48 protein-coding genes (1 of these 48 only partly in view) are annotated in these 57,671 nt (G+C 28.6%); 41 read left to right on the top strand and 7 right to left on the bottom strand.

Annotation, left to right across the window (positions count from 1 at the left end; genetic code table 11):
• The 7 genes from CSGHG_RS16735 to lexA all read left to right on the top strand — a co-directional run.
• A protein-coding gene (locus tag CSGHG_RS16735; RefSeq protein ID WP_010297976.1) for a hypothetical protein crosses the window boundary here: on the top strand, positions 1–6 show its 3' end. Its footprint begins 198 nt before the window's first position; only the last 6 of its 204 coding nucleotides appear in the window; the start codon falls outside the window, past its left edge; the stop codon is at positions 4–6.
• Positions 7–389: 383 nt separating this feature from the next.
• Positions 390–539 (top strand): hypothetical protein, encoded by a 150-nt coding sequence (locus tag CSGHG_RS24460; protein ID WP_235700170.1) that lies wholly within the window; start codon positions 390–392, stop codon positions 537–539.
• Positions 540–1,123: 584 nt separating this feature from the next.
• Positions 1,124–1,258 (top strand): hypothetical protein, encoded by a 135-nt coding sequence (locus tag CSGHG_RS24730; RefSeq protein ID WP_268869873.1) that lies wholly within the window; start codon positions 1,124–1,126, stop codon positions 1,256–1,258.
• A gap of 428 nt (positions 1,259–1,686) precedes the next feature.
• The gene (locus CSGHG_RS16730; RefSeq protein ID WP_010297973.1) at positions 1,687–1,878 is read left to right on the top strand and encodes a ferredoxin; all 192 of its coding nucleotides are present in this window, start codon (positions 1,687–1,689) and stop codon (positions 1,876–1,878) included.
• A gap of 78 nt (positions 1,879–1,956) precedes the next feature.
• The gene (locus CSGHG_RS16725) at positions 1,957–2,145 is read left to right on the top strand and encodes a ferredoxin (protein ID WP_010297970.1); all 189 of its coding nucleotides are present in this window, start codon (positions 1,957–1,959) and stop codon (positions 2,143–2,145) included.
• 301 nt (positions 2,146–2,446) lie between these two features.
• Positions 2,447–3,481, top strand: coding sequence for an ion channel (locus CSGHG_RS22170; RefSeq protein WP_010297965.1), 1,035 nt, complete (start codon positions 2,447–2,449; stop codon positions 3,479–3,481).
• Between the two features lie 66 nt (positions 3,482–3,547).
• Positions 3,548–5,005 carry a transcriptional repressor LexA gene (gene lexA / locus CSGHG_RS16715; RefSeq protein ID WP_010297961.1) on the top strand — a complete coding sequence of 486 codons (1,458 nt, stop codon included), beginning with the start codon at positions 3,548–3,550 and terminating at the stop codon, positions 5,003–5,005.
• 1,156 nt (positions 5,006–6,161) lie between these two features.
• Here lexA and CSGHG_RS16705 read toward each other — a convergent pair.
• Positions 6,162–7,223: a DnaD domain protein gene (locus CSGHG_RS16705; protein ID WP_010297955.1), complete on the bottom strand. Its 1,062-nt coding sequence runs from the start codon at positions 7,221–7,223 to the stop codon at positions 6,162–6,164.
• A 153-nt stretch (positions 7,224–7,376) separates the two neighbouring features.
• Here CSGHG_RS16705 and CSGHG_RS16700 point away from each other — a divergent pair, with 153 nt between their 5' ends.
• From CSGHG_RS16700 to CSGHG_RS16625, 15 genes are all read left to right on the top strand, one after another.
• Entirely contained in the window at positions 7,377–7,598 is a 222-nt protein-coding gene (locus CSGHG_RS16700) for a DUF1659 domain-containing protein (protein WP_010297952.1), read from the top strand.
• Positions 7,599–7,777: 179 nt separating this feature from the next.
• Positions 7,778–7,996: a DUF2922 domain-containing protein gene (locus CSGHG_RS16690; RefSeq protein WP_010297949.1), complete on the top strand. Its 219-nt coding sequence runs from the start codon at positions 7,778–7,780 to the stop codon at positions 7,994–7,996.
• A gap of 154 nt (positions 7,997–8,150) precedes the next feature.
• Entirely contained in the window at positions 8,151–8,672 is a 522-nt protein-coding gene (locus CSGHG_RS16685) for a TDE2712 family protein (RefSeq protein ID WP_010297947.1), read from the top strand.
• Positions 8,673–8,911: 239 nt separating this feature from the next.
• A complete protein-coding gene (murI, locus tag CSGHG_RS16680) occupies positions 8,912–9,688 on the top strand; it encodes a glutamate racemase (RefSeq protein ID WP_010297944.1) in 777 nt (258 codons plus the stop codon).
• Positions 9,689–10,415: 727 nt separating this feature from the next.
• Positions 10,416–10,805: a hypothetical protein gene (locus CSGHG_RS16675; protein ID WP_010297939.1), complete on the top strand. Its 390-nt coding sequence runs from the start codon at positions 10,416–10,418 to the stop codon at positions 10,803–10,805.
• On the top strand, positions 10,805–11,881 hold the full coding sequence (locus tag CSGHG_RS16670) for a cache domain-containing protein (protein ID WP_010297936.1): 1,077 nt from the start codon (positions 10,805–10,807) through the stop codon (positions 11,879–11,881). The genes CSGHG_RS16675 and CSGHG_RS16670 overlap by 1 nt, the downstream gene beginning before the upstream one ends.
• Before the next feature lie 186 nt (positions 11,882–12,067).
• The gene (locus tag CSGHG_RS16665) at positions 12,068–12,589 is read left to right on the top strand and encodes a peptidylprolyl isomerase (protein ID WP_010297934.1); all 522 of its coding nucleotides are present in this window, start codon (positions 12,068–12,070) and stop codon (positions 12,587–12,589) included.
• A gap of 280 nt (positions 12,590–12,869) precedes the next feature.
• Complete coding sequence (locus tag CSGHG_RS16660; protein ID WP_010297932.1) at positions 12,870–13,241, top strand: DUF3783 domain-containing protein; 372 nt, start codon at positions 12,870–12,872, stop codon at positions 13,239–13,241.
• 38 nt (positions 13,242–13,279) lie between these two features.
• Positions 13,280–13,948 carry a helix-turn-helix domain-containing protein gene (locus tag CSGHG_RS16655; protein WP_010297930.1) on the top strand — a complete coding sequence of 223 codons (669 nt, stop codon included), beginning with the start codon at positions 13,280–13,282 and terminating at the stop codon, positions 13,946–13,948.
• Positions 13,949–14,234: 286 nt separating this feature from the next.
• The gene (locus CSGHG_RS21240; protein ID WP_010297928.1) at positions 14,235–17,834 is read left to right on the top strand and encodes a S8 family peptidase; all 3,600 of its coding nucleotides are present in this window, start codon (positions 14,235–14,237) and stop codon (positions 17,832–17,834) included.
• Between the two features lie 53 nt (positions 17,835–17,887).
• Entirely contained in the window at positions 17,888–19,780 is a 1,893-nt protein-coding gene (locus CSGHG_RS21235; RefSeq protein ID WP_010297926.1) for a S8 family peptidase, read from the top strand.
• A gap of 229 nt (positions 19,781–20,009) precedes the next feature.
• Positions 20,010–21,383 carry a peptidoglycan-binding domain-containing protein gene (locus CSGHG_RS16640; RefSeq protein ID WP_010297924.1) on the top strand — a complete coding sequence of 458 codons (1,374 nt, stop codon included), beginning with the start codon at positions 20,010–20,012 and terminating at the stop codon, positions 21,381–21,383.
• Between the two features lie 690 nt (positions 21,384–22,073).
• Complete coding sequence (locus CSGHG_RS16635; RefSeq protein WP_010297922.1) at positions 22,074–22,772, top strand: response regulator transcription factor; 699 nt, start codon at positions 22,074–22,076, stop codon at positions 22,770–22,772.
• Entirely contained in the window at positions 22,753–24,261 is a 1,509-nt protein-coding gene (locus tag CSGHG_RS16630) for a sensor histidine kinase (RefSeq protein ID WP_010297920.1), read from the top strand. The genes CSGHG_RS16635 and CSGHG_RS16630 overlap by 20 nt, the downstream gene beginning before the upstream one ends.
• Before the next feature lie 52 nt (positions 24,262–24,313).
• Positions 24,314–26,113: a heme NO-binding domain-containing protein gene (locus tag CSGHG_RS16625; protein ID WP_010297915.1), complete on the top strand. Its 1,800-nt coding sequence runs from the start codon at positions 24,314–24,316 to the stop codon at positions 26,111–26,113.
• 255 nt (positions 26,114–26,368) lie between these two features.
• On the opposite strand, the gene CSGHG_RS16620 is transcribed toward CSGHG_RS16625, so the two are convergent.
• Both CSGHG_RS16620 and CSGHG_RS16615 read right to left on the bottom strand, forming a co-directional pair.
• On the bottom strand, positions 26,369–27,274 hold the full coding sequence (locus CSGHG_RS16620; RefSeq protein ID WP_010297912.1) for a radical SAM protein: 906 nt from the start codon (positions 27,272–27,274) through the stop codon (positions 26,369–26,371).
• A gap of 844 nt (positions 27,275–28,118) precedes the next feature.
• Positions 28,119–29,183 (bottom strand): YkvI family membrane protein, encoded by a 1,065-nt coding sequence (locus CSGHG_RS16615; protein WP_010297909.1) that lies wholly within the window; start codon positions 29,181–29,183, stop codon positions 28,119–28,121.
• Between the two features lie 306 nt (positions 29,184–29,489).
• Between CSGHG_RS16615 and splB the strand changes: the two genes are divergently transcribed.
• From splB to CSGHG_RS16580, 7 genes are all read left to right on the top strand, one after another.
• Complete coding sequence (gene splB, locus CSGHG_RS16610; RefSeq protein WP_010297906.1) at positions 29,490–30,497, top strand: spore photoproduct lyase; 1,008 nt, start codon at positions 29,490–29,492, stop codon at positions 30,495–30,497.
• 212 nt (positions 30,498–30,709) lie between these two features.
• Positions 30,710–31,807, top strand: coding sequence for a GNAT family N-acetyltransferase (locus CSGHG_RS16605; RefSeq protein ID WP_042316928.1), 1,098 nt, complete (start codon positions 30,710–30,712; stop codon positions 31,805–31,807).
• Complete coding sequence (locus CSGHG_RS16600; protein WP_010297900.1) at positions 31,804–32,922, top strand: LuxE/PaaK family acyltransferase; 1,119 nt, start codon at positions 31,804–31,806, stop codon at positions 32,920–32,922. The genes CSGHG_RS16605 and CSGHG_RS16600 overlap by 4 nt, the downstream gene beginning before the upstream one ends.
• Positions 32,923–32,949: 27 nt before the next feature.
• The gene (locus tag CSGHG_RS16595) at positions 32,950–35,598 is read left to right on the top strand and encodes an aldehyde dehydrogenase family protein (RefSeq protein ID WP_010297898.1); all 2,649 of its coding nucleotides are present in this window, start codon (positions 32,950–32,952) and stop codon (positions 35,596–35,598) included.
• A gap of 115 nt (positions 35,599–35,713) precedes the next feature.
• Positions 35,714–35,857, top strand: coding sequence for a hypothetical protein (locus CSGHG_RS23965; RefSeq protein WP_207635873.1), 144 nt, complete (start codon positions 35,714–35,716; stop codon positions 35,855–35,857).
• An 850-nt stretch (positions 35,858–36,707) separates the two neighbouring features.
• Positions 36,708–37,262 carry a sigma-70 family RNA polymerase sigma factor gene (locus CSGHG_RS16585; protein WP_010297894.1) on the top strand — a complete coding sequence of 185 codons (555 nt, stop codon included), beginning with the start codon at positions 36,708–36,710 and terminating at the stop codon, positions 37,260–37,262.
• Positions 37,255–38,619, top strand: a complete 1,365-nt coding sequence (locus CSGHG_RS16580; RefSeq protein ID WP_010297891.1) for a DUF4179 domain-containing protein — start codon at positions 37,255–37,257, stop codon at positions 38,617–38,619. The genes CSGHG_RS16585 and CSGHG_RS16580 overlap by 8 nt, the downstream gene beginning before the upstream one ends.
• Positions 38,620–38,704: 85 nt before the next feature.
• Here CSGHG_RS16580 and CSGHG_RS16575 read toward each other — a convergent pair whose 3' ends face one another.
• On the bottom strand, positions 38,705–40,048 hold the full coding sequence (locus CSGHG_RS16575; protein WP_010297888.1) for an APC family permease: 1,344 nt from the start codon (positions 40,046–40,048) through the stop codon (positions 38,705–38,707).
• A 28-nt stretch (positions 40,049–40,076) separates the two neighbouring features.
• Positions 40,077–41,243, bottom strand: a complete 1,167-nt coding sequence (locus tag CSGHG_RS16570; RefSeq protein WP_010297885.1) for a MalY/PatB family protein — start codon at positions 41,241–41,243, stop codon at positions 40,077–40,079.
• Between the two features lie 693 nt (positions 41,244–41,936).
• On the opposite strand from CSGHG_RS16570, the gene CSGHG_RS16565 reads away from it, so the two are divergent.
• The 11 genes from CSGHG_RS16565 (at position 41,937) to fsa (ending at position 53,245) form a co-directional block, all read left to right on the top strand.
• Positions 41,937–43,955 carry a sigma-54 interaction domain-containing protein gene (locus CSGHG_RS16565; protein WP_010297882.1) on the top strand — a complete coding sequence of 673 codons (2,019 nt, stop codon included), beginning with the start codon at positions 41,937–41,939 and terminating at the stop codon, positions 43,953–43,955.
• A 70-nt stretch (positions 43,956–44,025) separates the two neighbouring features.
• On the top strand, positions 44,026–44,958 hold the full coding sequence (gene mnmL, locus CSGHG_RS16560; protein WP_010297877.1) for a tRNA modification radical SAM protein MnmL/YtqA: 933 nt from the start codon (positions 44,026–44,028) through the stop codon (positions 44,956–44,958).
• 505 nt (positions 44,959–45,463) lie between these two features.
• On the top strand, positions 45,464–46,165 hold the full coding sequence (locus CSGHG_RS16555; protein ID WP_010297873.1) for a response regulator transcription factor: 702 nt from the start codon (positions 45,464–45,466) through the stop codon (positions 46,163–46,165).
• 2 nt (positions 46,166–46,167) lie between these two features.
• Positions 46,168–47,091: a sensor histidine kinase gene (locus CSGHG_RS16550; protein WP_010297869.1), complete on the top strand. Its 924-nt coding sequence runs from the start codon at positions 46,168–46,170 to the stop codon at positions 47,089–47,091.
• 213 nt (positions 47,092–47,304) lie between these two features.
• Positions 47,305–48,228: an ABC transporter ATP-binding protein gene (locus tag CSGHG_RS16545; RefSeq protein ID WP_010297867.1), complete on the top strand. Its 924-nt coding sequence runs from the start codon at positions 47,305–47,307 to the stop codon at positions 48,226–48,228.
• On the top strand, positions 48,221–48,946 hold the full coding sequence (locus tag CSGHG_RS16540) for an ABC transporter permease (RefSeq protein ID WP_010297864.1): 726 nt from the start codon (positions 48,221–48,223) through the stop codon (positions 48,944–48,946). The genes CSGHG_RS16545 and CSGHG_RS16540 overlap by 8 nt, the downstream gene beginning before the upstream one ends.
• A gap of 3 nt (positions 48,947–48,949) precedes the next feature.
• On the top strand, positions 48,950–49,672 hold the full coding sequence (locus tag CSGHG_RS16535; protein ID WP_010297861.1) for an ABC transporter permease: 723 nt from the start codon (positions 48,950–48,952) through the stop codon (positions 49,670–49,672).
• A 51-nt stretch (positions 49,673–49,723) separates the two neighbouring features.
• Positions 49,724–49,933: a PspC domain-containing protein gene (locus CSGHG_RS16530; RefSeq protein WP_010297857.1), complete on the top strand. Its 210-nt coding sequence runs from the start codon at positions 49,724–49,726 to the stop codon at positions 49,931–49,933.
• An 861-nt stretch (positions 49,934–50,794) separates the two neighbouring features.
• Entirely contained in the window at positions 50,795–51,763 is a 969-nt protein-coding gene (locus CSGHG_RS16520; RefSeq protein ID WP_010297854.1) for a TRM11 family SAM-dependent methyltransferase, read from the top strand.
• A gap of 24 nt (positions 51,764–51,787) precedes the next feature.
• Positions 51,788–52,495 carry a 2-phosphosulfolactate phosphatase family protein gene (locus tag CSGHG_RS16515; protein WP_010297852.1) on the top strand — a complete coding sequence of 236 codons (708 nt, stop codon included), beginning with the start codon at positions 51,788–51,790 and terminating at the stop codon, positions 52,493–52,495.
• A gap of 102 nt (positions 52,496–52,597) precedes the next feature.
• On the top strand, positions 52,598–53,245 hold the full coding sequence (fsa, locus tag CSGHG_RS16510) for a fructose-6-phosphate aldolase (protein ID WP_010297849.1): 648 nt from the start codon (positions 52,598–52,600) through the stop codon (positions 53,243–53,245).
• Positions 53,246–53,799: 554 nt separating this feature from the next.
• Here the strand turns inward: fsa and CSGHG_RS16500 are convergent.
• Both CSGHG_RS16500 and CSGHG_RS16495 read right to left on the bottom strand, forming a co-directional pair.
• Positions 53,800–55,020 carry a NupC/NupG family nucleoside CNT transporter gene (locus CSGHG_RS16500; protein WP_010297847.1) on the bottom strand — a complete coding sequence of 407 codons (1,221 nt, stop codon included), beginning with the start codon at positions 55,018–55,020 and terminating at the stop codon, positions 53,800–53,802.
• A 272-nt stretch (positions 55,021–55,292) separates the two neighbouring features.
• Complete coding sequence (locus CSGHG_RS16495) at positions 55,293–55,472, bottom strand: hypothetical protein (RefSeq protein WP_026022411.1); 180 nt, start codon at positions 55,470–55,472, stop codon at positions 55,293–55,295.
• Between the two features lie 796 nt (positions 55,473–56,268).
• On the opposite strand from CSGHG_RS16495, the gene murC reads away from it, so the two are divergent.
• Entirely contained in the window at positions 56,269–57,651 is a 1,383-nt protein-coding gene (murC, locus tag CSGHG_RS16490; RefSeq protein WP_010297843.1) for a UDP-N-acetylmuramate--L-alanine ligase, read from the top strand.
• Positions 57,652–57,671: the final 20 nt, after the last annotated feature.

The following is a 57,671-nucleotide window of genomic DNA, read 5'->3' as shown; positions in this document are numbered from 1 at the left end:
AGTTAGAACAATCATTAAATTAATCATATATTTTGCTGTAATAAAGGGGTAATCTAGTATGAACTACCCTTTTATTATGTTGCAAATTAACAATTTAATCTAACAGAGCCTATAAAAAATTTGTATAAAAGCGTAATAAATGTTTGGGAAAATGTACAAAGGACAATTGATAATAATGGATGAAACTGGATTACCAGTTTCTTTTTAATTTAAGGGAGTAAATTCTGAGTTTATGATATTAAACTAAACAAAGTTAAATTCATGGTTTACAGCCGTAACAAGAAGGACAGGCGTACCAAAGTATATTTTCCATAAGTTATTTTTACAGTGAAATTGAAAGATTATCAATAAAACTTAAAGCAATCGAAGCCGGTCCTAAAATAGCGGCTTTGCTGCGTAGATGTTCGGGACCGACTTCGAGTAATATTGAAGAGAAACTAAAATCAACAAAAGTATCAAGTCTAAAGTATAGTAAAGTAGCCAATTACGCGTCTGTCCCTCTTGTGATGGAAGTAGAACTTAGGAAATTGATTGGTTAATTGAGATAAGTAGTTTAAAAAATTGACAAAGGACAAAGGACAATGATGGAGAAAACTAGAGTTTAGTTAGTTAAGAGTTAAGAGTTGACAATTGGGTTAGGGATTGACAATGGACAATTGACATTTGACAATGATGGTTGAAACTGGACTAGTCCAGTTTCTTTAAATTTTAATGGAGTAAAACTTGAGGTTGAAACTGAAAATCTAAGCAGAAGTTAATAACAACGTGTAACACCGTAACAAATGGGACAGGCACGAGCAATGTAGCTCCATAAAATAAAAATCAGCTATTTAAATTTAGTTACCATAAATAAAAAAGTTAGCCAGTCCCCTTAAATAGTTAAAAGTTAAGAGTTAATAGTTAAGAGTTCAGGATGAAACTGGACTACCAGTTTCTTTTTAATTTAAGGGAGTAAATTCTGAGTTTATGATATTAAACTAAACAAACTTAAATTCAAAATCTACAGCCGTAACAAGAAGGACAGGCGTACCAAAACATATTTTCCATAAGTTATTTTTACAGTGAAATTGAAAGATTATCAATAAAACCTAAAGCAATCGAAGCCGGTCCTAAAATAGCGGCTTTGCTGCGTAGATGTTCGGGACCGACTTCGAGTAATATTGAAGAGAAACTAAAATCAACAAAAGTATCAAGTCTAAAGTATAGTAAAGTAGCCAATTACGCGTCTGTCCCTCTTGTGATGGAGGCAAAACTTTGAACGATTGCATACTTAGTTGAGGTATAGATTTTTAGAAAATTGACAATGGACAATTGACATTTGACAATGATGGAGAAAACTAGAGTTAAATTAAGGATTAAGGATTATGAATTAAGAGTTTAGGAGGAAAGTGGTAACCACTTTCTTTTTAATCTATTAATATAATTTGCCTTGCAAATTTATATAAAATTACGTTTAGTATTACTAAGAACAAAGTGAGTAGTAATAACAATAACTATTAATTATTAACTTTTAACTCTTAACTACAAAAGTCCCTCTTGTGATGGTGTGAAAATTTCATTTGTTATAGAAATATTATTTTTTAGAGTTTAAAAAAATAAACTTTATAGTAATTAAGTTATATGGATAAATTATCAATAAAAAGTGCAAACTAAATTTATAGAAGAACATTTTAGGAGGCGATTTGGATGAAAGCAGTAGTTGATAAAGACACATGTATTAGTTGTGGATTATGTATTGCAACATGTCCATCAGTTTTTGATTTTGGAAGCGATGGTAAGTCAGAATCTATAGTAGATTCTGTACCAGAAGATTCTATAGATGCAGCAGTGGAAGCTAGAGATGGTTGTCCAGTAAGTGCAATATCATTAAACGAATAAAAAAAATTGAAAATGGTTATTATAACTGAGAATGAATAAAGACTTATTATTTTATGGGCTTTAATAGGAGGATTTTTTATGAAACCAGTAGTAAATCAAGATGAATGTATAGGATGTGGATTATGTCCAGCTACATGTCCAGAAGTTTTTGAAATGGGCGATGATGGAAAAGCACATGCTACTGTAGATGAAGTTCCAAATGGAGCAGAAGATTCTGCAAAAGAAGCAGCAGAAGGATGTCCAACAAGCGCTATATCAATAGATTAAAGTTTTAGCCATCTTTTAATCAAAAAAGGATGTAGAGTGATTGGACTTGGAAAACTTCTTACTTTATAAAAAAGTAGAGGTAATCTAAAAAGAGTATTTACCGTAATGATAAATACTCTTTTTTAGTTTATTAACATTTATTTTAAAACTATAGTAAATAATATAAAAAATGAAAAGTGAAGGATTCAGAGTATATTTGTCATAAAACAAGGATATGAAATCTAGTCATAGTGGGAGTAGAAGTATATCAATAGAAGTGTTTATTTAAACATACTTAAAGGAATTGAAAGGGTTTAGATATATGAAAATTGGTAAGAAAAGAGTTCTTATTGCAGAAAATGGTGTAATAGAATTAAAGGAGTTTAAAAAAGAAAGAAAAGAGAATTTAGATTTTACAGGAATTAAATATAGGCGTTGTACGTTTTTAAATATAGATTTTAAGAATGTGAGATTTGAAAATGTTATTTTTGAAAAATGCACTTTTCAATTTTGTACCTTTACTAATTGTAGTATAGCTAGCAATTCTATTTTAGGTATTTATAATACTGAGTTAATAAATTTGAATTTTAGTAATTGTAATTTGAAAAATATAATTATAAGAAAATCTTATTTAAAAACTATTGCATTCAAAGATACTTTTTTAGGGCAATGTAATCTAGTTAAAAACTCCTATGAAAAAGTTAAATTTATAGATGAATGTATTTTAACTAATTGTTTAATAAAAGGAACTAGAAAAAGATTTGATATACAATTTATAAATAATAGAAAAAATAGTAGGTTAAATTTAGCTTCATATGTAGGTGGTTTTAATTATAATATTATTGATTTTTTTAACAAAGGAAGACCTGAATTTTATAATGAAATATCTAATAGTTATTTAGCCTTTGCTAACCAATATCTAAAAAATGATTTAGGTGATAAGTATGGTTATTGTTTTTATGAAAGTAAAAAAGCAGACCATAAAACATTAAAGGGTTGGAGAAAACTAAAATCTTTCGCATCATATTGGGTTTGTGGGTATGGAGAAAAGCCATTTAGAGCCTTTAGTTTTTCGCTTATTATAGTTTTAATATGTTCAATATTATATTTATTTGGCGGGGTAAGAATAGAAGATAAAGTTATTCAATATAACTTAAATAATGTTTTTAGTAAAAGTTTTTTAACTGATTTTTTATATTGTTTTCATTTTAGTTTAGTAACTTTTGCTACTGTAGGTTATGGAAATATAACTCCAGAAGGAACTATAAGTATAATAATAGCTAATACGGAAATAATGTTTGGTGTTCTCATGATAGCTATATGGACATCAACACTTGTAAGAAAGATGACTAGATAAATTAATTAAAAACATTATAATATTAAGTAAAAGATAATAGAAAAATATAACAAAGGGGGTGTTATTTTGATTTCTAAAAAACAAAGAAATATAATAAGTTCAAAATTTAGTGGGGTACTTATTATAAAAGGGGAAAACTTAACAGGAAAAACAACTACAGCAATAAATAGAATATTATATTTAAAAGATAATTACTGTTTATATGAAAATGACGATATATTAATGATAGTAAGTAACGAGGAAGAAAAAAATGATGCTATTTTAAAATATTATAAGTATCTTGAAAATAAAAATATGATAAGTTTATTTTCATATATACAAAATAAAGTTGACATTATGACCTTTGATGAATTTATAAAGAAAAACTATGGCGAATTTGATAGCAATAAAATAAGTAAAAGTGTACATTACAAACTATTATATGATTGCATGGGAACATTAAAAAATAGCAATAAAAGGTCAAAAATATTAAAAAAGCAGTATGATGAGTTCTTTTTAAGTGAGTTTAAATACATAAAAAATAGAAATATAAATCAATTAGAAGATTATCAAAAATTAATAAGACGTGGACGTAAAATAGAATGTTTAGCTCCAAAATCATTACCTAGAAATTCTGTTACTAGAAAAATTATATATGAGTTAATGGAAATGTATTATTTAGCTTTAAAAGAAAATAAAATCTCTGATGAAACTTCTATTTTAACTAATAAAGTAAAAGGAACAAATTATACACATTTAGTATTAGATGAAATTAATAAATTTAGCAAATTGCAATTAGACACATTATTAGAATCTATGGATATAAAAGATTACTCAAATATAATACTTACCTTTAATAATAAAGATAAATCCATAGAAAACTCCTTAGGATATGAAGGCATAAATATAAAGAATCTATTTAAAGAATATAAGAATGTAAAAACTTTTATATTAAAAGAAAAATTCATACCGAAAAAGCAAGAGCAGCTATGTGAGATTAAAAGGGAGGAAGAAAATAATTTATTTATGGAGAGTTATAAATTTTTAGATATTAGGCATAATATAGAATTTGATTTTGCCAAAGATACAAGTAGTGAGGGAAATTTTATATTAGATCCTAATGGCAAAGGTGAAGTTTTATTAGAGGACGAGCTGTTAGATATACCTATATACAATGATATAGCAGCAGGAGAACCAATTATGATAAATGACACTTTTGAAGGAGCATTTAAAATGCCAAAGTATTGGTTAAAAGGTGCCGAAGGTTCTTTTATACTAAAGGTAAAGGGAAATAGTATGATCAATGCCAATATAGATGATGGTGACTATGTACTTATAAGAAAACAGTATAATGCTAATAACAATGATATTGTTGCAGTAGATTTAAATGGGAATGCAACATTAAAAAGGTTAAATATAAAGGATGGCAAAGTATTTTTAATGCCAGAAAACGAGAAATATGAACCTATTGAAGTGGTAGATGAAGATGCTATGATAATAGGTAAAGCCATAGGAATAATAAAAGATAAGCACAACTATAGTTAGCCAGTCCCTTAAAATAGTTAAGAGTTAAGAACATTATATAATTGACAATGGACAATTGACATTTGACAATGTTGGTTGAAACTGGATTCCAGTTTCTTTTGAATTAAAGGGAGTAAATTGTGAGTTTATGATATTAAATTAAATAAAGTTATATTCAAAGTTTACAGCCGTAACAAGAAGGACAGGCGTACCAAAGTATATTTTCCATAAGTTATTTTTACAGTGAAATCGAAAGATTATCAATAAAACCTAAAGTAATCAAAGCCGGTCCTTAAGATAGTTAATAGTTAATAGTTAAAAGTTTAGGAGGAAAGTGGTAACCACTTTCTTTTTAATTTATATAAAATTACGTTTAGTATTACTAGGAACAAAGTGAGTAGTAATAACCATAACTATTAATTATTAAATCTTAATCGATAAAGTCCCTCTTGTGATGTAGGTAGAATTTAGAAAATTGATTGGTTAGTTGAGATAAGTAGTTTAAAAAATTGACATTTGATAAAGGACAATTGACAATTTAGGTTGAAACTGGATTCCAGTTTCTTTGGATTGCTAGGGACTGGCTTTGATTTATTAGCTAAGAAGTACAAAGCTAGGAGAGCATGTAATTTTAAGCGAAGTAAATAAACTTTACCGTGCCTGTCCCATTTGTGATGGAATTGAAATTTTGGTAATTGCTTACTTAAATTTTGTTAGCAGAACAAGGTTTAACAATAACTTTTAACTAAAAACATGTAATATTTTCATAGTGTGCATCAGTAACAAGAAGGACAGGAGTTAAGTTATCTGTGCCTGTCCATTTTGTTATTGTTATATGATTGTAATATATATTTATTTTATTTTGTCTTAGTAAATTTAGTGAGTTTAATAAGCTTAGATTTTGTATAAACATAGATTACTGGAAGTAAATACATAAAAAATAAACCTATAAAATTATTATTATCTATATTATCAAAAAAGAATATATTAAATCCAAAAGAAAACATAATAGCACCTATTATAGAAAATAATGAAAATAAAAATACTGAAATAGCGGTGCTTTTAATAGAATCAATTTTAAATAACAAAATTAAGTTTAAAATTGATAAAAAATTAAAAAACATTGAATAAGTTCAAGGAATACACATCCTTTAAAATTAATGTTAATATATTATAATTAAAAATTAAAAGAAGTGTTACAATTAGTAGCCATAGTTTCAAAAACATCATCACTATGAGCTAAAAGATCCTTTTCAAGCTCATCAAAATCATAGTTTCTTTGCTTAAAATTATTAAAGTTATCTTTAGATTTGGATGAAGAAAAATTAGCCTTAGATGATATATTACATGCAGTTTTTTTAGTTTTATTTTTCCAATTTCTAAGTATACCCTCTACATAGCCAATATTAGTATTACCTTTCTTTACTGCTTCTGTCATAGCATCTTTTACATCAGTAATATTATTTTCATCTATAAGTTTATCTAAAAGTTTTATAACAGTTTTGTTTAAAATACCAAAGCCAGATTCGCTATAGTAGGAATAAATTTCACTATTAGTAGAATTAAAATCCATATCTAAACTATAATTAATATTATTGTTATTATTACTATTACTACAATTATAAAATCTATTTATAGATTTTATATTATTAAATAACATAGTTATGTTATTTAATATATTATATATATCTTTTGTTAAGGAGTTATTTTCGAAGAGCTCTTTAAAAATTCCAACTAGTTCGGATTTATCTTTGGATAGGTTTAAAAATAATCCGTTAGAGCTAGAATCAAAATCCGTATTATTGGATAAATTTTGGGTAGCTGTTGAATTTAAATCCGAAGATATAGGATTAATATTTAATTTTAAAATATTATCATTTACAGTATCTTCCATGTGATTATTAATATTTTTATTAGAATTAGTATCGAAAATTTTATAAAAATTATCTCCAAAAGCATAAAAAGAATAAGTGCCACCACCTCTAACAACTTTATGAATCAAAATATTATTACTACAAAGCTTTTTCAGTTTTCTATAAAGAGTATCTTTTTTTATATTAAGAATAGGCAAAGTGCAAATAATATTTTCATAATTAACCCAATAAAAGTTAGTATTATTAAAAGTTTTACATATAAAGTTTTTATAGTTTTCCTTAAGATAACTTAAAATTAAAATATCATCTAAGTTCACATTTAATTCTAAAGCTTCCTTTTCGTTAAAATTTAACATATACAACATAATAAAAACCTCCACTTTAAATAAAAAATAATATGTTCACCTTGTATATATGCATTAAATGGACGGAGTTCCGAAATATTTACAAAATATTTAAATTTGCTGTGAACTGGTAGCCGTTTTTGTATATATATAAAGTGAAAGGGGTTGATAAACATGGCAGTAACTAATGTTAAAACAAGTAAAGCCATTAACTTAATTTGTAAGGTAGGTGTAGATAATGACGGAAAGGACATTTTAAAATCACAAAAACTCTCAAAAATTAAAGTATCTGCAACAGATGAAGAATTATATGAATTGGCAACAGAAGTGGACAACCTTTTAGCTGGAGAAATTCAAGAGGTTGTTAAAGAGGAGAAAGGTTATCTTTTAGGTTAGTATGGGGAGGGGAGATGGTATAAACAAAGTATCTTCCCTGGTGAAAAATTTATTTTCTAAAATAGTTACACTTAATATAGAGTCTAAAAGGTTAGATTTTTCTATATTATTTAGGAATTTTAAAATAATAGTCACCATAAATTTCAATTTATAGTGTTTTATATTTAGGAGGGGTTTTCATGGAGAAGGATTTAGTTATGACGTTTATAACAGAGGAAGGAAATAAAAATAATGTTACATTGAAAAATGTAAAGGATGATATAACTGATGAAGAAGTTTCAAATTTTATGGATGTTATAATAAGTAAAAACATATTAGATTATAAAAAAGGTGATTTAGTTAAAAAATCATCTGCTAAATTAGTAGAGACTAAGAAAACTGAATATAACTTAAATTAAAAATATGCCTTCGGGCATATTTTTTTATTTAAAACAAAATATTTAAAATATTCTTACTTATTTTAAGTCAATTATTGTATAATGTAATAGATGGAAACTTTAGTATAAAAAATGCATATTAAGTATGTAAATAAATATAAGGGGAGTTTTGAATATGTTACAAAGGATTAAGTTAAACCTTGAAGCTGTGGAAGCAATGCTATATTTTTGGCAGGCTGCTAGTGAAAAGGATAACATACCAGAGAGCTTTTTCTATGATGTATCAGAAATGACAGCATTAAGTGTAGCTTATGATGATGAATTTAATTCAGAGTCAGTGAGAAGAGCACTAAGTTCTATAAAAAATAGAGAGCCATTTGTAGGAAACAAAAAAGAAAAAAAATTCTGGAATAATAATATGTGGATGATGGAAGATTTGGAATATACTAATGCGATGGCAGCTCCTGTTAAGCAGTTAAATCTAGATTCTTTAACATCACAAATAAAAGGAAGTAAATTTGAAGAAGTTGAAGTTATATTTGCACCATTACATTCAGATGAATATATAATTTCTGATAATAAATTAATAATAAATTTCTTTAGAGTAAAGCCACCTATAATGGATGATAGGACTTGTATTGGAGAGAAAGAAATAACAGAATATATAAAAGAAAAATTAGAAGAAATTTGTAAATAATTATATTGAAAAATAACTAGCTGTGAAAAATAAATAGCTAGTTATTTTAGTTTTAAAATAAGATTCTTTATTATTTATAATTAATGTGATATATTTTTTTATATATAAAAATGAGAAAAAATGTATAGTAACTAAGAATTATGTTTAAAATTTTATTAAACTTTATTATGTTTAGGTTCATGAGAATTAAGGTATAATTAAATAAATAATAAGACAAATATATTTGGGTGGTGAAAGTAGTGAATTTAAGTAAGGGAGATTGTATAGGATTTTTTGATTCAGGTGTTGGTGGTCTTAGTGTTTTAAAAGAAACTTTAAAGATTTTACCTAATGAAAACTTTATATATTATGGAGACTCGGCAAATGCTCCATATGGAACAAAAGAATATAGTGAAATAAAAAGATTGACTTTTGATGCTATAAAGTTTTTATTAAGTAAAAATGTTAAAGCAATAGTTATAGCCTGTAATACAGCAACAAGTGTAGCTGTAGAAGATTTGAGAAAAGAATATAAATCTATTCCAATTATAGGTATAGAGCCAGCTTTAAAGCCAGCAGTAGAATTAAAAAAACAAGGCCAAATTGTTATAATGGCGACGCCGATAACATTAGTAGAGAAAAAGTTTGCAAAGTTACAAGAAAAATATAAAAAAGTAGCAGATATAAAGCCGCTTCCTTGTGGTGGATTAGCAGAGTTAATAGAAACGGGCAATATAGATGGTATAGAAATACATAATTATTTAAAAGAAAAATTAGAGAATTTAAGCAACGAAAATTTAGGAGCAATAGTTCTCGGTTGTACCCATTATCCATTTATAAAAGATAAGATTGTAGAATTTGTAGGAAAAGATGTGGACATAATAGATGGAAGTTTAGGTACTGCTAAACAGTTAGAACGTTTATTAACTATTAGAAATATGAAAAACCCACAAAGTGAAAAAGGGATAGTAGAAATATATAATTCATTAAATAAAAAAGAGATGATAGAGCTTAGTTACAGATTACTTAATTCTTAATTAAAAGCCTAAATTTTACTTATACAATCAAATAAGTAAAATTTAGGCTTTTTAATATAAAAATTAGAAATTTCAACTAATAAAAACGTATTTATTAGTAAAATACTTTAACAACATACCCCTTTATTTCATAAGTTAATTATATAGTAAAAAGTGAAATCAGCTCAAATTTTAATTTTTTTGAGTATGTACTCACTTTTTTTGAATATGGAAAATTTTAAAAAAATCGACAATGGACAATTGACATTTGACAATTAAAAAAATTAAGGATTAAAAATTATGAATTAAGAATTTAGGATGAAAGTGGTAGCCACTTTCTGAAAAATTGTTTGGGACTGGCTTCGATTTATTAACTAAGAAGTGCAAAGCTAAGAGAGCATCTAATTTTAAGCGAAGTAAATAAATTTATCGTGCCTGTCCTATTTGTGATGGAGCCAACACTAGGGGAATTGCTTTCTTAGAAGTTTTAATTTTGTAGATTAAAAAAAGATACGTTTAGTATTACTATGAACAAAGTGACTAGTAATAACCGCAACTATTAACTATTAACTTTTAACTAACAAAGTCTCTCTTGTGATGGAGGTAGAACTTTGAGAAATTGTTTGCTTAGATTTTTTTATAGAAAGTAAATTTTAAAATATGTTTAGTATTAACTTTACGTTTCTAACTTGATAAATGAATAGCTTTAAGTAGAACTACTTTAAAGAAATAAGGTGGGTAGTATGAAATGAAAGTATTTAAGATGGAAAAAGCAAAGGATGAGAATGAATTTAATAGTTTTATTGAGCTTAAGATGAAAGAGGATTCCAATAAAATAAATATTATCAATCCTAAAAATAGTAACAGCATATATATTATAAATGATATTATTGTTAAAAATGCTAAAGAAAAAAATGAGGTAAAAATTTATGGTTGTAATTTAGAAGATTCTATAGATGGTGAAGATAAAAACTTTGATTATGATTTATTATTTTATAAAACTAAGGTAGATAAAAATACTAATATACTTGATAAAGATTACTTTATTGTGCTGCCAGGTGCATCATTAATTATAGAATTTATAAAGTATGATAAAAGCTTAGCATTAACGGTTAATTCGTATGAAGAAGAATTATAATGATTTGTATTAAAAGATCTAAAAAACCTAAAAATAGATTTGTAATAAGCGTTATTATCATAACTTTATTCTCTATAATCTTTTCCATGGCAGGATTTTTAAAAGTAAATAAGGATAATTTAGAAAAAAATAATGAAATGATAATAAATAATATATATGGCACTGGCAAAGATTTATCGCAGACGGTACAAGATGTTATAGATCAGGTATATTATGAAATTAAGTTATATTCATTGGCAGATGGACTTAGTGATATGGATGAGAAGAAAATAATGAAACAAATGAACTTTATTACAGCAAGTAAACAACGCTATGATAATATAGTAGTTTTAAATAAAGAAAAAAAAATAGTTTATGGGTATGTTGATAATCCAGATGTTTTTTCAAATTCAGAAGCAATAAATAACGCTTTAAATACTGGTCAATTTCAAGTGGAAACTATATTTAACGAGGGGGAGTACAAAGTGGATATGTACAACCCTATAGTAGATGAAAATAAGAAAATATCAGGTGTAATTTTTATCAGAATAAATATAAAAGAACTAAATGATATAATGAAAAGATGTAGATTAGATGAATATTCAGAGGCTTATATAGTGAATGAAAAAGGTATGTTTTTAACTGAATCTAAATATATACCTGGAGCTATAGGAAAAGAAAAAATTGATATAGATCGTGTTAAATTAAATATTGATTATTCTAGGTACACACCATATAAAGACTATAGGGGACAAATAGTTTATGGAACGTATTTTCCTATAGATGAAGAACTTAATTGGACTTTAGTAGTTGAAGTAGATAAAAATATGATGGAAAAACTTGATGAGAATAATAGTAAAAAGGCAACGGTTTTAGCCACACTACAAGGAATTTTTTTAGTGATTGTACAAATTTTATTGAAAAGATTCTTAGGTGTAGATATTAATTTGAAAGATATAACTAATTCTGATGGAACAATGAATTATGAAAAACTTACTGAATATGCAGATAAGATATTAGAAAATAAAATAGAAGAAGGAAATAAGGAAAAAAGCGAAGATGAAGATAAGAATAACGATAAAAAAAGTAAAGAGTAAATAAAAATTTAGGCGTAAAATCTTTTATTAGATTTTGCGCCTAAAAATCTTTAAAAAACCTATAATTATATTTGTTGTGGTGAATAATAATATAAAATGGATTTTTTTCATGTATTTTCTTTAGGACAGTAGTTCAAATATGTTATAATATCTAAAAAATACAATGTTTAAAGGAGCGATAAATAAATGCAAAATCCTATAGTAACAATAAAAATGGCAAATGGAAAAGTAATGAAAGCAGAGTTATATCCAGAGATAGCACCGAATACAGTTAAAAACTTTATAAGTCTTATAAAAAAGGGATTTTATAATGGTCTTATATTCCATAGAGTAATCCCAGGATTCATGATTCAAGGTGGATGTCCAGAAAAAACAGGTGCAGGAAATCCTGGTTATAGTATAAAAGGAGAGTTTAGAGCAAATAACTTTAAGAATGATTTAAAACATACTCCTGGTGTATTATCAATGGCAAGAACAGTTGTTTTAGATTCAGCAGGATGTCAATTCTTCGTAATGGTTGCTGATTCACCACATCTTGATGGTCAATATGCTGCATTTGGAAAACTTACTGAAGGTTTAGATGTTGCAAATGAAATAGTTTCAGTTCCAACAAACTATATGGATAAACCAAAAGAAGATCAGGTTATGAAAGAAGTTACTGTTGAAACTTTTGGTGTAGAATATGACGAACCAGAAAAAATACAATAATTAATAGAGTTTAAGTGATTGACAATAGCCAGTAAGGATTTTATAGCTATTGTCAATTTTCAATTACTTAAACGGTTAATTATTTAGTTAAGAGTTAAAAATTAATAGTTAACTATTCACTCTTAACTCTTAACTAAAATAAGCTCTTAACTAAAATAAGCTTTTAACTAAAATAAAGTATGGTATGAAAGGAGAGCATTAGCTATCTCACAAAATAGAAAGATTAAAATTTGTGGGAATACTACTTAAAATGATTTAGTAGGTTTAGCTAATAAAATTTATGAGTGATTTAAATGATAAGTTATTGATAACATATGGTTTAACTAATGAGGAAATAGACAAATTAAATGAAGTATTTAAAAACAAAGTTTCAAAAGAATGTATAGTTATTAAAGATGGTATGGCAAAGTTTAAAATGAAAGAAATAATTTTAGGTAATGAGGGTAATGAAGGTGTAGAAGAATTACCAAAGGAAAAGGTTATTATATTTAATGGATTAGCAAATAGTTCATTACAAAATGCCATAAAGGCTGTTAGAAATAATTTAGAAGACAAACCAATACTAGCAGCTATAACGCCAGTGTCTATAAATTGGAGTTTTAAATTTTTATTAGAACATTTAATAGAAGAGAAAAAAAGATTTTCTAAATAAATATTATATATTAACATGTAAAAAGAAAGGGAATAGTTATGAGTAAAGTAGGAGATAGCATCAGAGACGCTAGAAATGCTAAAGGAATGAGTCAAAAACAACTAGGTAAAAAACTTGGTGTTTCTGAAGGTTTTATTAATGAAATTGAAAGTGGAAAAAAAGTAATAAATGAAAAATTTATGGAACGTATAGGCAAGGTATTAGGTGGTAGTGTACAAAACATGAGTAGTATGTTTCAAAATATAGCTTATGAAGAAGAAAAGAGTCAACCAGCACCTAAAGCTAAAGCTCCAGAAAAGGTAAATGATGTATGGAATGATGCTTTTGGTTCTGTTATAAAAACAATAGGTATATATGGCTATGATTTAAACAAAACTGTAGGGACTAAACAATTACCTGTAATATCTAAAAAGGTTGAAGGTTTTAATCCAGAAAAAGTTTTATTTATTAAAATAGAAAATGATGATTTGATGGGTTTCAGAATTTGTAAAGATGATGTTGCTTTTGCAAACTTAACAAATGAGATAGAGAATAATGCTATTTGTCTTATAGATTATAATGATACTAGAGTCATAAGACAGATAAAAAGATTAGATAATAATAAATTACTTTTAATAAGTAACAAAAATTCACTAAAAACAGAGACTGTATCACATAAAGATATAAAAGTTATTGCTAAATTAAATAGAGTTGAGTTTGAAATTTAGGCAAATTACAAGTAATTTTAGCTAAGACAAATAACAAACCAGTATTCTAACCTATTTGTCATGAATACTTTGTCGGTAAAATCCAGACATAGCCCCACTATTACTAGGTTTTATCTCCATGTTTCATAACAAGTGTTTTTCAACTCTTTGACTTCTTATTTCTTCTCATATGCCTAAAAAGAATTCATATTTTATCTAAAAAGTATTCATAATTTTTTATGGATACTTTTTTTGCACTTTCAATCATAAAATATTAATTGAGTAATACTTTTGGAGTGAAATTTATATGGCTAGGAATGAAGGGATTTATAATTTATTTTTAAGCATACCAAGAGCTTTAATGGGAAAACTATCTCAAAAATATAAATATAGTATAGATGAAAATATAGAGATAATAGTACTTTATGGTGAAGAAGTAGAGGCAGTTAGAAGACAGGTAGAAGCGTTAGGTGCTACCTTCGAGAACTTAGGATATGGATTTGGAATAATAACAATTAAATTTAGCGAACTGGAAAAAATAGGTAGTATAAAAGAGATACAATATATAGAATTACCTAAAAATCTTTATTATAATAGTGAAACTACAAACAGAGCATCTTGTATAACTGATGTAAGAAGCACTTATGGGTTAAGTGGAAATGGGGTCTTAGTAGGATTCATAGATAGTGGAATAGATTTTATGCATCAAGCATTTAGAAATGAAGAAGGGCTATCAAGAATTGATTATATATATGATTTGCAGTTAAAACAGGTATATAATAAAGCACAAATTGATGAAGCAATAAAATCTCCTAATCCATACAACATTGTACCACATCAAGACAGAGTAGGCCATGGAACACATGTTGCAGGAGTGGCTTGCGCAGGAGGTAAAATTCCAACTAAATACTATGGTGTAGCTCCAGAAAGTTCTATTGCAATGGTTAAACTTACAGGTGAAGCTACTGGCGGCTTTACAAAGAGTAGTCAGGTAATGCGTGGAATTAAATTTTTAGTAGATAAATCAAAGGAGTTAAATAAACCGTTAGTAATAAATTTAAGCTTTAGTACAAATGATGGTGCTCATGATGGAAGGTCTTTGTTTGAAAAATATATATCAACAGTATGCACATTAGAGCGGATAACATTTTGTGTTGCCGCTGGTAATGAAGGAAATAAAGGGCATCATGCAAGGGAACTTATAGAAGGGGAGTCAAAAGAAATATCTTTCAATGTGGACAAAGGAGAAGTTGGAATAATATTAAGGATATACAAAAGGTTTTTAACTGATATAAGTATTAGCATTAGATCACCAGATGGAAGTATAACACCTAGAATAGATTTAACAAGAGGCTTTGTAGAAGGAAATTTAAGAGGAACATATTACTATGTATACTATACAGGACCATTACCTTTTAATATTTCAGGAGAAATTTTGGTAACACTAGTAGCTCAAGGTAATGAATTGTTAGAAGGTGTTTGGTCACTTGTAGTTTATAGAGAAAGTGATGAAATTACAGATATAGATATATGGCTGCCTATAAGTGAGGCTTTAAATGATAAAACAAGATTTACAAGACCAACGGTCTTTAACACTGTAGGTATACCAGGAACTGTTGAAGATGTTATAACTGTCGGAAGTTATAACAGTGCAATAGGAGATATATCACCATTTTCAGGTAGAGGAAGAGAAGGGGCTGAAATTGTAAAACCTAGTTTAGTAGCACCAGGAATAGATGTAGAAGGACCTATACCTGGTGGTGGCTTTGATGCGCTAACAGGTACATCAGTTGCAGCGCCATCAGTTTCAGGTGCTGCAGCATTGCTTATGGAATGGGGGTTTGTAAAAGGAAGAGACCCATACTTATATGGACAAAGATTAAAATATTATTTGTTAAAGGGAGCAAGGGTAGTAAGAAAAACTGAAGTATATCCTAATGCCACATGGGGATATGGAACATTATGTTTAAGAAATGCTTTAGAAATTTGGCTTAATGAAGAGCCGTTAAGAGGGGGAATTATGAAAAAAAATAATAGAGAAATAAATCCTAATGAGAATTTAATAAATAATCTTAGTAAAAATATTAAAGATGAAATTCCAGATAAATTATTCAAATGTGAAAAATTATATAATCAATTAGATTATGATATATTTCTTGTAGAGTATTCTGGAGACATAGAAGCTGAATTTAAGAATATACCCAATGCATGTATCTTTGTATTAACACCAAGCTATGCAATACTAATAGTGGAATTAGAGAAAGCAGATGAGGTTTTAGATAGGAGTAAGACTATTACACATGTTGAACCTAATAATCTTTATACATTAGCAACAATTTCACCACTTGAAGTAGCTAATATAAATACATTTCATACTAATGAGTTCTTAAGTTTAAAAGGAACAGGGGTAATTGTTGGAATAATAGATACTGGTATTGATTATTTGAATGAAGAATTTATGACAGAGGATGGAAAAACAAGGATAGTAGCTATATGGGATCAAGAGGATCAATCAGGTACTGCGCCAGAGGGATTTTATTATGGTAGTGAATATACTAGGGAACAGATTGATAGGGCAATACAAGCAAGTAAAAATGGTGAAGATCCATATAAGATAGTTCCAGAAAAAGATCAGGTTGGACATGGAACGGAGGTTGCTGGAATAGTTGGAGCTAGAGGAAAAAATGGAGTATTGGGAGCTGCGCCAGATTGTGAATTTTTAATAGTCAAAACATTAAGATCTGATGAAAATACTTTAGCAGAAAATGCTGTATTTGATAAAGGAGATAATATTTATAGTAGCACATCTATAGCTTTATCAATAAAATATCTATTAGATTTTCACGAAAAAGTAGATGCACCATTAGTTATATGTATTCCCATGGAAAGCAATGCTGGGGCACACGATGGAACTACAGTGGTAGAAAGATTCATAGATAGATATGCTACTGATAGAGGAGTTATAACCGTAGCAGGAACAGGAAATCAAGGTGATACGGAAACTCATGCTAGTGGTAAGTTAGCTAAAACCGGTGATATTAGTAATGTAGAATTACAAGTAGGACCAAATCAAAAGGGAATAAGTGTATTTATTTGGGGCACATCCCCAGATAAACTTTCTATTGGTATAACTTCACCTAGTGGAGAATCTATTTCTAAAATACCTGTTAAATTGCAAACATTAGATGAAATAAGGTTTGTATATGAAAAAACTAGAGTAACTATAGAGTATTTCGTAGCGGAAACTTCATCTGGAAATGAATTTATTCTAGTTAGAATGTTTGATGTAAGCCCAGGAATTTGGCAATTTAGAATAATAGGAGATTTCATAATAAATGGAAATTATGATTTATGGATATATCAAAGGGCGCTTTTAGATCCTGAAACAAAATTTTTAAATCCAGATCCATATACAACTATAACATCTCCTGGTAATGGAAATAACATAATAACAACAGCATATTATAACCAAGAAAAAGGTACTTTAATTGCATCGTCAGGGAGAGGGTTTACTCGAGATGGTAGGATAAAACCAGAATTATGTATAGGGGGATTTGAAGTTTTAACTACCACTGTAGGGGGAGGTACAAAAATTGTTACAGGTTCAAGCGCAGCTACAGCAGTTCTTGCAGGTGCAGTAGCTCTTATTTTAGAATGGGGTATCGTAAAGAGGAATGATGTATATATGTATACACCAAAGGTGAAGACATATTTAATAAGAGGAACTAAACAAATTCCACAGGTTATATATCCTAACAGGGAAGTAGGATATGGAGTTTTAGATTTTAGACAAGTATTTGAAAATATGAGAAGTATTAAAGATAGTAATTTATTTTTTTCTATACCATCAGAATTTGAAGAGTTTTTAGTACCTGAATCAGTAAATAAGGAAAATAAAAATGAGTAAGGTTAAGACATAAGTTAAATTAAAAAAAGATTCAATTCTTATGGAGGTAGGTAATGAGAATAAATAGAATCAAAGAAGATTTCATTTTAACTCAAACAACAGAGGAATGTGGTGAACAGTATTTACTAGATGAGTTTGAATCATATGTAATAGAATATTATGGAGATTTAACTGGTGCTCTTGCAGATAAAGACTATGCTTGTGCAATTATAATAAATCCTATATATGCAATATTAGGTGTAAAAGTAGGTTACTTACCAGAGGTTTTAGAAAAAGTACCTAATATAGTAAATTATGAAGTAAATAGAATATTTACTTTAAGTTATATATCACCGTTAGAAGCTGCAAATATAACTAAATATCATAATAATCCTTACTTAAATTTAAAAGGTGATGGAGTTGTAGTAGGAATTATAGATACTGGAATTGATTATTTAAACAAAGAATTCATGACGGAGGATGGAAAAACCCGAATACTTGAAATATGGGATCAAACAGTAGAGGATTTAACACCACCTCCAGGTTTTCACTATGGAACAGTTTATAATAGAGATGAAATTAATGAAGCAATAAAAGCATATAAAAACAATGAAGACCCTTATAAAATAGTAAATAGTAGGGATGAATATGGACATGGAACTTCAATGGCAGGCATAATTGGAGGGAGAGGATATAACGGAATTGTAGGTGCTGCACCTAATTGTGAATTTGTAATTGTAAAGTTAGATGAAGCATCAGAAAAGAATTTGATGGTGAATGGATTACAAAGAGGAAAGTATCCAATGTATCAAACTACAGACATAATGCTGGCTATAAGGTATTTATTTGAAGTTAAAGAAAGATACAATAAGCCATTAATTATATATATTCCACTTGCTAGTAATTTTGGAGGGCATGATGGATCTTCAGTAGTAGAGAGGTATATAGACATTTTTGTAAGCCAAAGCGGTATACTTTTTATTACAAGTTGTGGTAATGAAGGAAATAGTGAAACTCATTATAGAGGAAAATTTGAAAGAGCCGGAGAAGAGAAGACAATGGAAATTGCTGTAGATAGAAACCAAAAAGACTTAGCTATAACTATATGGTGTAGCAAACCAGATAAAGTTTCTGTTGGACTTGTATCCCCTAGTGGAGAAGTAATTGAGAGGATTCCAGCTAAAATCAAAAAAACTAGAGAAATTAAATTAGTATTTGAGGGTAGTACAATAACAGTAGAATATGATTATCCTAATGATTATAGTGGAAATGAAAATATAAATATACTAATAAGAGATATTAAAGTTGGAATTTGGCAGATAAAAGTTTATTCCGACTACGTAGTTTTTGGAACTTTTGATGCATGGATATATCAAAGAGAATTGCTTGGAACTACAACTAAGTTTTTAAATCCAGACCCATATGTAACGCTTACAATACCCTCAACTAGTAATGCAGCTATAAGTACATCTTTTTATAATCAAACAACAAATAGTTCGGCAATTCAATCAGGTAGAGGATTTACTAGAGAAGAAGCAATAAAACCTGAGGTTACTGCAGGTGGGGTAGATATACAGGCAACATCTCCAGGAGGAAACATTGTAACTTTAACAGGGTCTAGTGTAGCAGGGGCTGTCCTAACCGGTGCAATGACACTTTTTTATCAGTGGGCTATTGTTCAAGGAAATGACCCTAAGATGTATGCTCAGAAAGCGAAAGCTTATATTATAAGAGGAACTAGAAAAAGAAAAGGAGATGTTTATCCTAATAGAGAATGGGGATTTGGAATTTTAGATTTAGAAGGGATATTTGATTCAATTAGGGAACTTGATGTAAATGAAGCAAGAAATAGTGAATTACAATATAATGAAAAAGTAGTATTAATGTCTGAAGAAGTTGAGGTATATATTACAGAGCATATAATTAATAGGTTAAAATATAATTTTAATTATATAGATTTAATGTAAAAAAGAAAAAATTGATTGATAAAGTGGTTAATAAAAAATTGATGATGAAACTGAGTTAACCACTTTTTTATTTTATGAATGAAAAGCTAACTTTAAAATTAAGAAATATGTTTATAAATATTTATGAAAATAAAAATAGCCATTAATTTAAAGTTAATTGCACAAATAGTAAACAATTTACATTTTAGCACATAAGATATAATGAATTAGTTTTTAAAAGGAGTATTTTATGGCTGATATAGGTAGAATTTTAGTTAATGTATATAAAAAAGATACTTTTGTACCATTAAAAGATGTAAGAATAATTATGAATCCATCAGAAGATGAAAATAAAAGAGTAGAATTAACAACAAATAGTGTTGGCCAAACAGAAACAGTAGATGTTAATACGCCACCTATAGAGTTAAGTCAACGACCAGAGTATACAGAAATGCCATATAGTTTATGGGATGTTAGGGCAGAGGCACCTGGATTTGAACCGGTAGAAATTAGAAATGCACAGATATTGCCAGAGTCAACAGCTATACAAAATATTGAGCTGTTAGGAAGTCCCTCTGAGTCAAGGGAAATGGGTGAACTTAGAACTATAGATGTTCCTGATAATAGGCTTTTTGGCACATTTCCACCAAAAATACCAGAGGCACCAGAAAAACCATTACCTAAGAGTCCTGGTGGTGGGTTTGTTGTTTTAGATGAAGTAGTGGTTCCAGAGTTTGTTATTGTTCATGCTGGTGTACCTACTAATACTGGTGCACCAAGTTATAGAGTTCCATTTAAAGATTATATTAAAAATGTTGCAAGTTCTGAGATATATTCAACTTGGTCAGAAAATACAATAAGGTCTAATGTATATTGTATACTATCTTTTACATTAAACAGAATTTTCACAGAGTGGTATACCGGTAAGGGATATAATTTTACAATAACCAATTCAACTGCCTTTGATCATGCTTTTACTTATGGTAGAAATGTTTTTGATAATATAAGTAGGATAGTGGATGAAATATTTACAAGCTATGTAAAGAGAAGAGGAGCAAAACAACCATTATTAACTCAATATTGTGATGGTGAAAGAGTCAAATGTCCTGGATGGTTAACACAATGGGGAAGTAAATATTTAGGTGACCAAGGGAAAACCCCTTATGAAATATTGACAAGTTTTTATGGACCTGACATAGATATAGAAAAAGCACCAAAGGTTTCTGGCATACCTAAATCCTATCCAGGTTTTACATTACAAATAGGTAGTTCAGGAGATCCTGTTACAACAATTCAAACTTTTTTAAATAGAATAGGGGATAATTATCCACTAATTCCAAAGGTGGCCGTAGACGGAGTTTATGGTCAATCAACTGCAGATGCAGTAAAAACCTTTCAAAAGATTTTTAATTTACCACAAACAGGTGTAGTAGATTATTCAACATGGTATCAAATATCTAATATATATGTTGGAGTAACAAAAATTGCAGAACTTAGAAGTTCTATGGGAATAAATGATAATGAGGTTGAATCTGTTGCAAGAGAAATGGGAATATTTGTTCCACCAACATTTATAATTGGAAGATCATTAGATGTTCCTACAATAGATTATCCTGTTAAATAATGTTAAGGGGAATTTTAAAAAAATATTGAATCTAAAATAACTAGCCAATTTAAAATGGGCTAGTTATTTTTTTATACATATATTGGGAAAAAATTTAAGTTTTTTATTTCTTTTCATATGCCTAATTGATATTATTATAATATATAGGAAAACATATATTATAAAATTAATACAGAATAGACATAATTAAGTGGCAAAATATAAAGTAACGGAGAATTTCAAATATAGAAAGTTAAAAATATAGGAGTTCAAGAAATATTTAAGTTTAATATTATAGTGATAGTTGACAGCCTATTTTAGTTAAGAGTAAATAGTTGAGGGGATTTTTCTAGTTAAGAGTTAAGAGTGAATAGTTATGGTTATTACTACTCACTTCGTTTCTAGTAATTCTCAACGTATCTTTTTATAAATTTTCAAAGCAAATTATATTTATAGATTAAAAAGAAAGTTGTATCCACTTTCATCCTAAACTATTAACTCTTAATTATTAACTGTTAACTAACTATAGTTGTACTTATTTTTTCTTAACTGATAAAAGAAATTTAAGTTTAAGCTTGTTTTTCTATATTTGATAGTAAAATATTTATTATGTAAGTTAAAAAGTTGGATTGAATTTTTATAACATAGAGAAGGGTAGGTGAATAACCTGATTACTTTTATGAATTAAAGTTTTAAAATCAGGTGGTTAATATGAAGAATAAAACTATATTAATTGTAGATGATGAAGAAAATATAAGAAGGTTGTTAGCTGCATATTTATCTAAAGAGAATTATAATATACTACAAGCAAGTAACGGCGTTGATGCTATAAACAAAGTTAAAAGTAATGAAGTAGATTTAATTTTATTAGATATAATGATGCCGGTGATGGATGGCTTTGAAACTCTTAAGATACTTAGAAAAGAGTACAATATGCCAGTTATAATGTTAAGTGCAAAAGGTGAAGAAGAAGATAAGTTATTAGCATTTGGAATAGGTGTTGATAATTATGAAACTAAGCCATTTAGTCCTAAAATATTAGTAGCAAAGATAAATGCACTAATGAAAAGGACTTATGGATACGATAATAAAGATGAAGATGTGTATGAATTTAATGGTTTGTGTATAAATGAGAAATCTCATAATGTTATTGTGGATAACGAAGATGTATCTTTAACACCAACAGAATTTTCACTACTTATGTATTTTGTGAAAAATAAAGATATAGTGTTATCTAGAGAACAAATACTAAATGGTGTTTGGGGATATAACTTTATGGGTGACTTTAGAGTAGTAGATACTAGTGTTAAAAGGTTAAGAGAAAAAATAAATGATAAAGCAAAATACATTCAAACAGTAAGGGGATTTGGATATAAATTCGAGGTAAAAGATGAGAAACAAGATATATAGATATTTAGATAGTATAAACAAAAGTATATCTAAGAAATTGTTTTTTATAACTATGGTAATATTTATACTATTTTTAAGTTTTACCCTTATAGTTCAAAGAATATTTTTTGAGAATATGTATTTTAATAAGAAGAGTCAAGAAATAAAAAGTGTTACTGCAAAATTTATTCAAAAATACAATAAGAGTGAAAGTTATGATGAGATTTTAGAGTTAATGAAGGAATGTGAAGAGGAATATAACACCTATATAGGCATTGTGGAGTATAAACCTGGATTTAGCATAGCTATGAATATAGAAGTTGTTGATGAAAGAAATAGCAGATCTAAACATATAATGGAGATAGTAAATGAAATTAGAAATAATAAATCTCTAATGCAAAAGCTTGTATCAAATAACATAGCTGTGTTTAGTGTTGAAAGTGATTATAGCGAAAATAAAGAGCTTGTATGTGTTACATTAGATGAAAGCAATTTAATTGTAGCTACTACTTCTATGTTGCCGATAAGTGAAGGTATAAGTGTTATAGAAGAGTTTTATAAGTATTTTTATGTTGTTGCCATATTTATAATATTAATACTTTCATATGTGTATTCTAATATGATAACTAATCCATTAAAAAACATAAATGATAAAGCTAAAAAAATGAGCACATTAGATTTTACAGAAAGATGTGAGTATGAATCAGAGGATGAAATAGGTAATTTAGCAACTACATTAAACTTTCTATCCTATAACTTAACTAGTGCTTTAACATCGCTTCAACAGACAAATGTTAGGTTACAAAAGGAAATAGAAAAAGAACGTCAATTAGAAAAAATAAGAAAAGATTTCGTAGCTGCAGCATCACATGAGTTAAAAACTCCGATAACTATTATACAAGGATATGCTGAGGGCATAAAAGATGGTATATTTAGCGAAGAGGATCAAAAAGAATCTTTAGATATAATTATAGATGAAACTAATAGAATGAGTAACTTGGTTAAAGATATGCTAGAATTGTCAGCACTAGAAAGTAAAGTTATTGATCTTAATTTCGAAGAATTTAATTTAGGTGAAATGATATCTAGTAATTTAAGGGCATTATCAAATGAAATAAATGAAAAAAACATAAAGATAATAGAACGATATTGTTTAAACCCAATAATATGTGCTGATAAGTTTAGGATGGAACAGGTAGTTATAAACTTTATAACTAATGCCATAAGATATACAAAAAAACATGGTAATATATTTATAGCTATTGAAAATGATAAAGATTTTATAAGGGTATCTTTTGAAAATACTTGTGATCCATTAAGTGATGAACAGTTAGAAAATATTTGGCATAAATTTTACAAAGTTGATAAATCAAGAACTAGAAAGTTAGGCGGAAATGGTTTAGGACTTTCTATAGTTAAGAATATACTTAATATGCACAATTTTAAATATGGAGCTAAAAATACAGAAAGAGGTGTAGAGTTTTATTTTTATTGTAACTTAGTAAAATAGAGAATTAATTTAATTTATATATTAAATGGTATAAGTAAAGGGGGAATTTTCAGTGAAGGGAACAGCTGTAAGTGCTTGGTTTAAAACTTGCAGAAAACTTTATGGTGATAGCTTTGTAGATGATGCAATGGTTCATGTAGGGTTTGATGCTACAAAAGTTTTTTCGCCAGCAGAGGATGTAAATGATGAAAAAATAGAAAAATTTATACATTATGTTACTAGAGAAAAAAATATAAGTGAGAAGGAATTATGGTCAAAAATTGGTCATGACAATGTATATTCTTTTGCAGAAGAACTTCCAACATTTTTTAAAAGCGATAATACGTACTCATTTTTAAAATCGCTTTATGATATTCATTTGGTTATGACTAAGAAAATACCAGGAGCTAATCCTCCAATAGTTAATATAGAAGCAATATCAAATAAGGAAGCTATAATTACGTATTCATCTAAAAGAAAGATGTTTGATTATTTCTTAGGTATGTTAGAAGGAAGTTTTATGTACTTTAAGGAAAAAGCAGATTTTGATATTATAGAAACTAAAGATAATACAATGCAAGTTAAAATAACATTTCAGGAAGATATAAAGTATAAAAAGAAATATTTTATAAATAATGTTTTATCTTTAGGATTCCTAAAAAGCGTTGCATCAAAAGTAGGCTTATTTACATTTGTAATTATGTTTTTAATAAATTTACCTATATTAGGTTTTAGCGGTATACTAAAAAATTTATTAATTTCTTTTATAAGTGGTATTGTGAGTTTTGTTGGTGTGAAGAGTTTATTAAGACCAATGAATCATATAAATGAAGTTATGGAAAACTTAAATAATAAGAAGTTTGTAGAGGATAGTAAAATAGTTACAAATGACGAATTTGAATATTTATATGATAGAATAGACAAACATGTTAAAGGAATAAAAAGCGACTTTATTGGATTAAAGGGAATAACTGATGAAATGGGTAGTTTTGCTCAAAAGTTAGGTAATATATCAGATAATATGTATAGAACTTCTGGTGATATTGTAGAAGTAGTTAATCAAGTTGCAAATACATCTGTAGATCAAGCTAATAGTACAGAAACTGCAGCACAAGTTTTAAATGACAATATTAATGGTTTAAAAGCAATAGTTAATAATGAAAATGAAAATAAGGAAGAACTAGAATTAACTATAGGCAAAATAAATAGCAGTTATTTAAAAATTGAAAATACTAGTAAAAACATTCTAGCTACATTAGAAGGGTTCCAAGAAGTAAAAACAAAGGGAACTCAACTTGGTGACAAAGCTAAAGACATAACAAATATTGTTTCCATAGTAGCACAGATATCAGATATGACAAATTTATTAGCTTTAAATGCTTCTATAGAAGCTGCAAGGGCAGGAGAGCAAGGAAAAGGATTTGCTGTAGTTGCAGAGGAAGTAAGAAAACTAGCAGAGCAAACTAAGGATGCAGTACAAGAGATAAATACTAACTTAGTTCAATTTGTAGAAGATATTGGTGGACTTGTAATGAATATAGATAGTCAGTATGAAGTCCTTCAAAAAGAGACTGAAGGATTACAATTAATAAGAGATGTAAGCAAGGAGTCTACAACATCTGTTAAAACCGTTTCAAAAGCAATGATTAAAACAATAGAAAAATTAGATTCACAGGCAGGTTCTATAGCGAGTATGTATGATAATATAGAATCCTTAGCTGCTATAGCAGAAGAAAACTCTGCGTCATCACAAGAAGTAAGTGCTAATGTTAATGTATACTCTGAAGAGATTAAAAAGCTTACAGAAAGCATAAATGAATTTGATAAAATAGCAACATATTTTAAAGATAGCTTAGACAATTATAAAGTATAATAAATGGTTGTTTTATTGGACAGTTGATGATAAATAGTGGACAATCTTTGAAAAATTAAGAGTTAAAAGTTAATGAGGAAACTGGAGTAATCCAGTTTCTTTTTAATTTAATGATATAATTTGATTTGTAAATTTATATAAAAAAGTACGTTCAGTATTACTATGAGCATAGCGAATAGTAATAACCACAACTATTAACTATTAACTTTTAACTAGAAGAGTATTACAACTATTCACTCTTAACTTCTAATTAAATTAAACTCCATCTAAATTAAAGTCAGGGATAAAACTTTCTTTACAAGTACCTTCTTCTTGAATAAAAGCATTTTTATAACCAAGGTCTACGCAATAATCTATTAACGATTCATAATGCTTAGGGTTAAGTGGTTTTGTTAGCTCTTCATATTCACTACAGTTATAAAAAGGAGTATATTGATTCATAAGACTTAAAAATACCTTATCATTATATTTTTTATATATATAATCTACTATTTTTTTAGAATCAAAAAGTAAGCCTGGAAGCATTAAATGTCTTATAATAACACCTTTTTTAATTAGTCCATTCTCATTAAAGACAGGTTCTCCAACCTGAGAGAACATTTCATCTATAACATTTGTCGCTACAGTAAAATAATTTGGAGCTTTAGAATATTTTACAGCGTATTTATTGCTAAAGTATTTTAAATCTGGAAGATAAACATCTACGTATCCATTTAACATTTTAATAGCATTTATATCCTCATATCCATTGGAGTTATAAACTATAGGAAGAGTAAGCCCCTTAGATTTAGCTAGTTTAATTGCCTCAATTATTTGAGGGATATAGTGAGTTGGAGTTACTAAGTTTATATTATTTACATTTCTAGATTGTTGCTCCAAGAAAATAGAACTTAATCTTTCTATAGAAATTTCTTTACCAAATCCCTCAGTACTAATTTTATAATTTTGGCAAAAAACACATTTTAAATTACAGTTTGAAAAGAAAACCGTTCCTGAACCATTTTCTCCAGATATACAGGGTTCCTCCCAAAAATGTTTAGATACTTTCGATACCTTAATTTTATCAGAGGCTGAACAAAAACCAATTTCACCACCAGTTCTGTTAACACCACAATTTCTAGGACAAAGACTACAAGAACGTAATATATCTAAATTACTCATTAAAATCACCTTACTTAATGTATTGTAGAATATATAGAATTCAACATTATATTTAAATTTGTTATATTATTAATTGAATTCACATAGAATCTACATTTATGATTTTAGTTTATTAAATTTTATTTATCAACCATAACTCTTAACTATATTAGGGACTGGCTAACTTTTTTTATTTATAGCAATTAAATTTAAAGAGCTACTCTCTGTTTTATGGGTATACATCTTTCGTGCCTGTCCCATTTGTTACGGCTGTACATTTTGAATATAACTTTGTTTAATTTAATATCATAAACTCAGAATTTACTCCCTTAAATTAAAAAGAAACTGGCAATCCAGTTTCAACCATTATTGTAAATTGTTCTTTGTCAAATGTCAATTATATAATGTTCTTAATTCTTAATTTTTTAAATTGTCCTTTGTCCATTGTCAATTTTTTTAAATTCCCCACTTCAACTAAATAAACATCTATCCTATGTTACACCTCCATCACAAATGGGACAGGCACGGTAAATTTATTTTCTTCGCTAACACTTGATACTCTTCTAGTTTTATATTTTTCAACTAATAGCTCAAAGCCAGTACCGAACAACTACGCAGCAAAGCTACTATCTTAAGGACCGGCTTTGATTACTTTAAATTTTATTGATAACATTTTAGATTTCACTCACAAAATAACTTATGGAAAATATATTTTGCTACGCCTGTCCTTCTTGTTACGGCTGTAAACTTTGAATATAGCTTTAGTTAACTTTATTGCTCAAATCTAAATTTTACTCCCTTAAATTAAAAAGAAACTGGTAGTCCAGTTTCCTCCTAAATTTTTAACTATTAACTATTTTAGTCTCTATTTGCAATGTTTAAAATAAAATTTAAATATTTGATATACAAATACTAAACTAATTACTCCAAATCCAGGATAAAGATATGTTATTAAATTTTTAAAACCTAATTGAGAAATAGGTAGAGCTATAAGAAGAACTAGAATCACTCCTATTTTATAAGGTATTTTATATTTTTGCTCTAGAGTTTTTCCAACGCTATATATATCAGAAACTTCTGTAGAAAACATTTCACACCAAATAACAGCAAGAAGTAATAATTGAATTAAAGTTCCAAACTTGCTGGCAACATGCAATAATGGAATTTCAAATTGAAAAATTTCTGGTATGTTAACAAGTAGCATTGAATTAATTAAAAAGGCTAGTAATGTTAAAAGCAATGCGCCAATTGATGCACCGGTTATTATTATAGATTTGCTTTTCATTTCTTTACTTAACGGAACTAAAACACCACTACTAAATAACATATTAAAACCAGCGTATAAAAAAGATGAAACAATCCATTGTCCAGGGATAATTTCATTTTTAAAAGTTCTTACACTTTGCATATAATCAATGGACATAATATCACCATGATTTATTAAGTAAAATAAAAATACAGCAATTATTATAGTAGTTAAAGAAGGAACTATAAGAGTGTTTATAGTTATAAGACCTTTTGTATCTCTAAGTAAAGTGAAAAGTGAAATAGCAGCCATAATAATTACACCAACCACTCTAGGAATACCAAAGTATTGTTTTAATAGTGCACCTCCTCCAGCAAGAATTATAGAAGCCCCAGCAATTAAAAATAACCCAGTTAATAAATCTGTAATTTTTCCTAAGAAACCAGGACTAACAAGAGTTATAAAATCTGAATATGAATTTAAGTTAAATTTTAAGCTAATTGATACCATTGCAGAACTAACTAAAATATAAAAAGCTGCACAAATTAATAACCCAAAAAAACTTTTAAACCCATAGGTTGTAAAAAATTGAGTTATTTCTTGTCCTGATGCAAGGCCAGCCCCTACAATAGTACCAACAAAAACAGTAGCTGTCTGAAAAATTAAAGCTAGTCTCTTTTTCAAAAAAATCTCCCCCATAATTTAATATATATATATTTATTTGACTTTTGCCATTAAAAATATAGCTTGTCTATTAAAATATATAAGTTAGGGTATAGATTTATTCTTAATATAATAAAAAATAAAGTAATCTTATTTAGAAAAATGAGTAATACTATAGATAATATAATTAAAAATTGAAAGTTGACAATGGATAATTCACAATTAACTTTTAACTATCTAAAGCTAATAACAAAGATATTCTGTATAGATTTAAATTAAATAGTGTATTTTTATACAATTATTCAACACAAGAGAGAGGTGTAAAATTTGTTTAATCCAAAAAGAGTTATTTTTGAAGAAGCAGCATTAAATTATGAAAAAGGTCAAGAGTTACTTAAATTATTTAAAAATCAAGATGTTGGAATAAAGTATTCAAAAAATGGTAGAATAACAGGCATACCAGGAAAAACAGATAAAGAAATGTTTTTAGAAGGTAAGAGTACTTTAGTAGTTGGAGTAAGAAAAAAACTAGATTTTCAAAGCTGTAAACCATCTGCTCATTATCAACTTCCATTAGTAAGTGGATGTATGGGAATGTGTGAATATTGTTATTTAAATACTCAGATGGGTAAGAAACCGTACATAAAAATCCATGTAAATACAGATGAAATTTTAGAAAAAGCAGGAAAGTATATAGAAGAAAGAAAACCAGACATAACAATATTCGAAGGTGCAGCTACCTCAGACCCAATACCGGTAGAAGCTTATACAGGAGCATTAAAAGATGCTATTGAATATTTTGGAGCTAATGATAAATCTCTATTTAGATTTGTTACAAAATTTACAGAAGTTGATAGTCTACTAAATGCAAAACATAATGGAAGAACAACAATTCGATTTAGCATAAACATAAATGAAGCTATAAGAAAATATGAACATAAATCAGAGGACTTTCAAGGCAGAATAGCTGCAGCAAAAAAAGTAAGTGATGCAGGTTATCCTATAGGTTTTATAATTGCACCAGTTTTTCTTGATGAAGGCTATGAAGAAAAATATTATGATATGTTAAAGTACACAAAATCTATAATGGATAACAATAACATAATGTTTGAAGTTATTTCTCATAGATTTACAAAACGAGCAAAGGAAAATATATTAAAAGTTTTTCCTAAAACAACATTACCTATGGAAGAGGAGTTAAGAAAATTTAAATATGGACAATTTGGATATGGTAAGTATATTTATACAAATGAAGAAATGAAAAACTATAAAGAATTTTTCACTAAAAGTATAAGTGAACTATGGAGTAAAGAAAATATAAATTACATTATATAAAAAATAAATCTATAAAAGGATATTATTCTTTTATAGATTTATTTTTATTAAAAAACATACAGAAAAATTGAAAGAAACAATTCTTAGAACAGAAAAAAGAAGAGAAAACTTGCAAAAGAAAAATTAAACAATTATAATATAATCTGGCTTATATGGTATAAAAAGGTTTATTGGGTTAAAAGAAAATAATATGTCGTTTGAGAGGTGATACTTTGCTAAAAGAGTTCATGATATTAATAACTAAAAAGGTCAAAGATAAACTTGACTATGATTTAGGGATTAATTCAGAAGAATTGCTTGATGAAAAAAGAAAAATAATAATAAAAAGGTTAGAAAATGAAGCTGAAGGAATAGTAAATTGTGCTTATAGAACTTATGGAAATTCATATATACACAAATATATCTATGATAAATCTATGATAGAAAAATTAAATCATGAAGAAAGAATAATATCTTATATAGCATTAGATGAAAGGAATAATGTAATTGGACACATAGCTCTAGAATACTTTCAAAAACCTAATATATGTGAAATTTCACATGCTTTTGTGGACCCTAAATTTAGGGGGAGAGGGTGTCTTACAGATTTAACAAGGTTTGTAATAGAAGAAAGCAAAAAAAGAGGAGATGTGGGAATATATGTACATGCAGTAACAAGTCATACATATTCTCAAAAGTCAGCAGAAAGTAATGGATTTAAGGATTGTGCTTTACTTCTATCAAAAATTACAGCTTTGAAATTTAGAGATATACATGATAAAAACGAAAAAAGAGAAAGTCTTATCATAAAATATAAATATTTAAAAAAACAACGTAAAAAATATATTTATACACTAGAAAAATATAAAGAAATTATTAATGACATATATGCTAATTTAGGCGTGAAAGTAGTATTTAAAAAATTAGAAGATGATAATAAAAGTTTTTCAGAGGTTACTTCTATAAAAACTATTGTAGATGAATATGATACAGGAACAATATATGTAAATGAATTTGCTAAAGATGAGATGAATAAGATATTAAATCAATTTAATAAGTTATATTTTGAGGGGAAAAAAACAATATTTTTAAGATTAAAACTTTGTAATAAAAGCAGCATATATATATGGGATAAGATGGAGCAACTTGGATTTTGCTTTGCAGGCATTATGCCTGGAGATGGTGATGAGGATGAGTTGATACTTCAATATATTAATGATGAAATTAATTATGAAAAAATATATGCAGATTCTGTTATAGGAAATGCTTTAGTTGATAATGTAAAAGAATGGGATATTGATTTTAATAGAAAAAGGAGGATTAGTATATGAAATTTAATAATATAGATATGTTATGTAATAGGGAAGATGCTTTTAATTTTACAAAAGAAACAGAGGAATTGTTTGTAAAAGCTATAGATGAAAATTATAAATTTCAACTTGATAATCAACCATATATTAAATATTTAGCAGAAAGAGAAGATTTTAATATTAATAGTTTAAGTACAATTGAGGATATAGATAATATCCCTAATTTATTTGTTGGAACTATGAAAATAAATGGTTTTTGCAATTTTAAAAAAGATGATTTAGAACTTATCTTAACAAGTTCAGGAACTAATGGTCAAAAAACTCAATTATTTCTTGATAAAAACTCATTTTCTAGACTACAAAGTTTAGCAGAAAATACATTCAATGCTATAGGCTTTAAGAGTGATACTCCAGTACATTACTTCTTATTTTCATATGACATAAAAAAAGCAGAAAATGTTGGGACAAGCTGGAGTGATGAGCAAATTTTAGGTCTTGCACCTGCATTATCTGTTAATTGGATGATTGAATGGGATGAAGATAAAGGTGAATTTGTTTTTGATAGTAAAAAGTGGGCTAAAATTTTTAAAGAACTAAGTAATGAAGCGCCTGTAAGATTATTAGGATTTCCGGCATTTATGTATAAAATGGTAGAAGAAATCAAGGAGAGTTATGGGAAAATTAAAGTTCACAAAGATTCGTTCATAATAGCTGGGGGAGGTTGGAAAAATCATTTAGGGAAAAGTATGTCACTAAATGATTTTATGGATTATATAGAAAAAAATATTGGTCTTAAACGTGAAAATATAAGAGATACTTATGGTATGGCAGAACATGGAGTTCCTTATTGTTCATGTAGTGAAGGACATTTACATGCACCTATTTACAGTAGAATAGTTGCAAGGGATCCTATAACTTTTAAGAAAAAGTCATATGGAGAAGAAGGACTTTTACAACTTATAACGCCATATAATACAGCACAACCTAATCTATCAGTATTATCAACGGATTTAGTTGTAATTAAAAAGGACTGCCCTTGTGGAATAAAGGGAGATTATATTGAAAGAATACGACGAGGTGGAGTAACTAAGCATAAAGGTTGCGCCATTGCAGCACAGGAAATACTAAATAGCTAAATGATTAGATTACATGGGGGTAAGGGTATGAGATTAGAAGATTTTAAACATATATGTTTTGGAAAGCAGTTAGATATAAAAGGAGAATTAACAGAAGAGAAAGCAAATGAATATTTTAATTCAGCTTTTTTAAGAAAAAAATCTAAAGAATTTAACAATACGCCTATAGATAAAATACTTTATATTTTAGAAAAAACTGCATACAAATTATGTGATAAAAATGGAGATTATTATAAAGAAATAATGGAGAAAATGCCTAAATTAATTAGTTATTCTCCTTCAATGGTTGATATGGGAATAGAGTCCCTTAAAGAAATGTTAAGCATAAACTCCCTAAAATTAAGATTGGAGAGTCTTGGAGATTATCATTGTTTAGATACTTTTACAAAAGATAGACAGTCTAAAATGACTAGAGCAGTTCCAATTGGTTCAGTTCTTCATATAGCAGCAGGAAATATATTTTTAGGTTCAATAGATTCACTAATTATGGGGATAATAACAAAAAATATAAATATATTAAAGGTTTCTAGTCAAGATTTTTTATTTCCAACATTATTTTATAAAGCATTAGATGAAGTAGATGTAGATAAAGCAATTACTCCATATATAGCAATTACCTATTGGAAAAGCAGTAATAAAGCTTTAGATAAAATTGCTAAAAATAGCTTTGATGCTATACTTTTATTTGGTGGAGAAGAAGCAGTGAAAAATTACAAAAATGGATTATCCGTTAATACTCAGCTTTATTCTTTTGGTCCTAAAATAAGCTTTAGCATTGTGTGTAAAGGTTTAAATGATTTTGAATTAAGAGAAACTGCAATGAACTTTGCTGATGACATAGTTTTTTGGGAACAAAGGGCATGTACAAGCTGTCAAAATATATTTATAGAAAATAGTAATGATGTTAAAAACTTTGTTAATTATTTATATGATGCTTTAGAAGAAAAGGGTAAAGAATTTCCTCAAAATCAATTGGATATAGATTACGCTGTTGAGATAAGAAAGAAAAGAGAAATTGCAAAATGGGAGGAATTTAATAATAGGGCGTTAGTGCTAGAAGGTAAAAACGCAAATCATACTATAATTGTGGAAGAAAAAAATAATATTTCTGATTGCCCTCTAAATAGAACTATATATGTTAATGTAGTTGATAGTTATAAAGATATTTTAGATGGAAACATAAAACTTTTAAAATATTATATGTCTACATTAGCTATAGCATGTAATGATGGGGTTCAAGATATAATTGAGGATTTCATTGATTTTGGAGTAATGAGATTTTGTAGACCAGGAGCTATGAATAAAAGTGAAGATGATTCTTTACCTCATGATGGAATGTATATAACTAATTTACTTGTAAGATTTATAAATAAAGAAAATATCAAGATAGATGATTTAGGAATTGAGTATGTTGATAAAGATAAAAAAGATGATATATTGCTCTGGAGATTAAATTCTCTTATTAATGAGGCTGTAAAATCACCATTTTATAAAGAGTTTTATAAAGATGTATCTCTTCCATTAAAAAGTTTACAGGATTTTAAAAATGTTCCTATACTTGAAAAAAAGCATATTTATGAAAATAGTATAGATAAAAGTACTGATATGATTACAGGAAATATGGAAAGTTCTTATGTTTTTTCAGCAGGAGGAACTACAGGTAAAATGAAGTATGTAGCTTATTCTAATGAGGAATTTGAAAAGTCTAAAAAAATATTTGGAGAAGGTTTTAGAGCTGTTGGTATAGATAAAAATGATTTTGCAGTTAACTATATGAAAGCAGGAGCTCTTTGGACAGCTTTCCCAGCAGTAAATGAAGGGTTAGAAGAAACAGGCTGTAAAATATTATCACTAACGGCTAATCAACCTGAAAAGGAAAGTATAGAGTATTTAAAAAAATTTAAACCTAATGTACTTATAAGTCTTCCAGGAAACATTATACTTTTAGCTCAAGAGGTAGAAAAATTAAAGGAAAATATTAAATTAGAAAAAATATTTTATGCAGGAGAACATATGCCATTAAAAGCACAGGAATATGTAAAGAAGGTATTTGGTGCAAGAAAAATAGCATCCTTTGGATATGCAGCAGTAGAAGTTGGCCCCATAGGATTTCAATGTGAATGTTGCAAGGGAACTGAACATCATGTTATGAATGATTGGTGTTATGTTGAAAGAGATAAAAATGGAGATGCAATTGTAACAACCTTAAGTAGGTTTCTTAATCCTATAATAAGATATAGACTTGGAGATAGCATTCAATGGATTGATGAACCATGCGCCTGTGGAAGAACTTCAAAGAAGTTTAAATTATTATCAAGAACTGATGATGTTATAAGATTTAATGTATCAGATATATATATAAATGATGTACATGAGGCATTAAAAAATGTTAATGAAGTTTCACCTTTCTTTCAAGTGGTGGTTGATAATGTAGATGAAATGAGAGATGTAACATTTAAAATAGAAACAAAAGATAAGGATATGGCTTTAAAAGGGGATATATTAAAGGAGAAAATAGTAACTTCTTTAAAAAGTAATATTAGAAGCTTAGGAATAGATTATAAAAAGAATTTAATTAACGATTTAAAAATTGAAATATTACCACCTTTCGGAATAGAAAGAGTAGGACGAACAGGAAAGATAAGAAGAATAGTAGATAGAAGAGTAGCTCTTTAAATTTAATTACCGTAAATAAAAAAGTTATCCAATCCCCCTTAAAAGAGTTAAGAATTAATAATTAAGAGTTTAGGTGGAAAGTGGCAACCACTTTCTGAAAATGATTTTTTAAAAATTGACAATGATGGAGGAAACTGGACTGCCAGTTTCTTTTGAATTGTTTGAGACTGGCTTTGAAAGTTCAGGTAGAAGTATAAAATTAGGAGAGCATCAAATTTTAATAAAGAAAATAAATTTACCGTGCCTGTCCCATTTGTGATGGAGCTAATACTGGAAGGCGTTGATTGTTTAGGTGTGTTGCTAAAACAGGTGATGGGGACCGACTCAGAGCAGCATTGGAGAGAATCTAAAGTCAACAAAAGTATCTAGCCCCAAGTATAGTAAAGTAGCCAATAACGCGTCTGTCCCTCTTGTGATGGAGGTATAACTTGGGATAGATGCTTATTTAGTTGAGGTGGGGAATTTAAAAAAATTGGCAATGGACAAAGGACAATGATGGAGAAAACTAGAGTTAAATTAAGGATTAAGAATTATGAATTGATGTAGAAACTGGACTGCCAGTTTCTTTTTAATTTAAGAGAGTAAAATTCTAATTTTGTGATATTAAATTAAACAAAGTTATATTCAAAGTTTACAACCGTAACAAATGGGACAGGCACGACTAATGTAGTTCCATAAAATAAAAAGTAGCTCTTACAATTTAATTACTATAAATAAAAAAGTTAGCCAGTCCCTTAAATAGTTAATAGTTAAAAGTTAAGGATGAAAGTGGATCATCAGTTTCTTTGAAAAGAGGTTTGGGACTGGCTTTGATTTATTAGCTAAGAAGTACAAAGCTAGGAGAGCATCTAATTTTAAGCGAAGTAAATAAATTTACCGTGCCTGTCCCATTTGTGATGGAGGCAACACTAGAAGTAATTGCTTATTTAAAGGCTTCACTAAAACCCAAATAAGGGTACTGGTTCTTTGTTTATTTTGTTATGGAAATAAAATAAAAAAATTAAGGATTATGAATTAAGAATTATTGAAAAAATATTTTTTTCAAATTTAATAAATATATGGAACTTTTTACAGTCCTCGATTATCTTAAGTGTAGAGAGGTGAATTTAATGATTGGAAAAGACAATGTAATAAAAATTAGTGATTTTAAAAATCATAAATCTGCAAAAAATTATGTAGATAAAGAAATATTTATAAATCTTGTAGATGAAAATAAGATATCTTTATATAGATTAGCAAAGGGGATATTAAAGATAGAAGCTGACGTAGAAGATGCCATAAGTGAGACAGTGTTAAAGGCATTTAAAAATATAAACACTTTAAAGGATGTAAAATGCTTTAAACCATGGATAATGAGAATTTTAGTAAATGAATGTTATGCTCTTTTAAATAAAAGAAATAAGGTAGAGCTTCAAAATGATATGGAAGTTTATAACCTACAATACGAAGACAAAAGGGAAAAAACGTTAATTTGGGCAGTTAATAAATTAGAAGATGATTTTAAGGCTGTTGTTATATTGTTTTACTATGAAGATATGAGTATAAAAGATATTAGTAAGATTTTAAACATTCCATCTGGAACAGTAAAGTCTAGGCTTAGTAGAGCAAAAGCTAAGTTGAAATTAATATTAGAAGATGGAAAAAGGGGTGAGATATTTGGATAGGTTTGATGAAATGATAAAAGAAAGTATATCAAAAGAAAAATGGGATACACCTAAAAGCTTAGATGAAAGATTGGAAAATACCTATGAAAGTTTAAATACAATCAAATCACATAAAAGGTTTTCTTTAAAAATAGGAGTATTAGTTGCATCAATTATGATGCTTACAATTACAACAGCATTAGCAGCTAATTCAGAAACAGTACAAAATGCAATAAATACAGTGAAAAACTATTTTAGTAGTAATACAGAGTCTAGGTATAGTGCATCTAAGAATAGTCTTGAGAAATTTAATGATGAAGTAGGCATAACTGTAGAGGATAAAGGAATTAAAATTACCTTAGATAGTCTTTCGGCAGATGAAAACTTTATGAATTTATTTTATACAATAGAAAGTGATAAACCTATTAAAATAAGCGAAAAAGAAATGGAGATGATTTCGGATATTAAAGATCTTTCACCTTGCGGTAATTTTACAATTGGTGAAAATCATCCAGTAATGAAAGATTGTGAAGTATATTTTGAATCTGAATATAAAGTTAAAGCAATGGCAAGGCTAGGGCTAAATAATATAGAAATAAAAGAAAATGATAAATTAGTTTTGGAACTAGTACGTGTTTTACTTGTTGAAGGAGATTGGAAAATAGAAACTGTATTAGATAAAAGTAAAATACAACCGGCTATAAAATCAGTTAGACCTAATGAGCATAGGATTATAAAACGTAATGGCATAGATTATGATATAAATATTGAAAAAGTATCAATATCACCACTTGGAAACATTATAACTATAAAAAGTAATAATAAAGAAATTTTTACTGGTTTTGCATTATTTGATGATAAAGGAGAATCATTAGATGTATTACCAACAGGGGTAAGTGGTATAGGAGAAATAGGTTCAGTAAATTCATTTGAATTTTTAAAGGCAAATAAAGATACAAAATATATAAAACTTGTTCCTGTAGATAAAAGATCAACAAGGCAATACCCTGAACCTATTATTAAAGATATAGCTGATTTACCAGTAGAATTTGAAAGGGCATCAAGTGGTAGCGTTATAGTTGAAGATATAAAATCCGATAAAAATACTTTAAAGATAAAATATCGTAAAAAAGGGCTAGTACATTCTGATATAGGAGGTGCAATATTTTTGGACGATGATGGAAATGAAATAGAGCCATTATATAATGAAGATAAATGGTATCAAATAGCTGTAGATAGAGAGGATAATAGTTATACAGCAATAGTCACATCTTATAATAAAGAGTGTGATTACTCAAAATGTACTAAAGTTTTAATGTATCCAGAATATGAATATAAATTACTTGAGGATCAAGCAATAATAATAAATTTAGAATAACTAATACAAAATAAAAATAGAAAAACAACCTACGGAGGCTAGTTTAAGTTTGTAGGTTGTTTTTTGTATATATTAATGAAATGAATTAGGCAGCTTTATTGTTATCTTCTATCTTGTTGTTGTTGCGATTGCAATAGTAGTAAACTGGTAATCCTAACAATGTTAATCCTATACCGAATAAAGCACTAGCAGGTGAATCTTTAAGTGTAGAATATAATAAATATAAACCACCAGCTATTCCTATTAAAGGTACTATAGGATATAAAGGAACATGGTAAAGTTTAGGGTTACGAGTAAATTTCTTTCTAAGAACAAATATACTAATTGTACCTAGAGTGTAGAAAATCCATAAAGCAAACACAATTAAATCTGTTATTGAGTTAAAAGTACCGGATAATATATATAATATTGTTATTATAGCTTGAAATATTAATGCATTAATAGGTGTACCTAGCTTTGGATGAAGAGAACCTAATACTTTTGATGCAGGTAGGTCCTTACGTTCAGCCATTGCAAAAGCATATCTTGAACCACAAGTTAATTGACCATTAAGTCCCCCAAATACAGAAAGCATCATACCAATTGTTATAAATGTTGCGCCACTAGGACCTAAAAGTTTACTTGCAACATCTACACCTATTTTATCTGAAACAGCAGTAATTGGACCAGGTAAAATATTAAATATAGCTGCGTTAAATGCGATATACACAAGCATTACAAATGTTATTCCGATAACTATAGCTTTAGGAATATTCTTTTCTGGATTTTTCATATCAGCAGCTAATGTACAACAGCTAAGCCATCCGTCATATGCCCATAAAACACCAAGAAGTGCAACTCCTGTACCAGCACCTTGTACATTTTGTAATGTTGAAAAGTTTATATCATGTGCAGTACCACTTACTAAACCCAATATAGCTATAGCTGCGATTGGTAGTAATTTACCTATTGTTGCTAATGTTTGCAACCAAACTCCATAGTTAGTTGAAATTATTTGAGCAATAGTCAATATTATAACTAAAGATACAGCAAACATTTTTTGTTGAGTCCCAGTCATAGGTATAAAAAATGTTGAAAATGTAGAACAGGCTATTGCTAAAGCAGCACCGGAACCTGGACAATTTATTAAAGCACCTACCCAACCAAATAAGAAACCAACTAAATCGCCGTATAGTTCTCTTAGATATGTGTATAGACCACCAATTTTAGGTATGTAAGCAGCTATTTCTGCAACAGTAAGAGCTGCTGCTATAGTGATTACACCACCAAAAATCCACATTAAAAGTGCAACTCCTGTGGAACCTGCATTTTCTAAAACTATTGAAGGTTTTAAAAATACACCAGAACCAATTACAAGACCAATTACATACATTACACCTTGAAAGGCATTCATAGTTTTTTTCAGTTGGTTTTTGTTTTCTGTAGCCATATAAAATCCCCCTATAGGTAATTATTTTTTATAGTTTGTCTATAGCAGTTTTTAATCTATTTAAAGCTTCTTCAATTACTGATCTTGGGCAAGCAACATTCATTCTAATGAAACCTTCACTTTCTTTTCCATACCATAAACCAAAGCCTACTTTAACTTCATTAATAGTGAATTCTTTTAATTCTTCAGCAGTCATTCCAAGTTCTCTGCAATCTATCCAAGAAAAATAAGTTCCTTCTGGTACGTAAGTTTTTAGTTTTGGAATATTTAATTCTATATAATTATTTACAAATTGTAAGTTTTCATGTAAATATTCTAATAGTTGATCTAACCATTCTTCACCGTGTCTATATGCAGCTTCAGTAGCAACTAAACTAAAACAATTGTTTCTTTTTATATCATTTATTTGTAATAAGTGATCATATGTATCTTTTTGCTTTTTATTTCCGAAAATTATTATAGATGTTTGAAGTCCAGCTAAGTTGAAAGTTTTGCTTGGAGCAACACAAGTTATAGAATTTTCAAAGAATTCTTTTGAAATAGAAGCAAATGGAGTATATTTATTATTTTTATATACTAGTTCACAATGAATTTCATCAGATACAACTTGAACTCCGTATTTAATACAAATATCACCGATTTTCTTTAATTCTTCTTTTGTCCATACTGTTCCTACTGGATTATGTGGGTTACAAAGGAAGAACATTTTCACACCAGATTTTACTTTGTTTTCAAAGTCTTCATAATCCATTTCATATCTACCATTTACTACTTTTAAAGAACTAACAAGTAATTCTCTTTTATGATCTTCTACTATTTCAAAGAATTCGTTATAAACCGGTGATTGAATTATTATCTTATCTCCAGGTTCTGTGAATTCTTGCATCATCATTACCATTCCAGGAATAACACCATGACTATGGCTCATACAATCGCTGCTTACATCCCAACCATGCCTTTTTTTATACCACTGTGAAACTGATTCAAAATAAGAATCCGGTCTTGATACATATCCAAATATTCCTTGATCTAATCTTTCTCTCATTGCATCAATTATAGGCTCAGCAGTTTTAAAATCCATATCAGCTATCCACATAGGTATAATATCTTCTCTTCCAAATTTAACTCCTAGTTCATCATATTTTGCTGCAAAATTGTTTGATCTGTCTGTAATTGTGTTAAAATTATATTTCATTTTTAAATCCTCCTTGATGAGTCTATTTTTTAATATTTTATTAAAGCAAATATCGTGCCAAGTTACATATAGAAACGAGCTCTAATTTAAATTTATACATAAAATTTTTGTTGTCAGTTGATAAAAATAAGTGCAAATGTAGTTAGTTAATAGTTAAGAATTAAGAGTTAAAAGTAATGGATGAAACTGAATAGTCAGTTTCTTTCAATTTAGAAGCATTAACCCTTGAATTTGAGATATAAAATTTTGACTGAAGCTATATCCAAAGTATATAGCCATAACAAGAAGGACAGGCGTAACAAAATATATTCTCCATAAATTATTTTTCAGTAAAATTGAAAGGTTAGCAATAAAATTTATATTAATCAAAGCCGGTCCTAGAAAAGTTATGTTCAGTATTACTAGGAGTACATCGATTAGTAATAAAATATTAATTTAAAATTTTTTATTTGATAAATTAAAAATTTAGTTTGGAACATTATAAGAATAACTAAATAAAAGATTTTAAAGAGATTTAAATAAACTTTTGGGGAAAAATAAAAAGGTAAATAGGTTAAATGGGGTAGGTTATACCCATTTAACCTATTAAAAGCTTAATAATGACTATTGAATTTTGCAATATACTTAATTTCATATTAAAATGAACATATTAAGGCATAATTAAATAGATTTTAGTAAAGTTGAGGATAAGTTATGAAGAGAATGGCAGTTGTAACAAATTTTTTATCTGTAGCAAAATTACATAAAAAAACGTTAGAAAGTTTATTTTTAGATGATATTATTGTAGACACTTATTCTTATGACAATGATAGAATTAATCATGTAATAGAGGCAGATGTATTTTTAATTTCTCTTTATTCCATATATGTAGAGATTAAAAAATATATCCCAAAGGATTCAAATGTAATTATTTTAAGCACAACCATAACAGAAGAGCAATATCAAAAAATCATAAAAATACCACCAACTTCTCAGGTGCTTTTAGTAAATTATAGTCCGGAAATGGCTCTAGAAACCTTGGCACTATTTAGACAAATTGGGTTAATTGAATATGATTTTATACCTGTTTATCCAGGAAAGAATAAAATTCCTAAGGTTGGTATTGCATTAACACCTGGAGAGAAAGATAAGGTGCCTAAATTTGTTAAGGAAGTTATTGATATAGGGCATAGAACTTTAGATATAACAACATTAAGTGATATAGCTATAAAGATAGGTTGTGAACACTTATTAAGAGAAGAAAGATTCACAAAGCATTTTAAAAATCTAAAAACACCATATTGTGGGATTTCTGTGCTACTAGATAGAGCCAACATATTAGAAAGTAGATTTTTTGAATTACTAAATATTATAGATGAGGGAATTATTCTTACAGACGTGAACGGAGTAGTGATTTCATTAAATAAAAAAGCATCTGAGATATTTAGTTTAAACTCAAAAAGTGTTGGGATGAATGTAGTAGATATTATTGATCACTTTGCTATTAGAAAAGCTATTGAAAAAAAGATTATAATTGATCAACAGTTAACAAGTATTAATAATAAGCATATTTCTTTTCAAGCGGTACCTGTTAAAACTTCAGGAGATATAAATGGTTTTTTAATAATTGCTAACATATTTGAAGAAAAGGAAAAGAGTCAGCATAAGCTAAGAACTCAATTACTTAAAAAAGGTCATACAGCAAAATATACCTTTGAAGATATAATTGGGGAAAGTAAAAGTATTATTGATACAAAAGAGATGGCTAGAAAAATGTCTAAATCAGATTCATCTATATTAATTACAGGAGAATCAGGTGTTGGAAAGGAATTATTTGCTCAAGCTATTCATAATGCATCAGGTAGAAAAAAATACCAGTTTGTAGCTATTAATTGTGCAGCTATTCCTGATAATCTTCTTGAAAGTGAGCTTTTCGGATACGAAGAAGGTGCCTTTACAGGTGCTAAAAAAGGCGGGAAAATGGGGATGTTTGAGATAGCCCATAATGGAACTGTGTTTTTAGATGAGATTGGTGAAATGCCATTACAGCTACAAAGTCGTTTGTTAAGAGTTATTCAAGAACGAGAAGTTATGAGAATCGGTGGAGAAAGCATTATTCACGTTAATATAAGAATTATAGCTGCCACTAATAAAAATTTAAAATATTTAGTTAAAAAAGGTGAGTTTAGAGATGACTTATATTATAGATTAAATGTTTTGCCATTAAAAATACCGCCATTGCGCCATCGCGGAAATGATATATTAATATTGTTTGATTATATAAAAGAGAAAATAGATGCAGATTATGAACTATCTGATGGGGCAAAAGAATTTTTGTTGAGCTATGAATGGGAAGGCAATTTAAGAGAACTTGGAAACTGCATTGAATATTTGGCTTATCTTGAAAAAGATAAAATTGAAGTAAAAGATTTGAAAAGAATATTTGAAAGAGAAGATGAAGAAACATCAAAAGACATTGAATTTGATGATTCAATAGATTGTAGAATCTTTGTATTAAAATGTTTATATGAAAGTAGAAAAGAATTAAAAGGTATTGGTCGTAGAAATATATTAGATAAAGCTAAAGAAAAAGGGATATTCATAACGGAAAATGAGGTAAGGAAAACACTTAATAATTTATTAGCTGAAGAGCTTATTATTGTTAGAAAAGGACGTGGAGGAACAATTTTAACTCAAAAGGGTGTAAAAGAAGTGTTAGAAATTTTATCATAAAGGTTATAATCAAGTAAAAAATATTTAAGTTTATTTTTATTGAAAAAAGATATACATGAAAGGATTAGATATGAGTAAAGATTGGAATGGTAAAAAATATCATAGTTTAAACTACTTTTTAAGAAATAAATTTGGGGAGAAGATATTTAAAATCTCTTTAGATGCAGGATTTTCATGTCCTAATAGGGATGGTAAAGTTAGCAAAGGAGGTTGCGTTTTTTGCTCAGAAAGAGGGTCTGGAGATTTTGCTGGTGATAGAAATTTTTCTATAACTAAGCAATTTGAAGATATAAAAGAAATGATGAGTAAAAAGTGGAAAGATGGAAAATACATAGCTTATTTTCAAGCATACACTAATACATATGCAGATGTAGAAACTTTAAGAGCTAAATATGAAGAAGCAATAAGTCAGCAAAATGTTGTAGGCCTTGCAATTGCTACAAGACCAGATTGTTTTAATAAAGAAATTTTTGATTTAATTGAGGAATATTCAAAGAAAATATATACTTGGGTAGAACTTGGTCTTCAAAGTTCTAAGGATGAAACAGCAAAGTTAATAAATAGAGGATATCAACTAGAAACATTTGAAAACACTGTTAATGAGCTGAAAAAGAGAAATATTGATGTAGTAGCACATATTATATTTGGTCTACCAAAAGAGACAAGAGAAGATATGATAAATACAATAAAATATATTTCTAACACCGGTATACAAGGGGTAAAATTACACCTATTACATGTAATGAAAAATACACCATTAGAAAAACTATACGAAAATGGTATGGTTGAATTTATGACACAAGAAGAATATGTAGATTTAATTTGTGAAGCTATAACCTTATTGCCAAAAGATATGGTAGTACATAGATTAACAGGGGATGCACCGAGAAGTCTTTTAATAGGACCAATGTGGAGTCTTAAAAAGTGGGAAGTTTTAAATGCTATAGACAATAATTTAAAAGAAAAAGATTTATACCAAGGAAAGAATTTCAAAAAAATCTAAGTATGGGGCTCTAATAATGAACTTTAAATTTATGTATAGGGTTCCAAGTTGACTTTTAAAATTATCAATTCCAAAACCTGGATACCTAAAATAGTGAGATATGCTCCGAATCACTTAGAATTCAACACTGCATCTTGTATGAAAATATTTTAAGGTTATTGAATAAATTTAAGTTTTAGCTTGTTTCCCTATATTTATCAAATGAGAAAACTTAAGATTAACATCATACTAATAGTTGACAGCTTATTTTAGTTAAGAGTTAATAGTAAATAGTTAACTATTAACTAATTATATTTGTACTTATTTTTTCTTAATTGATAACAAAAATTTAATCAATAAATTTAAATGTAAGCTTGTTTCCATATATAATATAGAAATTTATTTAAACTTGAATTGTTTCATTAATAAAATGTATTAGATTATAAGGAAGAAGTTAGATGATACTGAAAGATGCTGAGAAGTGGACTGATGGCAGATTGAAAAAAGAAAAGGAAAGTGATAAATAATGAATACCGTACTGATGATTGATGATGATAAAGAGCTCTGCTCACTTATAAAGAAGTGTTTGGATAATGAAGAGATGTCTACTCTCGTAGCATTCAGCGGTAGCGTGGGACTTAAAGTTTTGGACGAAAACAAAGACAATCTTTCTCTTATTATTCTTGATGTGATGTTACCCGATTTAGACGGATTTAGTATCTTAAAAAGAGTAAGAGAAATAAGCAATGTACCTGTTTTAATGCTCACTGCAAAAAACAGTGAAGAAGATAAAATAATAGGTCTGAGAACAGGTGCAGATGATTATTTAACGAAACCCTTTAGTATCAATGAATTGACTGCACGGGTAACCTCTCTTATACGCCGCTTTACAACACTTAACAACACACCCAATACACAAAAAGGGCATTTAATCCTTAAAGGGATGACAATAGATATAGATAATCGCATTGTTTGTGTAAACGATGAACAAATTGACTTAACAGGAAAAGAATTTGATTTGTTATTATTTTTAGCTAATAATAAAGGACGTGTCTATACAAAAAAACAGATTTATACACAAGTTTGGGAGGATGACTATGCTTTTGATGGTAGCAATATCATGTCGTTTATAAGCAAGCTCAGAAAGAAAATTGAACCAAGCTCCGATAATACTTTTTATATTCAAACTGTCAGAGGCGTTGGGTATCGCTTTAATAGGGAGGCTTAGAGATGGGGCTTACTGAATTTCTTATAATCTTATCCGGTATGTTACTAATTGTTGTTTTTTATCTCGGTTCAAAACTATACAGAACAAAACAGCAAATCAGCGTAATACAAGAAGCTGTAACGGACATTAAAGATGGAAATTTAAACCGCAAAATACTTACAAGAGAAAATGACATGACAAGGCAGATTTGCTATGACTTAAATGCAATTACCACAGATATGCAAGTAACACTCATAAGTCAAAGGCAATCTGAGCAGGCATATAAACGCTTGATGACAAGTCTCTCTCACGATGTTAAAACACCGTTGACATCTCTTGTAGGTTACTTGGAAGCGATAGAAAAAAACATTGTCACGGGGAAAGAAAAGGACGAATATATCGAAGTTGCAATTGGTAAAGCATACAGTCTAAAAGAGTTTACAGAACGACTTTTTGAATGGGTAAAACTAGATGCAAGAGAACAACTATTTCATTTTGAAGTGTGCGATGTCAATGAACTTTCTCGTAGCATTGCTGCCGATTGGATTATTATTATAGAAAATAATAATTTCGACTATGAAATCAATATTCCCGAAACAGAATGTCTTGCTCGAATTGATATAAATTCTTATACTCGAATTTTGAACAACCTTTTTCAAAATGTTATTGCTCATAGTAAAGGCACAAAACTTGTTTTTGATTTATACGAAGATGAAAAACAAGTCACGGTAAAGGTTTCGGATAACGGAATAGGTATACCGAGTGATGAATTGTCACATATCTTTGAAAGAATGTATCGAGGGGATAAATCTCGAATGACTGCAGGAGCAGGACTTGGATTGTCTATCACGAAAGAACTTGTATCTGTTCATAAGGGCACCATTGACGTTGAAAGTACTTTAAAAGGCTCTACAACATTCACTATTATTTTACCAAAAGCTCTATAGCTCTGTCTTAGGCAGGGCTTTTTTTGGGTGAATAATAAGGCACAATCTTTGACTTGTTATTTCTTTTCAAGTGCCTAAAAGCAAGGAAAGAACAAGATTACGGCAAGGTTATGGCAAGGTTGATGATTTATACTTTTAATTGTAAGTGATTCTACCGTCATATTGGTTATTATATTGCCAAAACAAGGGTATTGAAAGTAAGGAGATTTTAATATGAATGATTTTATAATTGAAACAAAACAATTGACTAAAATTTATGGAGAGCAGACAGCAGTTAATTCAGTGAACCTCCATGTAAAAAAAGGTCGTATTTATGGATTATTAGGGCGTAATGGAGCAGGTAAAACCACTATTATGAAAATGATTTTAGGGTTGACTCCAATCGCTTCCGGTCAGGTAAATGTATTCGGACAGAATATCAAAGGTCGAGAGAAACGAGTGTATCCCCGTATCGGTGCTATTATCGAAACACCGGGTTTTTATCCAAATTTGACAGGAACAGAAAACTTGGAAATTTTTGCGAAGCTACGTGGTACAGTTGCCCCGAACGCAGTTGAAAATGCATTGAAAGTAGTAGGATTACCTTATAAAGATAAAAAGTTGTTTAGTAAGTATTCTCTTGGAATGAAGCAGCGTCTTGGTATTGCTAACGCTATTATGCACGACCCAGAACTACTGATTTTGGACGAACCTATAAATGGTCTTGACCCTATTGGCATTGCAGAAGTAAGAGATTTTATCAAAAAATTGAGCGTTGAACATGGAAAAACAATCCTTATTTCCAGTCATATTCTTTCGGAAATCTCATTATTGGCTGATGATATTGGAATTATTGACCACGGTGTTCTTTTAGAAGAAAGTAGCATGAACGAACTGGAAAAGAAAAACCGCAGCTATATCATGTTGCAAGTTTCAGATATTCCGAAAGCTTCACTAATTTTAGAACGAGAATTCAATTTGAAAGATTATTCTGTTCAAGATGATGAAACTCTACGACTTTATGACACTACTTTAGATATAGGAAAAATCAATAGAGCCCTTGTAATGCAGAATATAACTGTTATTAGTTCGGTGCTTTGTCATGATACCTTAGAGGAATATTTCAAAAAAATTACAGGAGGTGAAGGCATTGCTTAACCTTATTCAAACAGAATTTCTTAAACTGCGCCGCAAAAAGACTATTTGGCTCATGTTGTTAGCTGCTCTCATTATGCCGTTTTTCGCACTATTTTTTGTGGGTAAAGGTGTTGACCCGAGAGAGTATTATAGATGGTCAGCATTCAATTTTACTCCTATCATTATCTTACCTGTTATTTTGGGAATACTTAGTACCATGCTTATGCACGAAGAAAATCAGTATGATACGCTCAAACAACTTTGGATTGTTCCTATCAGCAAAATGGGATACCTTTTTAGTAAATTTTTTGTGGTTTTGGTTTACTCCATTTGTTTCATGCTAATTACATTCGTAGCTTCCGTTATGGTTAGCGTGCTTTCAGGATATGTGGTATTTGAATGGTGGAGCGTATTATATTTGCTGAAAAAATGTTTAGAAATTGGTGTTATTATTGCTTTTGCAATGTTGCCGATTTTAGCAATAACCTCATGGCAAAAGGGATACATTCTCCCAATTTCTATCACCTTGGTTTATGCTTTTTTCCCAATTTTCACAATGCTTGTAAATATGTATATACATCCCTTATCCAGTATGACAGTTATAATCGGGCGAAATAACGATATTCCCCGTTGGTCGTCACAAGGAAGTAACGTTCCGTTAGCGTTTCTTTGTATTTGCGTTTGGGATATTATTGCAGTATTTATTGCAAATATCGCATTGAAAAGAAATGAGGTGTAAATAATGCGAAATTTATTTTGGGCTGAACTCCAAAAGATTCGCCGTTTAAATATTGTTTGGATTACAATTTTTGCAACAGTTATGGTAGCAGGTGTTGTTTTTATAGAGGGATGGTTTACACATGATATAGACAGTGCAGGATGGTATATGACTATGGCTCAGCCTTTGGCAACAATTTTTATTATTCCTGCACTCATTTCTCTTTTGGGAAGTTATATGATTTGTCGTGAAGAAGATGAGGACACTATAAAATCTTTACTAATTATTCCTATAAATGAAACAAAATTAATTGCTACAAAAATGATTATTACTTTTTTATTCAGCATTTTCATTTATTTGCTGCTCTTTGCAATAGCATTTTTCACTGAGGCAATATTACATTTTTATGATTTATCGGTAGGAATGGTTTTAGATTTTATGAAAATATATTTTCTTCAAGGTGTTGGAATATTCCTTGCTATCTCGCCTATTATTGCTTTGGTATCATATATGAAAAAAGGTCATTGGATTGCATTATTACTAACTGAAATGTACTCTTTTGCTGGAATAATCGCGTGGAGGTCAAAAATATTAATAACATTCTATCCTATTTCAGCAGTATTTGGGGTTTCAGGTTCCAGTGATGCTACTGCCCAAAGTCGGATAGTAAGTAGTATAGTCTTGTTACTATGTGGTTGCCTTTCTGTTTTTATACTGAAGCGTTTCAAATATATTGAGAAAAATTAGTCATAGGCTTAGACGTAGGGCAGAAGAACAATGATAGAAAGGTAAATATTCATGAAAAAAAGATTATATAGAATTAAAAAAGGGAAATGGATTGCTGGTGTTTGTGGTGGTATTGCTAAATATTTTGATGTAGATCCTAAAATTGTACGTTTGCTTTTTGCAGTATTTTTTGCAGTATACGGAAGTGGGTTATTGGCATATATCTTATTTGCGATTTTTATCCCAATAGAGCCTAAAAAACAGATGAAAACAAATGTGTAAAAATTGACAATGGACAAAGGACAATTGACAATTTAGGTTGAAACTGGATCGCCAGTTTCTTTGGAATTGCTAGGGACTGGCTTTGAATTTTTAGATATAAGTATAAAGTTAGGAGAGCATCAGATATTAGCAAAGAAAATAAATTTACCGTGCCTGTCCCATTTGTTATGGAGCTAATACTGGAAGGAGTTGATTGTTTAGGTGTGTTGCTAAAACAGGTGATGGGGACCGACTTAGAACAGCATTAGAGAGAATCTAAAATCAACAAAAGTATCTGGCCCTAAGTATAGTAAAGTAGCCAATAACGCGTCTGTCCCTCTTGTGATGGAGGTATAACTTAGGATAGATGCTTATTTAGTTGAGGTAGAAAGTTTTGAAAAATTGACATTTGACAATGTTGGAGGAAACTAGAGCTTAGTTAGTTAAGAGTTAATAGTTAAAATTTAAGAGTTCTTGAGGAAACTGGACTACCAGTTTCTTTTTAATTTAGGGGAGTAAATTCTAAGCTTGAGAGATTAAACTAACAAAAGCTATATTCAGAGTTTATATCCGTAACAAGAAGGACAGGCGTATCAAAATATATTTTCCATAAGTTATTTTCACAGTGAAATCATAAAGTTATCAATAAAAATTAAAGTAATCAAAGCCGGTCCTTAAGATAGTTAATAGTTCAGGATGAAAGTGGGAAACCACTTTCTTTTTAATCTATTAATATAATTTGCCTTGCAAATTTATATAAAAGTACGTTTAGTATTACTAGGAGCGAAGTAAGTAGTAATACCACTTAGGAAAATAAAGGTATATTAATTGACTTTACAAAATTAAAATACTACAATCAAGGTGTGAAAAGGACGTGTTTAAATGATGGATTTAATTATGGAAAATGAAATAGACAAAAATAAAAGTAAAGAGTATTTTTACGTTATCAATTATCCTACATATGAAGAAGAACTATGTAATTTAGAGATGAAGTGCATTTTTAATGATGTATCAAAGGAAAAATATATTTTTTCTAATAACTGCGTAAATCCTTCTAGAAGTCCTTTTATAAAAGAAAAAATATCTATAATATATTCAGCAAATACTTTAGAAGAAATAGTTGAAAAAATTATTGAAGATAAGTTAGCCTATGAACAGTTTAAAGTTTGTTATGTGAAAGCCATACAAAATGACCCATTATCTTATCAGGAGAGGCTTAATGCATTAAAAGAGGTTGGATTTGTTATAAAGGGATATCCTAATTTACAATCGCCTAAAGTACTTTTAGGGGTAAGTAAGATAGGTGATAGATGGATATTTGGTGAATATGAAAAGAATGATTATGAGTGGCATATACACGATGAAAAACCATATTCGTACTCAAATGGATTAAGTGTAAGAATGTCTAGAGCTATAGTTAATATTGCAATTGAAAACAATTTTGAAAGTAAATTAGTTGACCCTTGTTGTGGTATAGGAACTGTTGTTATAGAAGCAAGCTCACTTGATTTAAATATTAAAGGTTATGAAATAAGCAGAGCTATAGGGCAAAATGCAAAGAAAAATCTTAAGTTTTTTGGTTATAAAGATGTTATAACAATTGGAAACATGCATGATATAGAAGAAAAATTTGATGTTGCAATTGTAGATATTCCTTACGGACTATTTTCACCAACAACACTTAAAGACCAGTTGGATATTATAAAAACAGCTCGTAAAATTGCAAAGAAAATGATAATTATAACCTTCGAAGATATGGATAATCATATAATCTCACAAGGTTTTAAAATTATAGATAAATGTTGTGTAAAAAAAGGCAATTTTAAAAGGTATATAGAAATATGTAAATAAAGCATATGAAAGGAAGTTATTTTTATGAACATAGACATTATAATATCAGCAAGTGACATAAAAAAAGAAAAAATAGAGGGAAAAACAGTTGTAGTTATAGACGTTTTAAGAGCAACATCTGTTATGGTAACAGCTCTTAAAAATGGCTGTGAAAAAGTAATCCCTGTAAAAGAAGTTGATGAGGCTATAGAAATTGCAAAAAATGATAGAAGTAGATATATTTTAGGTGGAGAAAGAAATGCACTTAAAATAGAGGGATTTGATTATTCAAATTCACCGTTAGAATACACTAAAGATGTAATTGAAGGAAAGACTGTTATTATGACAACTACTAATGGAACACAGGCAATAAAAAATGCAGATTGTGCAGAAAGAATAATAATAGCTTCAATGATTAACGGACAAGCTGTAGCTGATGAAATTGTAAAAGAGAATAAAGATGTAGTATTTATAAATGCAGGAACATATGGTCAATTTTCAATGGATGACTTTATAACAAGTGGATACATAATATCAAGAATAAAAGAAAAAATAAGTGTAAAACTAACAGATATAGCAACAACATCATTGTATATTTATGATAACAATAAAGATATAACATCCTTTGTAAAGGGAGCAACACACTATAAAAGAATACTAGAACTAGGATTGGAAGATGACTTAGAATATTGTTTATCTAAGGATATAACAGACATAGTTCCAGAGTACAAAAATGGAATTATAAAAGCATAAAAAGCCAATTGGAAAGTAAGAATTTTCAATTATAATGTAGTGTGATATAATTACCATGTAAATTATAATATTGTTAAAGAATGAAAGGTGTGAACTAAATAAATGAAATTATTTATAGATACAGCTATAACAGAAGAAATAAAAAGAGCTAATGATATGGGTATAATATGTGGTGTTACAACTAACCCATCTTTAATAGCTAAGTCAGGAAGAGATTTTAAAGAAGTTATAAAAGAAATAACATCAATAGTTGATGGTCCTATAAGTGCAGAAGTTATAAGCTTAGAATGTGAAGGAATGGTTAGCGAAGCATTAGAGCTTGTTAAAATTCACAAAAACATAGTTATAAAACTTCCAATGACAGAGGAAGGATTAAAAGCAACTAAAGTTTTAAGTGCAAAAGGAATAAAAACAAATGTAACTTTAATATTCTCAGCAGCACAAGCTTTACTTGCAGCTAGAGCTGGCGCAACTTATGTAAGTCCATTCTTAGGAAGATTAGATGATATAGGAATGGAAGGAATGAACTTAATAGAAGAAATCGTTGATATTTTCGATATACACGGAATAGAAACAGAAATAATAGCAGCAAGTGTAAGAAATCCTATCCATGCAACAAAAGCAGCTAGATTAGGAGCTCACATTGCTACAGTTCCACTAAACGTATTATTACAAATGACAAAACACCCATTAACAGATGCAGGAATAGAAAAATTCCTAAAAGATTGGGAAACAGTACCTAAAAAATAGTTAATAAGGATGATTATTTATTTAATTATGCCTAAGCACCCCTAGAAAGAAATTTCTAGGGGTTTTTTATGGAAAGATGATTATTTATTTTTTGCGCTTTTTAAGTAATAATATTTCATAAAAAACTGTGTAAGATGTAAATAACATTATAAAAGAAATTTCCTCTCTTTGATTCATATTATATGTTGCAAGAACTATTAGGAGAGGGAAAAAAATAAAAATTTGAAGGAACCTAAGTGTTTGAATCTTTTTCAAAGTACCACTCCTAACTTCCAAATATTAGTATATTAATATTTTTTCATTAATATGAGTAAATGTAAATAAGTTTATTTCTACAGTTTTTTTATGAAATAATAAATACTGTCGAAGAATAACTTATACAAAGTTATAGATGTTAATTTAAGATAATTTAAGATTTATATAATTAAATTTAGACTATTTTTTTATAATAAAAAGGGAATTTATGGGAAAAATTTTATACAATAAAAAAAGATAAACCTATAATTTAAGGTTTATCTTTTTATTTATATGTTATAAAAGATTGACTGATTTAATTAAGATAATAATCCTGCAATTGTAGCAGTCATAAATGCTGATAAAGAACCAGCAAGTACAGCTCTTAAACCAAGTTTTGCAACATCTTTTCTCTTCTCAGGAGCAAGACTTCCTATAGAACCTATTTGTATAGCTATAGAGCTGAAGTTTGCAAATCCGCAAAGAGCATAAGTTAAGATTATAACAGTTTTTGGTGAAAGTGCATTACTAGCTATTAATGGTGAAAGGTTACTATAAGCAACAAATTCGTTTAAAACAACCTTTTGTCCTAAAAGATTTCCAGCAACGCTGATATCTTGGCCAGGAACTCCCATTAAGTATGCTATAGGCGCAAATAATTTACCAAAAATCCAGTTTAAACTTAAGAAGTCAGCGCCAAAAATGCCGCCTACAAGTCCTAAAATATAGTTTAAAAGAGCAATTAAAGCAACGAATGCAATTAAAAGTCCACCAACGTTTATCGCAATTTGAATACCTTCCATTGCTCCGTTAGATGCAGCTTCAATTACGTTTGTAGCTGTTTTTTCATCTTTTAACTCAACAGAACCTTTAGTTACAGGTTCCTCAGTTTCTGGAATTAAAATCTTAGCCATTACAAGTCCTGCTGGAGCAGCCATAACACTAGCAGCAAGTAAGTGACTAGCACTAACTCCCATTGCAACATATCCAGCCATAACACTACCAGCAACAGTAGCCATTCCACCAACCATTACGGCAAATAACTCAGATCTAGTCATTTTGCTTAAGTAAGGTTTTACTATAAGTGGAGCTTCATTTTGACTTAAGAAAATATTTGAAACAGCAGAAATAGTTTCTGCACCACTAGTTCCTAAAAGTTTAGCAAGTCCTTTAGCAAATACTGAAATTATGATTTGCATTATACCTAAATGATATAAAATAGCCATAAGGGCAGAAAAGAATATTATTGTAGGTAATACTTGAAATGCAAATATAAAACCAAAAGATTGAGTATCTAGTAGATTTCCAAATAGGAAAGTACTTCCCTCAACAGTAAAGGCTAAAAGTTTATCGATTATCTTACTAAGAAATGCGAAAAAACTTTGTCCTAGTGGAACTTTTAGTACTAATAAGGCAAAAATACCTTGTAGTGATAAACCAATTCCTACAAGTTTCCAATCGATTTTCTTTCTATTCGATGAAAACAGGTAGGCAATTAGTAAAAATGAAATTATTCCTAAAATACCTATAAATTTATCCATATTCACTATTCTCCATTATTTGTATTCAATTTTTATTGAACATCTCTGCAGAGATATATTAAAAACCTATTATAATATAAAATAAAATTATACATTTTTCAACAAAATATTTATGGCAATATAGATATAGCATTCCCTAAAATTTTTGAATTAATCATTATAAATGGCTAAAGTATAAGCTTTATTATGAAAAATAGAAAAAAATAATGAAAGAGAAGTTTAAAACTTTAAACAATTTTTAAAATTAAATTTAATTTTAAAAATTAGAAAAGTTAAAATGTTACAACACATTTTAAAATCTGTAAAAGTAAAACTCCTAACCAATCACTTCCTCCAAGTTCTACATCCATCACAAGAGGGACAGACGCGTAATTGGCTACTTTGCTATTCTTTGGGATAGATACTTTTGCTGATTTTAAATTTTCTCCAATACTGCTCGAAGTCGGTCCCAAACACGTAAACAAGCAATTACTACTGATGTTAGCTCCATCACAAATGGGACAGGCACGGTAAATTTATTTACTTCGCTTAAAATTAGATGCTCTCCTAGCTTTGCACTTCTTAGCTAATAAATCAAAGCCAGTCCCCAACAATTCAAAGGGAAGTGGTTACCACTTTCCTCCTAAACTCTTAACTATTAACTATCTTAAGGACCGGCTTTGATTGCTTTAGGTTTTATTGATAACATTATGATTTAACTGTGAAAATAACTTATGGAAAATTCACTTTGGTACGCCTGTCCTTCTTGTTACGGCTGCGAACCTTGAATATATATTTAGTTTGTTTTATATCTTCAGCTTAAATTTTACTCCCTTAAATTAAAAAGAAACTGGAATCCAGTTTCAACCTGAACTATTAATTTTTAACTCTTAACTATATTAAGGGACTGGCTAACTTTTTTATTTATAATAACTAAATTTAAACAGCTGATTTTTATCTTATGGAGCTACATTAATCGTGCCTGTCCCATTTGTTATGGCTGTAAACTTTGAATTTAGCTTTAGTTAGATTTACAATTTCATCTTGTGATAATAAAAATTTGATGGATAAACTTAAATAGAAGCTTGTTTACCTATACTAATTTGATGTATTGTTAATATAAAACAAATTTGATGTGTTTTTTTACGGTTTTTGTATATAATTATAATGTAGATTTTAAATTTTAAAATTTATAGTGTCGAAGATGGAAGAGTAAGACTAAATTAATATTAGGAAATTTTTTATATTTATAGTTAGGAGTTGTTTTTAATGTCTTTTGATTTTTTAGATAATAAAAATATGACAATACATTTTATAGGTATAGGTGGAGTGAGTATGAGCGGACTTGCAGAAATACTTATAAAGAATGAATACAAGGTATCCGGTTCAGATAGATCACAAAGTTATATTACAGAAAAGCTAGAAAAGCTAGGTGCTAAAATATTTATTGGACATAATAGTTCAAATTTAGATGGAGTAGATTTAGTTGTTTATACAGCTGCTATAGCAGAAGATAATCCAGAACTTATAAGAGCTAAAAATGATGGAATTAAAATGTTAAACAGAGCCGAATTTTTAGGTTTACTTATGAAAGGTCATAAATATGGAGTTGCTATATCAGGAACTCATGGGAAAACTACAACTACATCTATGATGGCTCATGTAGGATTAAAAGAAAATATAGACCCTACTGTTTTAGTTGGTGGAAAATTAGACGCTATAGAGGGAAATGTAAGAGTTGGAGAAAGTGAATATTTTATAACAGAAGCTTGTGAATATAAAGAGTCATTTTTGAATTTTTATCCATATGTAGGGGTTATATTAAATGTTGAAGCTGACCATTTAGATTACTATAGAGATTTAAATCACGTAAAGGAAGCTTTTAAAAAATTTGTGGCTATAATACCTGATGATGGATATGTAGTTGTAAATGCAGATGATAAAAATGCTATAGATGTTATAAAGGATGCTAAATGTAATGTAATGAGTTTCGGTATAGAAAATGGTGAATACAGAGCTAAAAATATTAAATATAATGATTTAGGTTGTGGCATTTTTGATGTTTATAAAAATGAAGAAAAATTGTTTTCTATAGAATTAAATGTTCCAGGAAAACACAATGTGTTAAATGCTATGTCTGTTATTTGTAGTTCTTTAGCATTAAACATTAGTAAAGAATCAATAGTTGAAGGATTATTTAACTTTAGGGGAACTCATAGAAGATTTGAATTTAAAGGATGTAAGAATGGAATAAATGTTGTAGATGATTATGCACATCATCCTACAGAAATAAGAGCAACGTTAGAGGCTGTAAAAAACTATCCTCATAAAGATGTTTTTGTAATCTTCCAACCACACACTTATACAAGAACAATAACTTTATTCGATGATTTTGTAAATTGCTTTAAAGGAACTAAAAATCTAATTCTTGCAGATATATATGCTGCCCGTGAAAAAGATACAGGAATAGTTAGTTCAGATAAACTAGGTGATGCTATAAGAGAAACAGGAATAGATGCTAAGAATTTTCATAGTTTCGAAGAAATAGTAGATTATTTAGAAGAAAATGCAAAAGAAGAAGATTTGATCCTAACAGTAGGTGCAGGAGATGTTTACAAAATAGGAGAAATGTTTCTTGAAAACAATTTATAAAAAATAAAATAAAAAAGGTC

The sequence above is a fragment of the Clostridium senegalense JC122 genome, assembly GCF_000285575.1.
Lineage (GTDB): Bacteria > Bacillota > Clostridia > Clostridiales > Clostridiaceae > Clostridium_J > Clostridium_J senegalense.
This window is presented reverse-complemented; position numbering and strand designations above follow the sequence as displayed.

Excerpts from the sequence above, each read along its gene's own strand:
- CSGHG_RS16660 (WP_010297932.1), top strand. The coding sequence starts at position 12,870 with ATGAGTGATTTAAATGATAAGTTATTGATAACATATGGTTTAACTAAT.
- CSGHG_RS16675 (WP_010297939.1), top strand. The coding sequence starts at position 10,416 with ATGAAAGTATTTAAGATGGAAAAAGCAAAGGATGAGAATGAATTTAAT.
- CSGHG_RS16575 (WP_010297888.1), bottom strand. The coding sequence starts at position 40,048 with ATGGCTACAGAAAACAAAAACCAACTGAAAAAAACTATGAATGCCTTT.
- CSGHG_RS16570 (WP_010297885.1), bottom strand. The coding sequence starts at position 41,243 with ATGAAATATAATTTTAACACAATTACAGACAGATCAAACAATTTTGCA.
- CSGHG_RS16685 (WP_010297947.1), top strand. The coding sequence starts at position 8,151 with ATGTTACAAAGGATTAAGTTAAACCTTGAAGCTGTGGAAGCAATGCTA.
- CSGHG_RS16640 (WP_010297924.1), top strand. The coding sequence starts at position 20,010 with ATGGCTGATATAGGTAGAATTTTAGTTAATGTATATAAAAAAGATACT.
- CSGHG_RS16665 (WP_010297934.1), top strand. The coding sequence starts at position 12,068 with ATGCAAAATCCTATAGTAACAATAAAAATGGCAAATGGAAAAGTAATG.
- CSGHG_RS16535 (WP_010297861.1), top strand. The coding sequence starts at position 48,950 with ATGCGAAATTTATTTTGGGCTGAACTCCAAAAGATTCGCCGTTTAAAT.
- CSGHG_RS22170 (WP_010297965.1), top strand. The coding sequence starts at position 2,447 with ATGAAAATTGGTAAGAAAAGAGTTCTTATTGCAGAAAATGGTGTAATA.
- CSGHG_RS16725 (WP_010297970.1), top strand. The coding sequence starts at position 1,957 with ATGAAACCAGTAGTAAATCAAGATGAATGTATAGGATGTGGATTATGT.
- CSGHG_RS16670 (WP_010297936.1), top strand. The coding sequence starts at position 10,805 with ATGATTTGTATTAAAAGATCTAAAAAACCTAAAAATAGATTTGTAATA.
- CSGHG_RS16550 (WP_010297869.1), top strand. The coding sequence starts at position 46,168 with ATGGGGCTTACTGAATTTCTTATAATCTTATCCGGTATGTTACTAATT.
- CSGHG_RS16520 (WP_010297854.1), top strand. The coding sequence starts at position 50,795 with ATGATGGATTTAATTATGGAAAATGAAATAGACAAAAATAAAAGTAAA.
- CSGHG_RS16705 (WP_010297955.1), bottom strand. The coding sequence starts at position 7,223 with ATGTTGTATATGTTAAATTTTAACGAAAAGGAAGCTTTAGAATTAAAT.
- fsa (WP_010297849.1), top strand. The coding sequence starts at position 52,598 with ATGAAATTATTTATAGATACAGCTATAACAGAAGAAATAAAAAGAGCT.
- CSGHG_RS16585 (WP_010297894.1), top strand. The coding sequence starts at position 36,708 with ATGATTGGAAAAGACAATGTAATAAAAATTAGTGATTTTAAAAATCAT.
- CSGHG_RS16690 (WP_010297949.1), top strand. The coding sequence starts at position 7,778 with ATGGAGAAGGATTTAGTTATGACGTTTATAACAGAGGAAGGAAATAAA.
- CSGHG_RS16655 (WP_010297930.1), top strand. The coding sequence starts at position 13,280 with ATGAGTAAAGTAGGAGATAGCATCAGAGACGCTAGAAATGCTAAAGGA.
- mnmL (WP_010297877.1), top strand. The coding sequence starts at position 44,026 with ATGAGTAAAGATTGGAATGGTAAAAAATATCATAGTTTAAACTACTTT.
- CSGHG_RS16730 (WP_010297973.1), top strand. The coding sequence starts at position 1,687 with ATGAAAGCAGTAGTTGATAAAGACACATGTATTAGTTGTGGATTATGT.
- CSGHG_RS21240 (WP_010297928.1), top strand. The coding sequence starts at position 14,235 with ATGGCTAGGAATGAAGGGATTTATAATTTATTTTTAAGCATACCAAGA.
- CSGHG_RS16630 (WP_010297920.1), top strand. The coding sequence starts at position 22,753 with ATGAGAAACAAGATATATAGATATTTAGATAGTATAAACAAAAGTATA.
- murC (WP_010297843.1), top strand. The coding sequence starts at position 56,269 with ATGTCTTTTGATTTTTTAGATAATAAAAATATGACAATACATTTTATA.
- CSGHG_RS16545 (WP_010297867.1), top strand. The coding sequence starts at position 47,305 with ATGAATGATTTTATAATTGAAACAAAACAATTGACTAAAATTTATGGA.
- CSGHG_RS16700 (WP_010297952.1), top strand. The coding sequence starts at position 7,377 with ATGGCAGTAACTAATGTTAAAACAAGTAAAGCCATTAACTTAATTTGT.
- CSGHG_RS21235 (WP_010297926.1), top strand. The coding sequence starts at position 17,888 with ATGAGAATAAATAGAATCAAAGAAGATTTCATTTTAACTCAAACAACA.
- CSGHG_RS16500 (WP_010297847.1), bottom strand. The coding sequence starts at position 55,020 with ATGGATAAATTTATAGGTATTTTAGGAATAATTTCATTTTTACTAATT.
- CSGHG_RS16555 (WP_010297873.1), top strand. The coding sequence starts at position 45,464 with ATGAATACCGTACTGATGATTGATGATGATAAAGAGCTCTGCTCACTT.
- CSGHG_RS16635 (WP_010297922.1), top strand. The coding sequence starts at position 22,074 with ATGAAGAATAAAACTATATTAATTGTAGATGATGAAGAAAATATAAGA.
- CSGHG_RS16595 (WP_010297898.1), top strand. The coding sequence starts at position 32,950 with ATGAGATTAGAAGATTTTAAACATATATGTTTTGGAAAGCAGTTAGAT.
- CSGHG_RS16515 (WP_010297852.1), top strand. The coding sequence starts at position 51,788 with ATGAACATAGACATTATAATATCAGCAAGTGACATAAAAAAAGAAAAA.
- CSGHG_RS16530 (WP_010297857.1), top strand. The coding sequence starts at position 49,724 with ATGAAAAAAAGATTATATAGAATTAAAAAAGGGAAATGGATTGCTGGT.
- CSGHG_RS16620 (WP_010297912.1), bottom strand. The coding sequence starts at position 27,274 with ATGAGTAATTTAGATATATTACGTTCTTGTAGTCTTTGTCCTAGAAAT.
- CSGHG_RS16600 (WP_010297900.1), top strand. The coding sequence starts at position 31,804 with ATGAAATTTAATAATATAGATATGTTATGTAATAGGGAAGATGCTTTT.
- CSGHG_RS16565 (WP_010297882.1), top strand. The coding sequence starts at position 41,937 with ATGAAGAGAATGGCAGTTGTAACAAATTTTTTATCTGTAGCAAAATTA.